Below are 54707 nucleotides of genomic sequence, written 5' to 3' on the forward strand. Positions count from 1 at the left end.
CGGTGCGGACGGCCTGCAGCAGGCGGCCGCGCTGCTGGAGTCGGCGCTGCGCAGCCGTCGGCCGGTGGATGAACTGGCGGTGCTGCTGGATCGGGTGCGCGACCAGATGACGCCGCTGATCGAAGGACTGAAGCAGGCCCTGACGCCACTCGATGACGCGTCGCCGGCGCTGCCCGACGCGGACGCCGAGCCGCAGGAGTCGGCGCAGGCGCGCGCCGAACTGCTCGACCAGCTGGCCCGCCTGCTCGAACATGGCGACTACAGCGCGACCCGGCTGGTGAGCGAACAGCGCGACCGGCTGCTGCGCGCGCTCGGTGGCCAGCTGCCGGCCATCGAAAGCGCGATTGCCCAGTTCGATTTCGAGAGCGCGCTGCGCCGCCTGGAGGCGGCACGCGATACCGCGGACTAGCCGGTGGCCAGGCCGGCGGCGTGCGCCTGCCGGTCGGCATGGTAGCTGGAGCGCACCAGCGGGCCGCAGGCGGCGTGACTGAAGCCCATCGCGGTCGCCTCGCGCTCGAACATCGCAAAGGTGTCCGGATGCACGTAGCGCAGCACCGGCAGGTGGCCGCCGGAGGGCTGCAGGTACTGACCCAGCGTGAGCATCTGCACGTTGTGTGCGCGCATGTCGCGCATCACCTCGAGGATTTCCTCGTCGGTCTCGCCCAGCCCCAGCATCAGGCCGCTCTTGGTCGGCACCTCCGGGTGGCGGGCGCCGAACTGGCGCAGCAGTTCCAGCGAATGCGCGTAATCGGAGCCCGGCCGCGCCATCCTGTACAGCCGCGGCACGGTTTCCAGATTGTGGTTCATCACGTCGGGCGGCGCCGCGTCGAGGATGGACAGCGCGATGTCCAGCCGGCCGCGGAAGTCCGGCACCAGCACCTCGATCTGCGTGCGCGGCGAATGTTCGCGCACCGCACGGATGCAGTCGACGAAGTGCTGCGCGCCGCCGTCGCGCAGGTCGTCGCGGTCCACGCTGGTGATCACCACGTAGTTCAGCTTCAGCGCGGCGATGGTTTTCGCCAGCTTCAGCGGCTCTTCGGTGTCCAGCGGGTCCGGGCGTCCGTGGCCGACGTCGCAGAACGGGCAGCGGCGGGTGCACTTGTCACCCATGATCATGAAGGTGGCGGTGCCGCCGCCGAAGCACTCGCCGATGTTCGGACAGCTCGCTTCCTCGCACACCGTGTGCAGGCCGTGCTCGCGCAGGATCTGCTTGATCTCGCCGAAACGGCTGTCGTGGCGCGCGGCGCGCACCCGTATCCACTCCGGCTTGCGCAGGGTTTCGGCCGGTACCACCTTGATCGGGATGCGGGCGGTCTTCTGCGAGCCTTTCTGTTTTTCGGTCGGGTCGTAGGCGGTGTCGCTCATGGCGGAGGGTACCTATGCGTAAAGGGCGCGCTGTAGCGCGTCGGTCAGTTGCCGGCAGATCGCCTCCGGTGGGAGGTCGATGCCGAGATCGCGCGTCTGTGTGACGCGCAGCCCACTGTAACCGCAGGGGTTGATCGCGGTAAACGGGGTGAGGTCCATATCGACGTTCAGCGAAACGCCGTGGTAGGTCCGGCCGTTGCGGATGCGCAGGCCGAGCGCGGAAATCTTGGCTTCGTCGTCGCCGTGGCCGACATAGACGCCGGGGGCGCCGGCCCGCCGCTGCGACGCGACGCCGTGTGTGGCGAGCAGGTCGATCACCGCCTGTTCGATGCTGTTTACCATTTCGCGCACGCCGAGGCCGGCGCGCTTGAGATCGACCAGGGTGTAGATGACCACCTGGCCCGGGCCGTGATAGGTCACCTGGCCGCCGCGGTCGCTGTCGACCACCGGCACGCCGACCTCGCGCAGCAGGTGTTCGCGCTTGCCGGCCAGGCCCAGCGTGAATACCGGCGGGTGCTCGACCTGCCAGAACTCGTCCTGGGTGTTGGGACCACGCGCCGCGGTGAAGGCCTGCATGTCCTGCCAGACCGGCGTGTAGTCCACCCGGCCCAGCGCGCGGACGACGGCGGTCACAGGACGACCTTCACCATCGGGTGGGCGCTCAGTTCCATGTAGAGCGCATCCAGCTGCGCCTTCGACGTCGCGCGTATGGTGGCGGTGAGGCCGATGTAGCGGCCACCGGACGAGGGGCGCATGCCCAGCGTGGCCGGGTCGAAGTCGGGCGCGTGGCGCAGCACCACCTCGACCACCACCTGGGCGAAATCGTCATGCCGCTCGCCCATGATCTTGAGCGGGAAGTCGGTCGGGAACTCGAGCAGCGTGTCCGCGCGTGACGCGGGCGGCGTTCCGGACGGTGCATCGGTCATGTCTGTCGTCCTCAAATGCCGAACCAGAGCCGGATCGTGTCCCAGATGCGGCGGAAGAAGCCGCCTTCCTCGACCGCCACCTTGGCCACCAGCGGGTATTCGCCCGCCGGCTTGCCGTCGATGGCGACCTTGAGCGTACCCAGTTTCTGGCCGGCGGCGACCGGGGCGATGACCGGCTTGTCGACGATGATTTCCCGGGTGACCTTGCCGGCCTGGCCGCGCGGCACGGTCACCACCGCGTCGTGCGCCGGACCGACCTGCACGCTGGCCGCGGCGCCCTTATAGACCGCAGGCGTTTCCAGTACTTCCTCGGCCAGCGCCAGGCGTGCGTTTTCCCAGGCGTTGTAGCCGTAGTTCAGCAGCGTGGCCGACGACTCGATGCGACCCTTCTCGTTCGGCGCGCCCAGCAGCACCGACACGATGCGGCGGCCGTCGCGCCTGGCCGAGGACACCAGGCACCAGCCGGCGGCGTCGGTGTGGCCGGTCTTCATGCCGTCCACGCTGCGGTCCATGGTCAGCAGCCGGTTGCGGTTGCCCTGCTTGATCCCGTTGTAGGTGTAGTCCAGCGTCGAGTACAGCGGGTAGTACTCGGGGAAATCGGTGATCAGCGCGCGCGCCAGGATGGCGAGGTCGCGGGCGGTCGTGTAGTGGCCGTCCTCGGTCAGGCCGGTCGAGTTGCGGTACTGCGTGCCGGCCATGCCCAGGCGCTTGGCCTCGGCATTCATCATCTGCGCGAAGGCCGCTTCCGACCCGGCGATGGCTTCGGCCAGCGCGACGCAGGCGTCGTTGCCGGACTGGATGATCATGCCGCGGATCAGTTCATCGACCGTGACCGGCTTGTCGGGGGCGATGAACATCTTCGAGCCGCCGGTCTTCCAGGCCGCGACGCTGACCGGCACGGTCTGGTTGGCCTTGAGCTGACCGTTCTTCAGCGACTTGAAGGTCAGGTAGGCGGTCATCAGCTTGGTCAGCGAGGCCGGTTCGACCTTCTCGTCGGGGCGCGACTGCGCCAGCACGGCGCCGGATTCGTGATCGATCAGCAGCCAGGCCCGGGCGTCGGGCTGTGGCGGCGGAATCAGGTCGGCGGAAGCGGTGAGCGGGAGGAGGGCGGACACGAGAAGCGCGGTGCAGCGCAACAGCTTGAGCATGGATTCGGGGCTTCGGTCGGACAAACGGGAAAGGCCCTGCCACGAGGGGCAGACGGTGAAGCGCGACAGTCTACCAAAGCGCGGCCAGCTGCCGGCATGGAAGCTGCTTCCGGATGTATCGGGCAGCTCCGTCGTCCTGTTTCATCTTGCAGCGCAGCGGGGTTCGGTGTTCTCATTAACGGAACTTAATTCCTGTGCGCCCTCTCCGACGGCCCGATGAGTATTGCGCGTATCGCCCTGTTGATCGGCACGCTGGTGCTGGCCCTGACCACTTTCGGGGTCGGGCAGGACGCGTTCGCGCATGCACCGGAACAGTGCGTACGCTGTACCGTGGCCGAGTCGCCGGACGACGTGCCGACCGATGTCTATGGTGCGCTCATGTACCGGCTGGATCTGGCGGGCGACCCGCCGGATTCTTTCGTCGCGGACGTGATGCGTCCCGACGGACGCGAAGCGCGGCCGGTGCACGTGTCCCTCATTCCCTTGCTGCTCGAGCCGGAACCGGCGCGGGTACCGCTCAGGCCGCCCAGACTGGCCTGAAGCCGCCGCCGGCCGTCCGCGCCGGCGGTCAGCAGTCCGCACGTCCCGTCGTGACACCGGCTTCACAGCCGGTGCGCGCGCGTGCATGTTTCGTTCATCCCGTCAGGGCACACACCCATGAAAAAAACAGCCATTGCCCTCATGGCCGCAATCGGCCTGTGTACGCACGCAGCAGGGGCTGCCGAGCGCTACACGCTGGACCAGCTGAAGTCGCTGGCTCTGCAGTCCAACGCCTCGCTCGGCGCCGCGCGTGCCGACATCGATGTCAGCCGCGCCGACACGCTTACGGCGCGCGCCTACCCCAACCCGGAGCTCGAGGTGAGCGGCGGTGACCGCAGCGCGCGCGGCCCCGGTCTCGCGCCGGGTTCGCTCGGCTCGATCACCGTCACCCAGCGTTTCGACTATCCGTCGCAGCGTGACGCCCGCCTGCGGGTGGCCGAAGCCGGCGTGCTGTCCGCACAGTCTGGCGCCCTGTCCTACGAGGTCGATCTGCTTGCGCGGCTCAAGCAGGCCTTTTACGCGGTCATCCGCCACCAGAGCGAACTGCGCGCGGCGCGCGAGGACCTCGAACTGGCGCGCGCCATCCGCAACCGGGTGGAAGTGCGGGTCAATACCGGCGAGGCGCCGCGCTACGAACTGATCAAGGCCGACACCGAACTGCTCAACGCGCAGAAGAACGCCGATTCGGCGGAACTGCGCATCGCCCAGGCCAAGGCCCGTCTGCGTGCGCTGACCGGCGGTGCGCTGCCGATGGACTACGAGCTCGACGGCGCGCTGGCCAGCGAGGTGGCGCTGCCGCCGCTGGCGCAGATGCGCGAGGACATGCTGTCGCGCAATCCGGACATCGCCCGCCTGCGCGCCGAAATCGACCGCGCGAACCAGCAGCTCGAACTGGAAAGGCTGCGCCGCATGCCCGACCTGTCGTTCAAGCTGGGCCACGACCGCGACCCGGAATACGACGCCAACCGCATCGGTGTGGCGGTCACCGTGCCGCTGTTCGACCGTCGCCAGGGGCCGATCGCCCAGGCCAGCGCCCAGGCCGAACGCAACCGGATGGCGCTCGAAGGCCGCGTGTTCGAGCTGGAACGCCAGCTGGACGCCGCCTACCGCCAGTACGAACTGTCGCGCACCCAGGTGGTGGCGCTGGAAAGCGGCATCCTGCGTGAAGCCGAGGCGGCGCTGAAGGTGGCCGAGGCGGCCTACAAGTTCGGCGAACGCGGCATTCTCGATTTCCTCGATGCGCAGCGCGTGTTCCGCGCCGCGCGCAACGAACTCATCAGCGCACGTTACGAGCTGATCAACGCAGTCGCCGAGATCGAGCGACTGGGCGCCGTGCGCTGACGCCGGCGGCACGCACATTCACCCCATTCAGACAGTCCACACCATGAAACTGACCCAACGTCCCCTGCTGTGTGCCGGCCTGCTCGGCGCCGCCCTCGTGCTCACCGCGTGCTCCGGCGAGGCCGACAAGGCCGCGCCGGCCAAGGTTGAAGCGCCGGCCGACCCCAATCTGGTCAAGGCCGGCGACAACCTCGGCAACATCATCAAGCTCGGCACCGTCGCCAAGGTCGAACTGTCGGACACGCTGCGCGTGGCCGGCCAGGTCGATTTCGACGAACAGCGCGTCACCCGCATCGGCGCCACCGTGACCGGTCGCGTGACCGAACTGCAGGCCACGCTCGGCCAGCAGGTGAAAACCGGCGATACGCTGGCGGTGCTCAACAGTACCGAACTGGGCGCGGCCCAGCTCGCCTACATGAAGGCGCGCGCCCAGGCCCAGCTGAACGAACGCAATGTCGAGCGGGCGCAGCAGCTGTTTGCGGCGGACGTGATCGGCAGTGCCGAACTGCAGCGCCGCGAGAGCGAACTGTCAATTTCCCGCGCCGAACAGCGCGCCGCGGCCGATCAGCTGCGGGTGCTTGGCGTGTCGGCGAAGTCGCTGGAGAAGCTGTCGTCCAACGGCACCATCAATTCGGTGTCGCCGGTGGTGGCCACCATGGCCGGCACCGTGGTCGAGCGCCGGGTGACCCAGGGCCAGGTGGTGCAGCCCAGCGAAATCATGTTCTCGGTGGCCGACCTGTCGCGCGTCTGGGTGGTGGCGGAAGTGCCGGAACAGCAGGCAGCCGCGGTGCGTCCGGGCCAGAGCATCCAGGTCGAGATTCCGGCGCTGGGCCAGCAGCTCACCGCCAAGCTCATCTTCATCGCCGACACCGTCAATCCGGCCACCCGCACGGTCATGGTGCGCAGCGAGATCGACAACAGCGACCGCGCGCTCAAGCCGGCCATGCTGGCGACCGTGCTGATCGAGGGCCGGCCTACCGCGCGGCTTGCGGTGCCGGCGCCTGCGGTGGTGCGCGAGAACAACAAGGACTACGTGTTCGTCGAGGTCGGTCCGCAGCAGTTCAAGCTGACCGAGGTCGCGCTGGCTTCGGCCATCGGCGACATGCGGCCGGTGCTGGGCGGTGTGGCCGAAGGCACGAAGGTGGTGGTCGACGGCGCCTTTCATCTGAACAACGAGCGCAAGCGCAAGGAACTCGAATGAGTGCCCTCGCCCCTGCCCAACGGATGAACTGGAGACGCCATGATTGAATCCCTCGTGCGCGGGGCGCTCAAGCAGCGCCTCGTCCTCGTCGTCGTCGCGCTGTGTCTGCTGGCCTTCGGCCTGGATGCGGCGCGCAAGCTGTCGGTGGATGCCTTCCCCGACGTGACCAACGTTCAGGTGCAGATCGCCACCGACGCCACCGGCCGTTCGCCGGAAGAGGTGGAGCGCTTCATCACGGTGCCGATCGAGATCGGCATGACCGGCCTGCCCGGGCTGGTCGAGATGCGCTCGCTGAACAAGCCCGGCCTGTCGCTGATCACGCTGGTATTCACCGACAAGACCGACGTCTATTTCGCGCGCCAACTGGTGATGGAGCGCCTGCTCGAAGTGCGCGACCGCATGCCGCAGGGTGTGGTGCCGGTGCTGGGGCCGGTGTCTACCGGCCTTGGCGAGGTCTACCAGTACACGCTGGTGCGCCCGGATGACGGCGAACGCGAACTGACCCAGCAGGAGCTGACCGAGCGCCGCACCATCCAGGACTGGGTGGTGCGTCCGCTGCTGCGTTCGACCAAGGGCGTGGCGGAAATCAACTCGCAGGGCGGCTACCAGAAGCAGTACAAGGTGCTGGTCAATCCGGACCGCCTGCGTCACTACCATCTGACGGTGAAGGACGTGTACGAGGCGCTGGCGCGCAACAACGCCAACGCAGGCGGCGGCGTGCTGCCGCAGAACGCCGAGCAGTACCTGATCCGTGGTGTCGGCCTGGTGAAAAACCTGGATGACATCCGCCTCATCGTGGTGAAGGAGATCGACGGTACGCCGGTCTATATCCGCGACGTGGCCGAGGTGGCCTTCGGTCACGCGGTGCGGGTCGGTGCGGTGGTGAAGAACGGCACCACCGAAGCGGTCGGCGGCGTGGTGATGATGATGGCGGGCGGCAATGCCAAGGCGGTGGTGTCGGACATCAAGAGGAAGGTGGCCGAGATCAACGACAACAACATGCTGCCCGGCGGCCTGAAGATTGAGGCCTACTACGACCGCTCGGAACTGGTCGACGCCGCGCTGGCCACTGTGATCAAGGTGCTGATCGAAGGCGTCATCTTCGTCGTCATCGTGCTCTACCTCTTCCTCGGCGACCTGCGGTCGTCGGTCATCGTGATTGCCACGCTGGTCATCACGCCGCTGGTCACCTTCATGTTCATGAACCAGATCGGTCTGTCCGCCAACCTGATGTCGCTGGGCGGTCTGGCCATCGCCATCGGCCTGATGGTGGATGGTTCGGTGGTGGTGGTGGAGAACGCCTTCGAGCGTCTGGGTCACGCGCAGGAGGAGGGTGCGAGCCGCATCCGCATCATCCTGTCCGCGGTGATGGAAGTGGCGACGCCGGTCATCTTCGGTATCGGCATCATCATCCTGGTGTTCCTGCCGCTGATGACGCTGCAGGGCATGGAAGGCAAGATGTTCGCGCCGCTGGCCTACACCATCGCCATCGCGCTCGGCGTGTCGCTGGTGCTGTCGCTCACGCTGACGCCGGTGCTGTGTTCCTACATGCTCAAGGGCGGTGCCGATCATGACACCTGGCTTATCCGCATGCTGAAGAAGCCCTACGTGCCGATGCTGGAGTGGGCGGTGAAGAACACCAGGAAGACGGTGGCGCTGGCCGTCGGCGCCTTCGTCGGTGCCGTCCTGCTGCTGCCCTTCCTCGGTACCGCCTTCATTCCGGAAATGAAGGAAGGTTCGGTGGTGCCGGCGATGGACCGGGTGCCCAACATTTCGCTGCAGGAATCGCTGCGCATGGAGCGCGAGGCGATGCGGCTGGTGATGGAGGTGCCGGGCGTGAAATCGGCGGTGTCCGGCGTCGGCCGCGGCGAATCGCCGGCCGACCCGCAGTCGCAGAACGAGTCCACCCCCATCGTGTCGCTGAAGCCGCGAGACGAGTGGCCGGAGGGCTGGACCCAGGAAACCATCCAGGAACAGATCCGCGAGAAACTGAAGGCGCTGCCTGGCGTCAACATCATCATGGCGCAGCCGATTTCCGACCGCGTCGACGAAATGGTGACCGGGGTGCGGGCTGACGTCGCGGTGAAGATTTTCGGTGACGACCTCGATCTGCTGAAGGCCAAGGCGGACGAGATCGCGCGGGTGGCGCGCGCGGTGCCCGGCGCGAGCGAAATCAAGATCGAGCGGGTGACCGGCCAGCAGTACCTGACGGTGGAAATCGACCGCCCGACCATCGCCCGCTACGGCCTGAACGTCGGCGACGTGAACGACCTGATCGAAGCCGCCATCGGCGGACGTCAGGTGACCGACGTGTTCGAGGGCGAGCGCCGTTTTGCCGCGGTGGTGCGCCTGCCCGAGCGCTTCCGCGACAACATCGAGGCCATCCGCAACATGCTGGTGCCAACGCCGGATGGCGCGGGCATTCCGCTGTCCAGCCTGGCCACCATCGACGTGCGCGACGGTCCGGCGCAGATTTCGCGCGAGACCGGCAAGCGCCGCATCGTGATCGGCATCAACGTGGCCAATCGCGACCTCGGCGGTTTCGTGGCCGAACTGCAGCAGAAGGTGAAGGCGCAGGTGCAGCTGCCCGAGGCTTACTACTTCGAGTGGGGCGGCCAGTTCCAGAACATGGAGCGCGCGCTCGGCCACCTGTCCATCATCGTGCCGATCACCATCGCGGCCATCTTCTTCCTGCTGTTCCTGCTGTTCGGCTCGCTGCGTTTCGCGACCCTCATCATCACCGTGCTGCCGTTCGCGTCCATCGGTGGCGTGATCGGCCTGTTCGTCAGCGGCGAATACCTGTCGGTGCCGGCGTCGGTGGGCTTCATCGCGCTGTGGGGCATTGCCACGCTGAACGGCGTGGTGCTGGTGTCCTACATCCGCGGTCTGCGCAACGAGGGCATGGAGCTGATGCAGGCGGTGGTGCAGGGCGCGAAGATGCGTTTCCGCCCGGTCATGATGACCGCCACCGTGGCGCTGCTGGGTCTGGTGCCTTTCCTGTTCGCGACCGGACCGGGCTCCGAAGTGCAGCGGCCGCTGGCCATCGTGGTGATCGGCGGCCTGATCACCTGCACGCTGCTGACGCTGGTGGTGGTGCCGGCGCTGTACACCTGGTTCGACGACAAGCCGTTCGAGGCCTGAGCGCCCAAGAGTTACTGGAGATCATGTCATGAAGGAAATCCGCGCCATCATCCGGCCGAACAAGCTGCCCAAGCTGCGCACGGTGCTGCGCGAAATGCCGGGCTTTCCCGGCATGAGCGTCGCCAAGGTCGAGGGTTTCGGCGCACCGCGCACGCACGCGCCGCACAACATCAAGGAAGAGCTGACCGACTATTCGGCCAAGGTCCGCATCGAAATCGTGTCGCCTGATGAACTGGTGGATGAAATCGTCCGCCGCATCATCAACGTGGCCTGCACCGGCCAGACCGGTGACGGTCTGGTGTGGGTAGTGCCGGTGGACCGGGCGGTGTTCATCAACAAGACGACCGTGGGTTCGCCGCACGGCTGAAGCCGGCGACGCATCGTCCCTGCAGCCCCGCAGCGCGCCCGTCCGGGCGGCTGCGGGGCTTTTTTTCTGGTGTCAGAGGCCGGGGCGGGCTTCCGGGTGGCGTTCGAGCCAGGCGGCGTACAGGCGCTCGTATTCGAGCTTGCTTTCCTGATACACGGTCCAGACGCAGCGCTCGCAGCCGGATTCGCAGCATTCGGATTCGGAGGGCATGTCAGGCGCGACGGGCGCCGGGTCTTCCAGCAGCAGTTCGGTCATCGATCCAGTCGTGTGCGAATGAAATCGGCCGCATTCTCGTACTCGGCGCGCAACTGCGCCAGTGCAATCGATGCTGCACCGCATTCTGCGGGCCGCTCGCGCAGCCGGTGCTCGACGTCGCGCGCCAGCGACTGCAGTCGGAGCGCGCCGACGTTGCTGCAGCTGCCCTTCAGCGCGTGCGCAGTGAGGGCGGCCTCGGCCGCGTTGCCGCGATCGCACGCGGTCTGCAGCGCACCGATCAGGCCCGGCACGTCGGCCAGCCAGGCGCGCAGCACTTCGGCCAGCGCCGGGCCGAGCATGGCTTTCAGCTCCTCGAGCCGGCTGCGGTCGAAAACCGGTACCGACGTGGCGGCGTCGGCGGCGAGCGGTGTGGCGGAAGCGGTCATGACATTCCAGGCGAGCGCCCGAGAGCGCGTATGAGCCGGGTCTACGGCCGGCCGGGCCGCCGCTTGAACGCCCGCTTACTGACCCTGGCTGTCCCAGGTCACCGGTTCGCCGGCGCGCAGCGAGCGCTCCAGCTGTTCGATCAGCGGCACCGCGCGCTGGGCCAGCGAGACTGGCATCACCATCGCCGGCGGGCGCTCCTCGGCATCGTCTTCTTCCGGCTGTGCGCGCTGCGCGGTGCGGCTTTCGTCGGCAGCCCGTTTCAGGGCATCGAGTGCGGCCGGCAGCTGTTCCGGCGTGATAATTCCCTGTGGCTCGAAGGGCTTGCCCATCAGCGCAAGCAGCTGGCGGGCGTTGTCGCCGAACATCAGGGTGTCGGCGGTAGCGCGTGACTTGAAGGTGACGATCATGGCGTGCGGAAATCTAAAGGTGATGAAGGGCATTGTCTCCCGGAAGTGGCGGGGTGCGCCATGCGCATAGGCGTGGACCTCGGGGGCACCAAGACCGAACTGATCGCGCTGGCCGACGATGGCACGGTGCGGCTGCGCCGCCGCATGCCGACGCCGGCCGGCGACTATCCGGCCACGGTGGCGCTGATCGCGGCCATGGTGGCGCAGGCGGAGGCGGCGCTCGGGGCGCGCGCCTCGGTCGGCATCGGTACGCCCGGGTCGGTGTCGCCGGTCAGCGGCCTGATGCGCAACGCCAATTCGACCTGCCTGAACGGCCGGCCGCTGAAACAGGATCTTGAAGCGGCGCTGGACCGCGAAATACGCATCGCGAATGACGCCAACTGCTTCGCGCTGTCCGAGGCGGTGGACGGCGCCGGGCAGGGCGGCGCGGTGGTGTTCGGCGTCATCCTCGGCACCGGTGTCGGTGGCGGCGTGGTGGTGAACGGATTGGTGCTGAATGGCGCCAACGGCATCGCCGGCGAGTGGGGCCACAACCCTCTGCCACCGGGCGCGGACAGCGAAGGTGTGGCGCCGGCCTGCTACTGCGGCCGTCGCGGCTGCGTCGAAACCTGGCTGTCCGGCCCGGCGCTGGCGGCCGATCATCTTCGCGTCGCCGGTGAGGCGGTCGCGCCCGAAGCCATCGCCGCTCGTGCCGCGGCCGGCGACGTCGCCTGCGAGGCGACGCTGCTGCGCTACGAAACCCGGTTGGCGCGTGCGCTGGCCGGCGTGATCAATCTGCTGGATCCGGACGTGATCGTGCTTGGCGGCGGTCTGTCGTCGCTCGACCGTCTGTACCGCAACGTCCCGCTGCGCTGGACGCCGCACGTGTTCTCCGACGCCATCGCCACCCGGCTGCGGCCGCCGCTGCACGGCGATTCGTCCGGCGTCCGGGGGGCGGCCTGGCTGTGGTGAGCGGTCCGCGCACCACGCTGTAAGGAATCGCCACCGCGCCGGTCTACTGCGGTGCATGTCCCCTGGCCTCAGGGTTTTCCATTCACGACTCAAGGAGTTTCCAGATGAACAAGTCCGTCGCGCTGCACGCTGCTCTCGCTTCCGTTCTGGCCCTCGGCGTGGTCGCCAATCCGGCGCTGGCCGAAGACAAGGGCGCCAAGGAGAAGTGTTTCGGCGTCGCCAAGAAGGGCGCCAACGACTGCGCCACCGCCAATGGCAGCCACAGCTGCGCCGGTCAGGCCAAGGCCGACAATGATCCGAACGAATGGAAGTTCGTGCCGGCCGGCACCTGCGAAAAGATGGGCGGCAAGACCTCGGCGCCGGCCCGCTGAGCGCAGGGACGCCCGCGATGAACCTCGACCTGGCCACCGGCATCGGGCTGCGCCAGCCGCACTACGCGCAGCTGCTGGCCGAGCGTCCACCACTCGGCTTCGTCGAGGTGCACAGCGAGAACTTCTTTCATGAGGGCGGCGCCTCGCTCGGTGTGCTTGAGCGGACGCGCGCCCATTACCCGGTCAGCCTGCATGGCGTCGGTCTGGCGCTGGCGTCGGCCGACGGCGGCGATGCCGCGCATGTTGACCGGCTGGCGGCGCTGGTCGACCGGATTGAACCGGCCCGGGTGTCGGAACACCTGTGCTGGGGCCGCGTCGACGGCCGCCATTTCAATGACCTGCTCCCCTTTCCCTATACCGGCGAGGCGCTGTCTCTGGTGGCCGCCCGCGTGTCGGCAGTGCAGGACAGGCTGAAGCGGCCGCTGCTGATCGAGAACCTGTCGGCCTATGTGCGCTTTCGTGACAGCGAAATGAGCGAAGCCGACTTCCTGGCCGAGCTGGTGTGCCTGACCGGCTGCGGCCTGCTGCTCGATCTGAACAATCTGTACGTCAATGCCTGCAATTTCGGCGAGGACGCCTTTGACATGCTGGCCGCCCTGCCGCTGCACGCGGTCGGCGAAATCCATGTCGCCGGTCACGCGCAGACCGAATACGGCCTGATCGACACCCACGGCAGCCGGGTGTGCGACGAAGTGTGGGCGCTGTTGCGCGCGGTGCGTGCGGCCGGCGTACGCGCACCGGTGCTGGTGGAGTGGGACACCGATCTGCCCTCGCTCGACGTGCTGCTGGACGAGGCGGCACGCGCCGCCGACGCGGGCGATGCGACTGCGCGGGAGGTGGGCCATGTCCGCGCTGCGTGAGGCGCAGCGGCGCTTTGGCGCCGCGCTGGCCGGTGCCGCCGGCGAGCCGGACGCGCTGCCGCTGCTGGCTGGCGACCCGGTCCGCAACCGCGCGCTGCTGTCGGTCTATCGCGCCACCTCGGTGGCCAATGCGGTGGCCGCGTTGCGCCTGGCATTTCCGGTGTGCGCGCAGATCACCGGTGACGATTTCTTCGACGCGCTGGCGCGTCGCTATCGCGATGCCTGTCCGTCCTCCGACGGCGATCTCAACCGCTACAGCGCCGGCTTCCCGGCTTTCCTTGACGGTTTCGGTCCGGTGAGCGCGCTGCCCTATCTGCCCGACGTCGCGCGGCTGGAGTGGGCGGTTCATGAGGCCACCACGGCGGCGGACGCGGAGCCGGCCGGCGGCCGGCTGTTCGCCGGTCTCGATGCGGATGCGCTGGCGCGGGCGCGCCTGCGTTTCGTGCCCGGTTTCGCGCTGCTGGCCAGCGACTGGCCGGTGGCCGACATCTGGCTCGGTCATGCCGACGATGCGAAGGCGCTGGCACGCATCGATCTGACCTCTGCCCAGTGCGCGGTGGTGTGGCGCGAGGGCTGGCGGGTGCGGGTGGCCGCCCTTGCACCTGCTGCGTATGCGCTGTGGCAGGCTCTGTGCCGGCGCGAAGCGGTCGGCACGGCCTGGGCCGCGGCCTGTGCCGTCGAGCCGGCGTTCGATCCCGGTCCCGCCTTTGCGCAGGCGCTGTCCGCCGGCTGGCTGCACGCGATTGACTTTGAGGAGGATGTGCCATGAATGCGCTGTTCCGCCTGTACGACCTGTCGGCGCCGCTGGTGCGCGCGGCCGACCTGCTGCGCCCGCTGCTGCTGCTCGCGCTGAGGCTCTATCTCGCGTCGGTGTTCTTCCGCTCCGGGCTGACCAAGATCGCCGACTGGGACACCACGCTCTATCTGTTTACCGAGGAGTACGCGGTTCCGCTGCTGCCCCCGGCGATCGCCGCCTTCATGGGGACCGCGGGCGAACTGCTGCTGCCGCCACTGCTGGCGCTCGGTCTCGCCGGCCGTTTCGCGGCGCTCGGGCTGACGGTGGTGAATGCGATGGCGGTGCTGTCCTACCCGGCGCTGCTCGGCTTCGAATGCCCGGCCGCGCTGCAGTCCCATATCGCATGGGGTGCCGGGCTGCTGGCGCTGCTGTCTTTCGGACCGGGCGCCCTGTCGGCAGACCACCTGATCGCCGCCCGGCGTGCCAGCCGGTGAAACATCCAGCAACATTGCGTTCCGCCTTCCGGGGAACAGGACAGGCAGCATGCCTGCCCGATGGATATTGCAGCCCGGTCAGGCAAGATGAACAAACAGAAGAAAATGATTTCCGCATTCGGTGCGGCATGGCTGGCGTGCGTGTGCGCACTGCCGGCGCAGGCGGATGAAGGCCATGTGCTGAGTCTGCAGTTCGGTCCCTACGTGCATCACTGGGACCGCGACCCCGAACACAACAACACGCCGGGCATGCTGGGCCTGGAATACACGGCGCCGTCGCGCTGGCTGGCTGGCGCGTCCTTCCTGCGCAATTCGTTCGACCAGCCGACCGAGTACTACTACGCCGGCAAGCGCTGGGATCTCGACGGCCTGAGCCCCCATCTCTACGTCAAGGTGACTGCCGGCGCGCTGCTCGGCTATACCGGGCGCTACGAGGACAAGATTCCCTTCAACCACAAGGGCACCGCTTTCGCCGTCATCCCGGCGCTCGGCTATCAGGTGGACCGCTACAGCGCGCAGGTGGCGCTGCTGGGTACCGCCGGCGTGATGTTTACCTTCGGCATAGACCTCGGACGCTGGTAAGGCGGGGCTGAGGTAGTCTCCGGATGTTTCCGCAACGGGGTTGAGTGATGGCAATAGGCTGGCTGGGCGCAGTCAAGGCGGTGCCGTGGGGTGATGTGATCGCCGCCGCACCCACCGTGGTGCAGGGCGCGAATGCGCTGTGGGACCGGGTGGCGGGCAAGCGTCGCAGGGAGGACGCGCCGCCGCCGGTGCCGCCCGAGGGCGGTGTGGACGCGCGGACAGCGGCGCTGGAACACGCGGTCGTCGAACTGCAGAAGGAGGCGCAGGCCGCCTCCCAGCTCATCCGCTCGCTGGCCGAGCAGAATGCGCAGCTGGTGCGCGAGATCGGCGCGCTGCGCCTGCGCATCCGGGTGCTGGCGGTGGCCGGCGCAGGGGGGCTGGTCGTGGCGGGTGTGGCGCTGGCCACCGTACTGTCGCGCTGAGTACGCGCCGGCCGGCGCATGAAAAAGGGCCGCCCCCAGGGCGGCCCTTTTTCATCGGCGATGCGGATCAGCCGCGGCGGCGTGAAGCCAGGCCGACCAGACCGAGGCCGCCCAGCAGCAGTGCCCAGCTGCCGGGTTCCGGCACCGGCGTGATGCTGACCTGCAGGTTGTCGAGTCCGAAGGACTCATCGGACGAACCCTGGCTGTTCGGATACTGGAATTCGAAGCGCACGGTGTCGGCGGTGTGGGCGAAGGTAAGCTCGACCCGGCGGGCACTGTCTACCCAGAAGCCATAGCCGCGATTGGCGTCGTTCTGGACCAGCGTGCTGCCCGGACCCTCCGAGCCGTTGGTTCCGTAGTTGCCGAACAGCTGTTCGATCAGCGTCACGTTGTCGGCGCGCAGCTGGAACATGTCGCCATACGGGAAGCCGCCCGGATTGCCGTCGATGCTGTCCCACAGCACCAGGTCGAAGCTCAGCGTGATGGCGGTGTGCGCCCCCAGATTGTTCAGCGTGAGTACCGCGGCATTGCTGCCTTCGACCCGCAGGTGCTGCTGGCCGAAGCCCAGGCTGGCGAAGCTGCCGGTCGACTGCACGGTGCCGGCGCCGCTCCAGCCGGCCGGCGTGCTGCCCGATTCGAAATCCTCGCCGTGCACCGTGGCGGCCTGGGCGACGCCGGCCGCAAGCAGCAGCGACGTGGCGAGGGCGTGTATGCGTTTCATGGACTGACCTCTCTGTTGGGTGTTGTCCGTCCATGATGGCGCGCCCGGATCTGCGGTCAAGTCCCGCAAACAGGGGGGTGTGCAGTTCGTGGCACTTCTTCCCGCGCTTGCTTTCCGGCGATGGCCGTGCTCAGGCGATGGCCGTGCTCAGGCGATGGCGCGGTACTGGTCGCGCAGCAGGCGGATACGGTCGTGGCTCTGGCGTGCCGCCCGCAGCTGGTGCTCGACCATGAGCCGGATGTCCGCCGGCAGCGACTGCGACAGCGCATCCCGGTAACGCGTCAGTGCCCTGTCCTCAGCGCGTTCGGCCTCGTTCAGCATGGCCAGGTTGTCGTCGCCGGGCAGCGTGCTGCGCAGACTGACCCAGCCGCGATGAAGCGCGCCGCTCACCGAGCCGCTGGCGTCCGGCTCGACGCCGCTGCGGGACACCACGTTCTGCAGCGTTTCCGCGGCACTGCGGTAGGCATCGGCGCGTTCGCGGAACAGTGTCTTGAGCTGACTGGCCTGCGCGTGCGTCGCGCAGGCGTTGAAACCGTGTTCGCCGTCGCGACAGGTGGCGATCAGGGCGTTCAGGGTGTCGGTGTAGTGCGCTGCACTCATGGGCTTTCTCCTGGCGTGAGGAAGCGGCCATGGCCGCCTGTTCCCCATGCTAGGAGGGCCCGTGCCGGGCGCGTGTGGGCGCCCGGCGCAGGGTCGCGTAGTCCTGCGCCGACGGCCGCGGCGCCCTTACAGCCGGAAGCGGCCCACCAGATCGCCCAGGTGATCGGAGGCGCGACCGATCTGCCCCAGCGTTGCCGAAGTGTGCTGGATGGCGTCGTCGGTGCTCTGCACCACGCCCGACGCCTGTTCGGCCGACTGCGCCAGCGCGGTGGTGGCGGCCGACTGTTCCTGCGTGGCTTCGGCAATTTCGCGCACCCGTTCGGCGGCGCGCTGCATGCCTGCCTCGATGCCGGCGATTTCCTCCGCCACCCGCGCGGCCCGCTCGACACCGGCTTCCACCGCTTCGCGGGTCGTATGCATGCTGCTGACCGCTTCACCGGTGTCGCTGCGCATGGCGTCTATCATGTCGCGGATTTCGGTGGTGGCGCTGCTGGTGCGCTCGGCCAGCTTGCGCACCTCGTCCGCCACCACCGCGAAGCCGCGGCCCTGTTCGCCGGCGCGCGCCGCCTCGATCGCCGCGTTCAGCGCCAGCAGATTGGTCTGGTCGGCGATTTCGCGGATCACCTGCACGATGCCGTTGATCTGCAGCGAACGTTCCGCCAGCCCGTTCAGCGAACCGGCCAAGGTTTCCATGCTGCCGGCGATGTCGCGCATGTGGGCCTGCATGTCCTGCACCACCATGCCGCTGCGTTGCGAGGCGGCGCAGGTGTCCAGCATGACGCCATTGGCTTCGCCGGCATGGCTGGCGATGTGGCCGATGGACACCGTGATTTCCTCGATGGTGGCGGCGTTGTCGCCGGTGGTGCCGGCCAGCGTGCGGGAGCTGTCGGCAATGCGGCCGGTGGCGTCGGACACGTCGCGGATGCCGCCCACCAGGGTCTGGCTCTGGTCACGTACCTCGATGAACATGCGCTGCAGGCTGGCGAGGAAGGCGTTCACCGAACGCGCGACCAGACCCAGTTCGTCCTGGCTGCCGGTGTCCGGCAGGCGGCGCGTCAGGTCGCCCTCGCCACCGGCCAGCGCCTGCATGGCTTCGGCCAGGGTCTGCAGCGGACGGGTGAGGGCGCGCAGCAGCAGGAAAAGCACGCCGGCGGTCAGCAGCACGCTGACGATGCCCATCACGATGGCGGTGTTGCGCAGTGCGTCGGCCGAGGCGGTGATGACCGATTCCGGCACCGACACCACGCTGCCCCACCAGGCGTCGCTGTCGCTCAGCGAAACACGCTGCAGGAAGTGGCGTACGCCGGCGGCATCCTTCCACTGCAGTGCGCGGCCTTCGCGCAGCGCCGCCAGCGCCTCTTCCGGCAGGCCTTCCGCCGGTTTGCCGATGCGGGCGGCATCCGGATGGGCGACCACCAGACCGGACGGCGCGTACAGCGCAACCGTGCCGACATCGAACGGGCGGATGCGGCCCAGATCCTCGGCCAGCGCGCCCAGACCCATATCCACCCCGGCGATGCCGGCGAAACGGCCATTCACCTGCAGCGGCACCACCAGCGAGGTGATCAGCATCTTGCGGCCGCCGACCACGTACTCATAGGGCTCGGCCAGGAAGGCGCGGCCGGTCTTCTTCGGCTGCTGGTAATAGTCACCGGCGCCCGGCTTGTCGTAGTCGACCAGCGGCTCCAGATTCAGCGTATTGCCGCTGCGGTTCCAGTACGGCACGAAGCGGCCGCTGGCGTCGTGGCCGGGCGTGCCGGCGAATTCGGCATCACGGCCGTCAAAGGCATTCGGTTCCCAGCCGGTGTAGACGCCGAGCAGGCCCGGACGGCCGTCCAGCGTGCGGCGCAGCTGGCGATTGACCGCTTCGCGGTCCGGTACGCCCTTGGCGCGCAGGCCTTCCAGCGACAGCGCGAGGGTGGAGGACACCGCCAGGGCGCCGTCCAGACGGGCGCCGACGTCGTGCGCGGTGGCCGCGGCCACGCCTTCGGCGCGGGCCAGACCCTGTTCGAGTACGGCCTGCTGGCTGCGCCAGGCCAGCACACCCAGCGTGACCGAGAAGCAGAGCAGTACGGTAATGACAGTTGCAGCCAGCAGCTTGGTACGCAGGCTCAGGGAGGAGAGCGTCATGGTCGTGACCTCTATCAGTAGGGACTTATCATTGACGGCGGTCAACAAAGCTTTCTTCAATGTTTCTTTAAAAGAATCTTTTGTGCACAGCACACAAAAATTGTCACAGGCTGGATACGTTTGCGGCGAGCGGCTATCGTGGCAGCCGGTTCTGTTTCCCTTCCGCTTCCCCTCCTTTCCGCTGTGGATATCCAGACACCCCGCCTGCTGCTGAAACCGATGAGCGCCGACTTCCTGCGCGCGTCGGCCGGCGGGGCGGGCGCTGAACTGCTGTCGCCGCTGATCGGTGCCCGCGTGGCGCCGGACTGGTGTGCGGAGCGCGATCTGGCCGCGCTGCGGCTGGCCGACCTGAGCGCCGATCCGGACTACGGGCCGTGGTCGGTGCGCGCCCTGGTGCTGCGCGACAGCGGCGAAATGGTGGGCCACGCCGGCTTCCACACCCGGCCCGGGCCCGACTACCTGGCGCCGTACGCGCGGGACGGGGTGGAAATCGGCTATGCGGTCTATCCGCCCTACCGCCGTCAGGGGTACGCCCGTGAAGCGCTGCAGGCCCTGCTGCGCTGGGCCCACGTCGAGCACGGCGTGCCGCGCTTCATCGCCTCGGTGAAACCGGACAACTTGGCTTCATGCGCGCTGCTGGCGGCGACCGGGTTCTTCCGCATCGCCTCCTTCATCGACGAGGTGGATGGTCTGGAATACGTGATGCGGCTGGACCCGCCGGCACTGCGCCGGCTGCTGAGAGGGCGCGGGCCGCTCAGTCCGGCAGCCCGAACACGATGACCGCGTCGCCCTGGCGGTAGCCCCAGATTGCGCTGCCGCCGGCCGCGACCGCGACATAGGGCCGGCCGTCCAGCACATAGCCGATCGGCGGCGCGTTGACGCCGGCGCCGGTCTGGAAGTGCCACAGGCGTTTTCCAGAGAGACTGTCGAAGGCGGACAGATGGCCGTTGCCTTCGCCGGTGAACACCACGCCGGACTTCAGTGCCAGTACGCCGCCGATCAGCGGCTGGTCGGTCTTCACGCTCCAGCGCAGCCGGCCGCGCTGCTTCAGGTCCAGTGCAGCCAGCACACCCCAGCGCGCTTCGTCCGCCGGCTCCATGCTGTCGTAGCGGCCGGCCGGGCGGTCGGCGGTGGCCGCGCTTTCCTTGATCCAGTAGCGCATCGGCAGGTGCATGGCGGCGACGAAGGCCAGGCCGCGGCCGCCATCCACCGCCGCCGGCGACCAGTTCACGCCGCCCGCCACGCCCGGCGTGATGCGGGTGCCCTCGCGGCTGGCGGCCGCGAACAGGTTGTCCTGCGGCACGAAGGCGTCCGAGCGGTACAGCAGCGCGCCGGTCGCGCGGTCATGCACGTAGAACCAGCCCAGCTTGGACGCCTGACCGACTGCCGGAACGACGCGTCCGCCCGGCTCGCGGTGGTCGAACAGCACCGGCGGACTGGCGACGTCGTAACCCCACTTGTCGTGCGGAATCTGCTGCCAGTGCCAGGCGTAGCGGCCGGTCTTCGCGTCGACCGCGATCAGCGAGGCGGTATACAGATTGTCGCCCGGGCGCGTGCTGTCATTGATCTGCGGGCTGGGGTTGCCGGTGCCGAAGTAGAGCAGGCCGGTCTTCGCGTCATAGGCCGGCGCGTTCCACACCGAGCCCCCGCCGTACTCCCAGGCGTCGCGATGGCGATCGGCGTTCGCGCGCTCTTCGGCGATGTTCCGGTTCAGCGGCAGGCCGTCGCCGGTACGTTCGACGAAATCACCTTCCCAGCCACCGTCCGCCGGCTTGCGCACGGTGTCGAACTGCCACACCCGCTGGCCGGTCTTCGCGTCGAAAGCGGCCAGAAAGCCGATGCCGCCGTATTTGCCGGCGATGCCCACCACCGCGGCCAGCTGGCCAGCCCGGCCCTGGGCGTCGATGTGCAGGCCGTAGCCCACGCCGTTGATGCCGACGATCACCTTGCCGTCGACCACCAGCGGCGCGGCTGCCGCGCCCACGCCCGAACCGCCGCCCACCTCGCCCTTGATGCCGGCGCCGCTTTCGGTGATCGCGTTGTCCGGCCGGGCCAGTTCGATGTCCCACAGCGGCTTGCCGCTTGCGGCGTCGAGGGCCACCAGGCGCGCATCGACCGTGGCCACGAACACCCGGCCGTCGTCCACCGCGACGCCGCGGTTGGCCGGGCCGCAGCACAGCTTCTCGCTGCGCTTGCTGTGGGTGTAGCGCCACAGTTCGACGCCAGTGCGCGCGTCCAGCGCCACCACGTGCGAGCCGGGCAGCGACACGTATATCTTCCCGCCGGTCACGATGGGCGTGGCCTGGAAGGTGGCGGCGATGCCGCTCTGGTAGATCCATTTCGGGACCAGTTTCTTCACGCTTCTCGGCGTGATGCCCGGCAGGTCGGCCAGCCGGGTGTTGGCGTAGTCCAGGCCAAAGGTGGGCCAGTCGCGGTCGGCGGCATGAACGGCCGGCGCGAACAGCAGTGCGGCGAGCAGCGGCGTGGCGGTCAGGAAGCGGCGCATGGCGGTCCCGGTTTCACGTAAAGCGCCGATGATAGGCCCGCGCGGCCCGGTTACGGCACGCGTCGCGTGCCCGACGTAAAATCCGACGGATGAGCTCCGACAGCATCGACACCCCCCAGGCCGCACCGGCCACGCCCCCCTTCGTTCATCTCCGCGTCCACAGCGAATATTCGGTGGTGGATGGCATCGTCACGGTCGACGCCGCGGTCAAGGCCGCCGCGAAGGACGGCATGCCGGCGCTGGCGCTGTCCGATCTCGCCAACGTGTTCGCGCTGGTCAAGCTGTACAAGACCGCGCGCGGCAAGGGCGTGAAGCCGATCTGCGCGGTCGACGTCTACATCACGAATGACGCCGAGCGCGACAAGCCGCACCGGCTGCTGCTGCTGGCGCGCAACCGCGAGGGCTACGGCACGATCTGCCGGCTGCTCACCCGTGCCTATCTGGAGAACAAGTACCGTGGCCGCGCAGAAATCCGTCGCGACTGGTTCGAGCGCGACGCCGAGGGCACGGCCGGGCTGATCGCGCTGTCCGGCGCGATGCAGGGCGATGTCGGCGTGGCGCTGCTGGCCGGCAACATGGAGTCGGCCCGCAGGGCTGCCGCCGAATGGCTGCGCCTGTTCGACGGCGAGTACTGCATCGAGCTGCAGCGCGCCGGGCACCCGAACACCGAGGCCTACATCGCCGACGCCTGCGCGCTGGCGTCCGAACTGGACATTCCGGTGGTGGCGACGCATCCGGTGCAGTTCATGGCGCAGGAAGACTTCAAGGCGCACGAAGTGCGCGTGTGCATCGCCCAGGGCTATGTGCTGACCGACAAGCGGCGTCCGCGCGAATTCACCGAACAGCAGTATTTCAAGACCACGGCCGAAATGGCCGAACTGTTCGCCGACATTCCGGAAGCGCTGGCCAACGCGGTCGAGATCGCGCGCCGCTGCAACCTCACGCTGACGCTGGGCAAGAACTATCTGCCGCAGTTCCCGACACCGCCGGGCATGACCATCGACGAATTCATGATCGCCGAGGCGAAGGACGGGCTGGAAAAGCGGCTGGTGCAGCTCTATCCGGACGAGGCGCTGCGTGAACAGAAGCGGCCGGAATACGAGGCGCGGCTCAAGTTCGAGTGCGACACCATCATCCAGATGGGCTTTCCCGGCTACTTCCTCATCGTGGCCGACTTCATCAACTGGGCCAAGAAGAACGGCGTGCCGGTCGGTCCGGGCCGGGGCTCCGGCGCCGGTTCGCTGGTTGCCTATTCCCTGGGCATCACCGACCTCGACCCGCTGGCCTACGCGCTGCTGTTCGAGCGCTTCCTGAACCCGGAGCGGGTGTCCATGCCCGACTTCGACGTGGACTTCTGCCAGGACAACCGCTGGAAGGTGATCGAGTACGTGCGCCAGAAGTACGGCGCCGACGCGGTGAGCCAGATCGCCACCTACGGCACCATGGCGTCGCGCGCGGTGATCCGCGACGTGGGCCGGGTGCTGGACATGGGCTACAACTTCTGCGACCAGCTGTCCAAGCTGATTCCGGTGGTGCAGAACAAGCCGCTGTCGCTGGCCGAGGCGCGCGAACAGGCACCGCAGCTGGCCGAACGCGAACAGGCGGAAGAGGAAGTGGCCGAACTGCTGCGCCTGTGCGAGCCGCTCGAAGGCCTGACCCGCGGCGTCGGCATGCACGCCGGTGGCGTGCTGATCGCGCCGGGCAAGCTCACCGACTTCTGTCCGCTCTACCAGCAGGACGGCGACGACGCGTCGCCGGTGAGCCAGTTCGACAAGGACGACGTCGAAGCCATCGGCCTGGTGAAGTTCGACTTTCTCGGCCTGCGCAACCTGACCATTATCGAACTGGCGGTCGACTACATCGAGCGCATGACCGGTGAGCGGCCCGACCTGCTGAGCCTGCCCTTCACCGATCCGGCGGCCTACCAGATACTGAAGGACGCCAACACCACCGCCATCTTCCAGCTTGAATCCGAGGGCATGAAGAAGCTGCTCGGCAAGCTGGCGCCCGACCGCTTCGAGGACATCATCGCGGTGCTGGCGCTCTACCGTCCGGGCCCGCTGGGTTCGGGCATGGTCGATGACTTCATCCTGCGCAAGAAGGGCCAGCAGGCGATCGACTATTTCCACCCTGACCTGGAAGCCTGCCTGTCGCCGACCTATGGCGTCATCGTGTATCAGGAACAGGTGATGCAGATTTCGCAGATCATCGGCGGCTATACGCTCGGTGGCGCGGACATGCTGCGCCGGGCCATGGGCAAGAAGAAGCCGGAGGAAATGGCCAAGCACCGGGAAACCATCGCCGCCGGTGCGAAGGAGAAGGGCTACGACCCGGCGCTGGCCGAACAGCTGTTCGACCTGATGACCAAGTTCGCGGAGTACGGCTTCAACAAGTCGCACACCGCCGCCTACGCGGTCGTCACCTATCACACCGCCTGGCTGAAGGCCCACCACTGCGCCGCCTTCATGGCCGCGTCGCTGTCGTCCGACATGGACAACACCGACACGGTGAACATCTTCTATCTGGACGCGAAGAAGAACCGGCTCACCGTGCTGCCGCCGGACGTGAACCAGTCCGAATACCGCTTCGTGCCGGTGTCGCGCAGCGAAATCCGCTACGGCCTCGGGGCGGTCAAGGGCACCGGCGAACAGGCGGTGAACTGCATCCTGGAAGCGCGCAAGTCCGGCGGACCGTTCAAGGACATTTTCGATTTCTGTTCGCGGGTGGATCGCCGCATGGTGAACCGCCGCACCATCGAGGCGCTGATCCGCGCCGGCGCCTTCGACACCACGATCTCCGGCACGCCGCACGACCGCAACACGCTGATGAGCAGCGTCGCGCTGGCGATGGAAGCGGCCGAACAGGCGGCGGCCAACGCGCACCAGGGCGGGCTGTTCGACGACGCGCCCAGTGGCACCGGCGCGCGCGCGCCGGAATATGTCGCCTGCAAGCCGTGGAGCGAACGCGAAAAGCTGGCCAACGAAAAGCAGGCGCTCGGCTTCTACCTGTCCGGGCACCCGTACAACAGCTATGCGCAGGAGTTCTCGCGCTTCGCCCGGCGCAAGCTCGCCCAGCTCGAATCGTCGCGCGATCCCACGGTGGTGGCGGGTCTGGTGGTCAGTTCGCGGGTGCAGATGACGCGCCGCGGCAAGATGGCTTTCGTCGCGCTGGACGACGGCACCGCCCAGATCGAGGTGTCGGTGTTCAACGAACTGTACGAAGCGTCGCGCAGCAAGCTGCGCGAGGACGAGGTGCTGGTGGTCGAGGGTCGGGCGCAGTTCGACGAATATTCCAACTCGATGCGTGTGGTGGCCGACAGCCTGCTCAGCGCCGGTGAGGCGCGCGCGCGGTTCGCCCGCCGGCTGGAACTGAAGCTCAATGGCGAGGTGGCCCAGCTCGGCGCCCATGCCGCCTGCGCCCGTCTGAAAAGTCTGCTTGAACCCTTCCGTGCCGACGGCGGCTGCGCAGTGCGGCTGCACTATCGCAGTCCGGACGCGGTCGGCCCGCTCGATTTCGGCGATCACTGGCGGGTGCGTCTGGACGACGCACTGTTCGACGGTCTGCGCGACTGGCTGCCGCACGACGCGGTGTCGGTCGCGTACGGATGAGGCGGCGCGCATGAGTGACACCACCCGCTGGCTGGACCATACGCTGCTCGACACGGTGGCTGCCCGGGCGGCGGCCAGCCCGCGCCTGCGCATGAACCACAACTTCCATCCGTCGGACGAGCACCCGGCGCACCGGCTGCTCAATGCCATCGAGCCCGGCAGCTATGTGCGCCCGCACCGGCATCTGGACCCGCTGAAGGACGAAACCATCCTGTGCGTGCGCGGCCGTCTGGGCTGCATCCTGTTCGCCGACGACGGTTCGGTGCAGCACACCCGGGTCCTGGCGCCGGACAGCGACTGTTTCGGCATCGACATCGGCCACGGGCAGTTTCACAGCCTGGTCGCGCTGGAACCGGGTTCGGTCATGTTCGAAGCCAAGGCCGGTCCCTACCGCCCGCTCACCGAAGCCGAACTTGCGCCCTGGGCGCCGGTCGATGGAGAAGACGCACAACGCTGGCTCGAGTGGACGACCGGGCTGTTTGCCCGCTGACCGGTGCATGGGCGTGGTCGCTGGGGCATACTGGACGACAGCGACGGACGTCACGAATTTATACAGTCCCCCTTCAGTTTGCGTTCTCACTGCCGTGAACGCAGTCTGAACCGGTTACTTCCTACGGATACAGACCCGCCGTGCAGACCGCCCGAATAGCATTGCTCGAAGACGACCCGGTACAGGTCGAAATCCTTGGCAGCTGGCTGCGCGCCGCTGGCCACGATGTGCATACCTTCACCCGTTCGCGCGATCTGATGCGCGAGGCGGTGCGTGAAAGTTACGACCTGCTGCTCATCGACTGGGAGCTGCCCGATCTGCCCGGCTCGGACGTGCTGCGCTGGCTGCGCACCGAACGCGCGCTGAACACGCCGGTCATTTTCGTGACCGCCCGCCAGGACGAGAACGACATCGTGACCGCGCTGGCTGCCGGGGCCGACGACTACATCGTCAAGCCGGCCCGCCGGATGGAACTGCTTACCCGCATCGAAGCGGTGCTGCGGCGCAGCCGTCCGCCGGCGGATCAGCCGCTGATCGATGCGTCGCCCTACCAGTTCGACCTGAATTCGCATACCGCGCGTCTGAACGGCGAGGTGATCGACCTGACCGAGCGCGAGTTCGAACTGGCGGTGTTCCTGTTCCGCAACGTCGGCCGTCTGGTGTCACGCGGACACCTGCTGGAGTCGCTGTGGGGCCGCAAGGGCGATGTGCCCACCCGTACGGTCGATACCCACATGTCGCGTGTGCGCTCCAAGCTGGCATTGCGCCCGGAGAACGGTTACCGGCTGGCCTCCACCTACAACTACGGTTACCGGCTGGAACGCGTGGCCGACGACGGCAAGCGGGCGGAAGAGCAGCCGGCGGCCTGAACCGGATACGCCCCAGAAAAAAGGAGCCCGCGGGCTCCTTTTTTGTTGTGTGCTGCCTCGGCTTACTTGTTCAGCGCGTCGCGGATCTGGCGCAGCAGCAAGATGTCTTCCGCCGGTTCGGCAGGCGCTGCCGGCTCGGCAGCCGGTTCTTCGCGCTTCAGCCGGTTGATCTGCTTCACCATGATGAAAATGATGAAGGCGAGAATGACGAAGTTCAGCGTGACGGTCAGGAAGCTGCCCCAGGCAAACACCGGAACGCCCGCCTTTTTCAGGTCGGCCAGCGTGTTGGGTACGCCGGGCGGAATGTCCTTCAGTACGAAATAGAACTGGCTGAAATCCAGTCCGCCGAACAGCGCGCCGACCACCGGCATGATGAGGTCGGCCACCACCGAATCGACGATCTTGCCGAAGGCGGCGCCGATGATGACGCCGACTGCCAGATCGACCACATTCCCCTTCATGGCGAAGGCTTTGAATTCGGACACGAAGCTCATGCGGTTCTCCTTTTGGCTGTGAGTTTCCTGCGCTGCGGCCTGAGACGAGGCGCGACGCGGCGAGCGCGAAGATAGCACAGCCGGATGTGTGCGCCGCGACCGGGTCGTGAGACGCCTTCTCTGATACGCTCGCGGACCACCCGTACTCACCGAGTGCCCCACCGGGGCAGTCTGCAGCCCGGTCACGAACCGATGCCGGCAGCCTGTCCGATTCGCATGGAGAAGGCATGAAAGTACTGAAATTCGCCGCGTTCGCGCTGGGCGGTCTGGCGGCACTGCTCGCGGCGGCGGTGCTCTATGTCGCGATCACCTTCGACGCGGCCAAGATGAAGGGCGAGCTCAAGCGTGTCGTGCAGGAACAGAAGCAGCGCACGCTGGACATCGAAGGCGATGTCGACCTGTCCTTCTATCCCAATCTCGGTCTGAAGCTGGGGCGTACCACGCTGTCCGAATACAAGTCAGCCGACCGTTTCGCCCAGGTCGAGTCGGCCCGGGTGTCAGTGGCGGTGATGCCGCTGCTGTCCGGCGCGCTTGTGGTCGACGAAATCCGCATCGAGGGCGCGCATCTGACGGTGGTGCGCCTGAAGGATGGCCGCTTCAACTTCAGCGATCTGCTGTCGGATGACAGCGATGAAAGTTCGCCGGTCAAGTTCGATGTGGCCGGACTGAAGCTGGCCACCTCGTCGCTGGCCTTCCGCGACGAAGCGACCGGCGCATCGCATGCGCTGGATGACATCGAGCTGACGCTGGGCAAGCTGGCCAACGCGGCACGCGGCAAGATGGCGCTGTCCGCACGCCTGCAGTCTTCCGCTCCCGCAATTGACAGCCGTTTCACGCTCGCGGCCGCCTACGACTACGACCTGCCGGCGCAGCGCTATGCGCTGGATGATCTCAGCCTGAAGGTCGACGGCGAGGCGCTGGACCTGAAATCGCTGAAAGTGACGCTCGGTGCGGCGCATGTCGGCGTGCTCGACGGCGGCCGGCTTGAGGTGAAGAAGGCGGTGCTCGAAGCCAGCGCCAGCCGGGCCGGCGACGCGCTGGGTCTGAAGCTGGACGCGCCTGCGCTGCAGCTGGCGGAGGGCGCGCTGAGTGGCGAACAGCTCACGGTCAATGCCAAGCTGGACGCCCGGGCACGCAGCGCCGATGTCACGCTTCGCGTGTCCGGGCTGGAGGGGTCCGCGGACGCGGTGAAAGCGGCCGGCCTCAGCCTGGACCTCAACGCCCGGATGGACGACGCTTCGCTCAAGGCCGCGCTGCAGACGCCGCTCGCGCTGCGCATGGACGGCCCGTCGGTCGAACTGCCGGCGCTTGCGGGCAATCTTGAAGCCAGCCATCCGTCGCTGCCGATGAAGACGGTGAAACTGCCGGTAAAAGGCAGTCTGAAAGCCGATCTGGGCAAGCAGAGCGCCGCCTTCGAACTCGATACGCGGCTGGATGACAGCACGATACGGCTCAAGCTCGGCGCCACCCGTTTCGATCCGCTGGCGCTGGTATTCGATGTCGATATCGACCGCCTGAACGCGGACCGCTACCTGCCGAAATCCGCCGACGCCAGCAAGCCGGCCGGCAATCCGGATGACGCGCCGGTGGACCTGTCGGCACTGAAGGGGCTGGACGCGCGGGGCAGCGTGAAGGTGGGCGAGCTGCAGCTGTCCGGCATCCGGATGAGCCATGTGAAGCTGGAGGTTAAGGCGGCGGGCGGCAAGGTCGAGGTCGCACCGTTCTCCGCCGCGCTGTACAAGGGCAGCGCCAGCGGCGCGCTGAACCTCAACGCCGACGGCAACCGCATCGCGCTGAAGCAGACGCTGTCCGACATCGACATCCATCCGCTGATCAGGGACGCCGCCGGCAAGGACCTGCTGGAAGGCCGCGGCAATGTGGCGATCGACGTGAGCACCGCCGGCGGCACCGTGGGCGCACTGAAAAAGGCGCTCGACGGCAGTGCGTCGCTGAAGCTGCGCGACGGCGCGCTGCGCGGCATCAACCTGGCGAAGAGCGTGCGCGAGGCGAAGGCGAAGCTGGGCGGCGGCGGTGAGTCGGCGGTGCAGAAAGCCAGCGCCACCGAAAAGACCGACTTTTCCGAAATGAGCGCCAGCTTCCGCATCCAGAAGGGGATTGCCCGCAACGACGACCTGGCGGCCAGTTCGCCTTTCCTCCGGCTGGCCGGGGCGGGCAGCGTGGATATTCCGCAGTCCACTCTGGACTATCTGGCCAAGGTGACGCTGGCGGCCACCAGCAAGGGTCAGGACGGCAAGGCGGCGGCCGATCTCAGGGGGCTGACCGTGCCGGTGCGCCTGTACGGACCGTTCGCCAGCCTGGATTACAGGATCGAGTTCGGCGACCTGCTGAAGGACGCCGCGCGCGGCCAGATCGAGGCGCAGACCCAGAAGCTGCAGGACAGGGCGAAGGACAAGGTCCAGCAGCAGGTCGGCGACAAGCTGAAGGGGCTGCTGGGCCGCTGAGTCCGGCAGACGGACACGCGCCTGCGTGCCCGGGCCTACCGCCAGCCCGCTGCCGCGAGGCGCTGCTTATAGCGGCATGTCCCAGCTGGCGCCGATGGCGGCGATGCCTGCGCGCGCCACGATGGCGTCTTCGCTGGACTTCACGCCGGACACGCCGACGCCGCCCACGCACTCGCCATTCACGATGATCATTTCGCCGCCTTCCAGCGGCAGCACCGGCATGCGCAGCGCGGCCAGACGCCCGCTGTTCACCACGTCCTCGACCGCCTTGCTGGGCTTGCGCGCCAGTGCGCAGGTGCGGGCCTTTTCCGGCGCGATCTGCGTGCTCATCGGCGGCGCGCCGTCCAGGCGCTGCAGCCAGATCAGGTTGCCGCCATCGTCGACGATGGCGATGGTGACCGGCCAGTTGCGTTTCAGGGCCTCGGCTTCCGCGGCAGCAGCGATCTGCTTCGCGTCGTCGAGCGTGAGGGTGAGGCGGGTTTTCATGCGTTGTCTCCGTCAGGGTTCGTGGGCTGACGAGGAATCCCGGCGCGTGCGCGCACGGTAAGGCGATTCCTCGGCGACGCGTGGCCGTGACGGGTGGTCCGGCGGTGCGCAGGAGGGCGGGGGATGTCCGCCTGCCTGTGCGTCAATGCGGCTTCGGGGGGTGGGTGATCCGCTCGCGGAACAGTCGGGCTGTCCGCGGCTGCCGGCACTACCGGCAGCACGGCTCACATCCTACACTGTCGGCTGCCCGCGCGAGACGGGTGCATCGCACAGAACAACACTGCAAACGAGGAGCCCGAGCATGGCCAGCAATCTGGGGATCGACCTGTATTCGCCGAAAGAGATCGCGGAAAAGGTCGAAAACATCGGCATCGTCAAAGCCAACCTGCCGCTGCGCACGATGGCCATGCTGGGCATACTGGCCGGCGCCTTCATCAGCTTCGGCGCACTCTATTTCACGCTGGTGGCGAGCGACGCATCGCTCGGCTTCGCGCTCACCCGGGTGCTCGGCGGACTGGCCTTCTCGCTCGGCCTGATACTGGTCGCGGTGGCCGGCGCCGAACTGTTCACCGGCAACAACTTCCTGGTCATGGCCTGGGCCGAAGGCCGGATCGGATTCGGAAAGCTCGCGCGCAACTGGGCCATCGTCTACGTCACCAACGCCATCGGCGCCCTCGGCATGGTGCTGCTGGTGTTCCTGTCCCATCACACCGACATGAACGGCGGCGCGGTCGCACAGGCCTACGTGAAGGTGGCGGCCGGCAAGACCGCCAGTTCCTTCGAGGTCGTGTTCATGAAGGGCATCCTGTGCAATGCGCTGGTCTGTCTCGCGGTGTGGCTGGCCACCGCAGGGCGCAGCGTGACCGACAAGGTGCTGGCCATCGTATTCCCGGTGTCCGCCTTCGTCGCCGCCGGCTTCGAGCACTGCATCGCGAACATGTACTTCATTCCGATGGGCATGCTGCTGCACGCCGGCGGCGTGGCGCCGGCCGGCGTGGATCTGTCGGGGCTGACCATGGGCGGGCTGTTCGCCAATCTGCTGGCCGCCACGCTGGGCAATATCGTCGGCGGCAGCATCCTGGTGGCCGGCGTGTACTACCTCACCTTCCGCCAGCGCGCCTGACGCCGCGGCCGGCCGTGCTCAGTGCGCGGCCAGCAGCGCGGCCGCGGCCTGGGCCGCCACCCGGCCCTCGTCGGTCGGGATGACCCACAGTTCGACCGCGCTGCCTTCGGCGTCGATGCGGACGATGTCGTCGCCGACCGCCTGCGCGTTGCGCGCCTCGTCCAGCTGCACGCCCATCCAGCCGAGCGCCGCGCACACGTCGGCGCGCAGCGCGGCGTCGTGCTCGCCGATGCCGCCGCTGAAGGCGATCAGGTCGACGCCGCCCAGGCAGGCCGCCATCGCGCCGGCTTCGCGCACCACGCGGTAGGTGAACAGCGCGATCGCCTCCTGAGCCGCATCGCTGCCGTCCGCGCGCAGGCGGCGCATGTCGGCCGACAGGCCGGACACGCCGAGCAGGCCGCTCTGCTTGTACAGCAGCGTCTGCAGGCGGTCGTGGTTCCAGCCGCGCTCCATCAGATAGAGCAGCACGCCGGCGTCCAGCGTGCCGCTGCGGGTACCCATCATCAGTCCGTCGAGCGCGGAAAAGCCCATGGTGGTGGCCTGGCTCCGGCCCTCATGCGCTGCGCACAGGCTGGCGCCGTTGCCCAAGTGGGCCATCAGTACGCGGCCTCGCGCGCGCGGCGACCGATCGAGCAGCGTGCCCATGATGTACTGGTAGGACAGGCCGTGAAAACCGTAGCGGCGCACGCCCTCGTCGTGCAGCGCGCGCGGCAGCGCGAAGCGGCTCGCGACCTCCGGCAGGTCGGCGTGGAAGGCGGTGTCGAAGCAGGCGATCTGCGGCAGGCCGGGGAAGGCGGCGCGGAAGGCGCGTATGCCGTCGATGTTGTGCGGCTGGTGCAGCGGCGCCAGCGAATTGAGCCGCTCCAGCTTCGCCAGTACTTCGTCATCCACCTGCACGCTGCTGCGGAAACTGCGGCCGCCATGTACCACGCGGTGCGCCACCGCCTCGATGTCCGGCACCGCGGCTTCCGCCGCCAGCAGGCTGCGCAGCCCGTCGAGCGCGGCGGCGAAGGCGTCGCTGCCGGCGCTCAGCGTGCGCTGTTGCGTGCGGCCGTCCAGCGTCCAGCGCATGTCCGGCGTACCGCCCGGCTCCAGGCCCTGGATGTTGCCGGTCATCACGGCCGGCTGCACCGCACCGTCCTGCAGCGGATGGATGGAAAACTTCAGCGTGGACGAACCGGCGTTGACCGAAAGGATGGCCATGTCATCGGCCCCGCTTCAGCGCTGCGCCCACGGCTCGCGCGGCCGGTCGCGGCGCGCGTTGTGCGCGGCCAGCAGGCCGAGCAGTGCGGACGCGACGCGGGTCATCGGGCCGTCGGCGCGGCTGGTCAGCGCGATCGGCACGCGGGCGCCCAGCACCAGGCCGGAGCCGGTGGCGCCGCCAAGGTATTCCAGCTGCTTGGCCAGCATGTTGCCGCTTTCCAGATCCGGCACCGCCAGGATGTCGGCGTCGCCGGCCACCGGCGAACTGATGTGCTTCACCTGTGCGGCGCGCGCGGAGATCGCGTTGTCGAAGGCGAGCGGGCCATCCAGCACGCCGCCGGTGATCTGACCGCGGTCCGCCATCTTGCACAGCGCGGCGGCGTCCAGCGTGGACGGGATGTTCGGATTCACCGTTTCCACTGCCGACAGCACCGCCACCTTGGGCTGCTTGACGCCGAGCACGCGCGCGAAGTCGATCGCGTTCTGCACGATGTCCACCTTGTCCTGCAGCGACGGCCGGATGTTCAGTGCGGCGTCGGTGATGAGCAGCGGCTTGCTGTACAGCGGTACGTCGAAACGGAACACATGCGACATGCGGCGGCCGGTGCGCAGCGCCGGCCGGGCCAGCACCGCGTGGATCATTTCGTCGGTGTGCAGGCTGCCCTTCATGAGCATGTCCACTTCGCCGGCCGCGGCCATGTCGGCCGCCTTCTCGGCGGCGGCGTGGCTGTGCGGCACGCCGAAGATCTCGGCGTGGCTCAGGTCGATGCCGGCTTCTTCGGCGAGATGGCGGATGCGTACCTCCGGGCCGACCAGCACCGGCACGATGAGGCCGTGGCGGGCCGAATCCATCGCGCCGCTGAGCGACTCCACGTCGCACGGGTGCACCACCGCGCAGCGCACCGGGGGAATGCCTTCGCCCAGCGCCAGCAGTTCGCGGAAGCGCGCTTCCGGATCGAACAGCCGGATTTCCGGTGCGCGAATGTGTTCGAGCCGCAGCTTCTGGGTCGGCGCCAGCACGCGGGCGGTGCCGTGCAGCACACGGTCACCCTTCTGGTTCACCACCTGGCAGTCCAGTTCGACCCGCTTCTTTTCCTCATCCTTGCTGAGGACGGTGGCGGTGACCGCCAGCGTGTCGCCAATGCGCACCGGCTTGGTGAAATGCAGCGCCTGATCGAGATAGATGGTGCCCGGCCCCGGGAACTGGGTGCCGAGCAGCGCGGAAATGAGCGCGCCGCCCCACATGCCGTGCGCGATCACGCCGTGGAACAGCGTGTCCTCGGCGTACTCCGGATTCAGGTGGGCCGGATTGGTGTCGCCGGACACGGCGGCGAAGGCCTGGATGTCGGCCAGCGTCAGCGTGCGCAGCAGACGGGCGCTCTGGCCGATCTGCAGCTCGTCGAAGGTGATGTTCTCTATCCACTCGGTGGTGGGGGTGTCGTGCTGTGCGGTATCCATGCGGGTCCTGGGCAGGCGTGAAGTTCGGTCAGGCGACGGCGTGACAGCCGCCATCGACATAGATGGTCTGGCCGGTCATGCCGGAGGAGGCGTCGGAGCACAGGAAGGTGCTCAGCTGCGCGATCTCTTCCAGCGTCACCAGACGGCCCAGCGGCGCCTTGCGGATGGCGCTCTCCATCAGTTCGTCGAAGGCGGCGATGCCGGAGGCGGCGCGGGTCAGTATCGGGCCGGGCGACACCGCGTGCACCCGGATGCCGCGCGGGCCCAGTTCCATCGCCATGTAGCGCACCAGCGATTCGAGCGCGGCCTTGACCGGGCCCATCAGGCCGTAATGCGGCACCGCCTCGTCCGCGCCCAGATAGGACATGGTCACCATGCTGCCGCCTGCGCTCATGTGCGGCGCGCACAGCTTGGCCAGCGTGGCGAAGCTGTGGCAGGACACTTCCATCGCGCGGGCGAAGCCGGTGCTGGAACTGTCGATCACCTGGCCATGCAGGTCTTCCAGCGGTGCCCAGGCGATCGAATGGACGACGAAGTCGATGCGGCCGAGGTGTTCGGCGGCGCGGGCGACCAGGGCTTCAAGATCGCCGGCCTTCTCGACATCGCAGGTGTGCAGCGGCGCATCGACCTGTTCGGCCAGCGGCGCGACATAGCGCACCGCTTTTTCGTTGAGGCAGGACAGCACCAGATCGGCGCCCTGATCACGGGCGGCGCGGGCGCAGCCCCAGGCGATGCTGCGGTCATTGGCGACGCCGACGATGAGGCCTTTCTTGCCGGCAAGGGGGAGAGTGGAATCTGACATGGCAGCGGGGTTCGGGCAGTTGTCGTCGAAAGGAAAGAATGATTCTAAGCGGCCGAGATTAACAAACCGCTGCTGCAATGCACACCACGCCGGACATGAGCTGCATCAAGTTTCATCGATATCCGGGACGGTGCGGAGGTCGCCGGCCGATGCAAAGAAAAAGCCCCGCAGGTGCGGGGCTTTTTCCTGTCCGGTGCGGCCTTGTGGGCCGGCCGGACTCATCGCGTGGCGAGTGATCGCTGCGGAAGCAGCGGCCGGCTCACCATCGGCTTACTGCTTGGCGTCCGCCGGCTTGTCGGCCGGTGCCGCGGGGGCAGCCGGTTCAGACGGTGCAGCCGGAGCGGCCGGTGCAGCCTGTTCGGAGTGCGATTCGACGCCGTGCTTTTCACCCGACATGTCGATGTCGCCCCCCTGGGACAGGATGAACAGGGCCAGTGCAGCAAACGCGATGAAGCCAACCACTATCTTCCACATGATTCTCAGTCCTCAGCAAAAATATCCACGTCCTTGGTTTCCTTCACGAACAGCAGACCGATCACGAAGGTGATGGCCGCGATCGTGATCGGGTACCAGAGGCCGTAGTAGATGTTGCCGTTCTGCGCCACCATCGCGAACGCGATCGTGGGCATCAGGCCACCAAACCAGCCATTGCCGATGTGATACGGCAAGCTCATCGAAGTGTAGCGGATGCGGGTCGGGAACATTTCCACCAGCGTCGCGGCGATCGGGCCGTACACCATGGTCACGTAGATCACCAGCACCGACAGGATGGCAACGATCTTCCACCAGTTGGCCGACAGCGGCTTGATCGGGTCAGCCTTGGCCGGGTAGCCGGCTGCCTTCATCGCCTCGCTCACGCCCTTCTTGAAGTCGTCGATCGCCTTCTTCGAAGCGTCGTCGAACTTGTGGCCGCCAGCGGTCAGCGTGGCGGTCGGTACGTCGATCACGGTTTCACCGATCTGCACCTTGGCGTTCTGGCCGGCGGCTTCCACCGTCTCGTAGGAGGCGGAGGCCTGCGCCAGTGCGCGCTTGGCGATGTCGCAGCTGGTGGTGAAGTCGACGTCGCGCGCGATCGGGCTGCCCTGGAAGGAGCACTGCTTCGGATCGACCGTCACCGTGATCTTGGCGGACTTCTGCGCGGCAGCCAGCTTCGGGTTGGCCGCTTCGGTCAGCGCGCCGAACAGCGGGAAGTAGGTGATCACGGCGAGCAGCAGGCCGGCCAGGATGATGGGCTTGCGGCCGATCTTGTCCGACAGCGAACCGAACACGACGAAGAAGGGCGTGCCGATGATGAGCGACACCGCGACCAGGATGTTGGCGGTCGGGCCGTCGACCTTGAGCACGTTGCTCAGGAAGAACAGCGCGTAGAACTGACCCGAGTACCACACCACGGCCTGACCGGCGACCAGGCCGACCAGCGCCAGGATGACGATCTTCAGGTTCTTCCACTGGCCGAAGGATTCGGTCAGCGGCGCCTTCGAGGTCTTGCCCTCTTCCTTCATCTTCTTGAAGGCTGGCGATTCGTTCATCGTCATCCGGATCCAGACCGAAATGGCCAGCAGCAGGATGGACACGATGAACGGCACGCGCCAGCCCCAGTCGGCGAACGCTTCTTCGCCGATGGCGGTACGGGTGCCCAGGATGACCATCAGCGACAGGAACAGGCCCAGCGTCGCGGTGGTCTGGATCCACGCGGTGTAGGCGCCGCGCTTGCCGTGCGGTGCGTGCTCGGCCACATAGGTGGCGGCACCGCCGTACTCGCCGCCGAGCGCCAGGCCCTGCAGCATGCGCAGCGCGATCAGGATGACCGGAGCGGCCACGCCGATCGACGCGTAATTGGGCAGCACGCCGACGATGAAGGTCGACAGGCCCATGATCAGGATGGTGACCAGGAAGGTGTACTTGCGGCCGATCATGTCGCCGAGGCGACCGAACACCAGCGCACCGAACGGACGGACGATGAAGCCTGCGGCAAACGCGAGCAGCGCGAAAATGAACGCCGCCGAAGGATCGAGGCCGGAGAAGAACTGCTTCGCGATGATCGCGGCCAGCGAACCGTACAGGTAAAAGTCATACCACTCGAAGACCGTACCGAGCGAAGAAGCGAAGATGACCTTCTTCTCCTCCGCGGTCATGGGGCGCGCTTTTGCCGAGCCCGCTGCAATGTTTGCTGTGGTCACTTGACACCACCTCCTCTGTTTATGATCGGTATGTGTATAGCGTCTGCAGACACTATGCGGGGCGGAGGATGAGGCGGAAAACTTACTTCTCGCTTACTTGATCCGTCAGCCTGACCGGTCCGTCGCACAAGGGTTTGCGGGCTGTGGCTTGATATTGCGATGCAATATGCACGGGCTTTGCCTCCGGCAAGGGATTGCGCACCGCTTCACGCTTTCCCGGTTCGTGCATGGTGCGGCGCGCAAGAGTACGGCGACCGTAAAAATTTTCTTTCCGGGCCTCGCCCAGCCCTGCCGCAGTGCGGCACTATTCGGCCTCGTGGCGCAGCCCTCGTCAGAAAGCGGCGCGCCTGCAGGCAATACCCCGGAGGAGCCATTCCGTGTGCCATCCCGTTCCGTCCTCGGCGCCCGCGCGCGCGACGGCGGACGCACTGTCCGCGCCGCCCGTGGCCGGCACGTCCTTCCCGCGATGATCCGCAGACCGCAGGACCGGCGCGTCGCCGCGGCGCTCGCCTTCGTCGGCCTGGTGGCCGCGACCGCGATGGCGGCCGCCGCGGCGCTGATCTTCGCCACGCTGGACCCGCCGGAGCGCGCCACGCTGGCCGAACTGGTCGGCGACCGGCTGCCGCTCGCCTTCATCGTGTGGGCGGCGGTGCTGGCGCTCGCGCTGCCGCCGCTGCGCGCCGCGCACCGCTGGCTGTTTGCCGCGCCGGCCGAACTGGCTTCCGCCGCCCGTGCGCTGGCCGAAGGCGGGCAGGTGGCGGTGCCGGTCGATCGCGGCAGCGCCGAAACCCGTGCGCTGGCGGCGGTCATCACCGAACTGTCGGCCCAGCGCAGCCGGCTGCGTGACAGCGTGGAACAGCAGGTGCAGGCCGGCGGCCGCCAGCTCGAACGCGAGCGCGCGCGGCTGGCGGCGCTGATGTCGGAGCTGGCGCAGAGCGTCGTCGTGTGCGCGCTGGATGGCCGCGTGGTGCTGTACAACCGGCGGGCGCGGGCGCTCGCCCGGTCGCTGTCCGCTGCGCCGGCCTCCTTCGGCGGCACCGAACTGCTGGGCCTCGGCCGCACCATCCACACGCTGCTGGACCGCGCGCCGGTCGAGCACGCGCTCGATTCGGTACGCGCCCGCCGCGCCGCCGGCGACGATGCCGCGTCGGCGCAGTTCGTCGTGCCCGTCCGCGGCGGTCCGCTGCTGCGGGTGCGTCTGGCCCCGCTGCCGGCCGGCGGTGGCGCGCCTGCGCAGGCGCTGGCCGGTTTCGTGCTGGTGCTGGACGACATCACCCGCGAGTACGCCGACGACTGCGCGCGCGACCAGCTGCTGCTGGATCTCGACGCCGACTGCCGTGCCACGCTGGCGCAGATGCAGGCCGCGGCCGACGCGCTGGCACGCCAGGCCGATCCGGCCGCGCAGGCGCGCGCGCTCGGCCAGATGCGCGAAGCCGGCGCCGACATGGCAGCGCGGCTGCGCGCCGTGGCCGAAAGTGCGCAGCGGGCCGCGGCCACCCGCTGGCCGCTGGAAGACATCCGTGGCGCCGATCTGATCGACGCTGCGGTCCGGCGCATCGCCGCACCGCAGTTGCGGACCGGCGAGGTCGATGGCCGGCTGTGGCTGCGTGTCGACAGTTTCGCGCTGCTGCAGGCGCTGGACTGGCTGGCCCGCCGTCTGGCCGACGAATACGACGTGCGGGTCGCCACGCTGGCGCTGTCCGCCGCGCCCGAAGGCGCGTACGCCCGGCTCGACCTGATCTGGCAGGGCCGCAGCATGAGCACCGACACCGTGATGGCCTGGCAGATGGAGGCGATGGACAGCGGCGAGCGCCGCACCCCGCTTTCGGTGCGCGACGTGATCGAGCGCCATGGCGGTGCCTTCGCGGTCGAGCGCGAGCGCGCCAGCCACCGCACGCTGTTCCGGCTGGTGCTGCCGTGCGCGCCGGCGCCGGCCGCGGAGCGCGCGCCGGACAGCGCCGGCAGCTATGACTTCGGGCTGCTCGACGTGGCCGGGGTCGATGCCGGCGCCACCGCGCTGACCGCGCTCACCTGCACCGTGTTCGACACCGAAACCACCGGGCTGGACCCGTCGGGCGGCGACGAGATCGTGCAGATCGGCGCCACCCGCATCGTACGGGGCCGGCTGCTGCGCGGCGAGAGCTTCGAGCAGCGCATCGACCCCGGGCGCCCGGTGCCGGCCGCCAGCAGCGCGGTGCACGGCCTGCGGGCCGACGACCTGCGCGGGCAGCCCGCCCTCGATGCGGTGCTGCCCGCCTTTCACGCCTATGCGCAGGACAGCGTGCTGGTCGCCCACAACGCTGCCTTCGACCTGCGCTTCATCGAACTGAAGCAGGCGCGCTGCGGTCTGCATTTCGGACAGCCAGTGCTCGACACCCTGCTGCTGTCGGCGCTGGCCCAGCCGGAACAGCCTTCGCACCGGCTGGAGGACATTGCCGCGCGTTTCGGCCTCGACACCACCGGCCGTCACAGCGCGCTCGGCGACGCGCTGCTCACCGCCGAAGTGTTCGTGCGCCTGCTGCCGCTGCTGCAGGCGCGCGGCCTGCACACGCTGGACCAGGTGCTGGCTGCCAGCCGTGCCACAGACCTCGCGAAACTGCGTTACTGACATGCCGGCGACCCTGCATCCGCACCGCCGCGCACATCGCTTCTTGACCCGGCGCAATACGCGCCGGCAGCGGCCGGCCCATGCTGTGACGCCGGTCGCTGCCTTCATTCCCCACGCATGCGGCCGCGACCCCTTGCCCGGCTGCACCGACGACGGAGCACCCTGCAGATGAAACTGGCCCTGATTACCGACATTCACGCCAACCGCGAAGCCTTCGAGGCCGTCCTCGACGAAGTGGAGCGCCACGGTGCCGACGCCCATGCGCTGCTCGGCGATTTCGTCGGCTACGGCGCCGACCCCGCCTGGGTGGTGGACCGTGTGCGCGCGCTGGTCGCTGCCGGCGCGATCGCGGTGAAGGGCAATCATGACAAGGCGGTGGTCGACGGCCCGCGTGACACCATGAACAGCGACGCGCAGCGCGCGATCGAATGGACCCGCGGCCAGCTGGACGCCGCCCAGATCGACTTTCTGGCCAAACTGCCCTACACGGTCGAGCGTCACGGCTGCCTGTTCGTGCATGCCAATGCCTACGCGCCGGAACAGTGGGAATACGTGACCGGCCGCGCCGAGGCGGTGCGCAGCCTGAACGCCACCCATGTGCGCTACACCTTCGCCGGTCACGTGCATGATCCGCAGCTGTACAACCTGTCCGGCCTGGGCAAGATCGCCGACTTCACGCCCACGCCCGGCGTGGCGATTCCGGTGGCGCCGCACCGCCAGTGGTTCGTGCTGCCCGGCTCGGCCGGCCAGCCGCGCGACGGCAATCCGGCCGCGTGCTGGGCGCTGTTCGACACGGTGCGCAGCGAACTCACCTTTCACCGCGTGCCCTACGATCACGACGAGGCGGCACGCAAGATTTCCGCCGCCGGCCTGCCGGCCCGGCTGGGCGAACGCCTGAAGGAGGGCAGCTAGTGCAGTCAGCCGACACGCCGCAGCAGCACGACGGTCCGGCACCGCGGGTGCCGCTCGCGGTCGGTCAGGTGATCGACGGTTTCCGCCTGGAAGAGCACCTGCACCAGGGCGGCATGGCCAATCTGTGGCGGGTCAGCCATCCGGATCACGCGATCCCGATGATCATGAAGATTCCGCGCATCAAGGGCGGTGAGGATCCGGCCACCATCGTCGGCTTCGAGGTCGAGCAGATGATCCTGCCGATGCTGCGCGGCGTGCACGTGCCGCAGTTCATCGCCAAGGGCGATTTCACGATGCAGCCCTACATCGTGATGGAGCACATCCCCGGCCCGTCGCTGCGGCCGCGCCTGGACGAGGCGCCGCTGCCGGTGGAGGAGGTGGCCAGCGTCGGCGTGCGGGTGGCAGCGGCGCTGCACGACCTGCACCTGCAGCACGTGATCCATCTCGACGTGAAGCCGAGCAACATCATGTTCCGGCCGGATGGCGCCGCGGTCATGGTGGATTTCGGCCTGTCTCGCCACGACCACCTGCCCGACCTGCTGGACGAGGAATTCACGCTGCCCATGGGCACCGGGCCCTACATGTCGCCGGAACAGGTGCAGTTCGTGCGCGACGAACCGCGCAGCGACCTGTTCGCGCTGGGCGTCATGCTCTACCACCTGCTGACCGGGCAGCGCCCCTTCGGCAAGCCGAACACGGTGCGCGGCCTGCGCGAGCGGCTGTACCGCGAACCGGTGCCGCCGCGCACGCTGCGGCCGGACTGCCCGCCGTGGCTGCAGGAAATCATCCTGCGCTGTCTGGAAGTCGATCCGGCCAGCCGGCACGACACCGCGGCCCAGCTCGCTTTCGACCTCGGCCATCCGGATCAGGTGAAGCTCACCGCGCGCGCAGAGCGCAGCTCGACCGGCGGCCGCTTCGACACCTTCAGGCGCTGGTTCGCCGCGGTCGGCAACGAGCCGAAGGAGCGCGGCACCGCCAGCACCCACGTCACCCGCCACAGCATCATCATGGTGGCGGTCGATGTCGCCGGCGCCTCGCCCGGCCTGATGCAGACCATGCGTGACACGCTCGAGCGCATGCTGCGCACCGAGCGTTCGGTGCGCGTTGCCTGTGTCACCGTCATGCGGACCCGCCGGGTGGGCATGGACGAACTGACCGACAAGGACGGCGAAAGCATCCACGTGAAACGGCTGGTGCAGCTCAAGCACTGGGCGCGACCGCTGGTGCAGTCGCTCGGTCTGGACGACCCGGCGCGCGGTGCCGGCGTCACCTACCAGGTGCTGGAAGCGCCGGACCCGGCGTCGGCCATCGTCGAGTTCGCGCGCCGCAACGCGATCGACCACATCGTCATGGGGGCGCGCAGCAGTTCGGCAGTGCGCCGCTTCCTCGGCAGCGTGTCGGCGCGGGTGGTGGCGGAATCCGACTGCACGGTCACGGTGGTGCGCGAAGTGGCCGGACGCGAAGCCGGCTGACGCGCACCGCAGCGGCTCAGCCGGCCAGATCCAGCGTATCGCCCACCCGCAGCACGCCGTCGCCCACCACCTCCAGATAGATGCCGAGGTCGCGGTGGCCGTAGCGTTCCATCATCGTGGCGGGAATGGTCATGTCGCGCTGCGCGGAGAGCGGATTGACGCCGGTGGCCGCGCAGCGCGGCGTGCGCATGACCGCGCGCAGCTTCACCTCGCCGATGCTCAGTTCGCGGTCCAGCCAGCCGGCTTCGCTCCACGGTTCGGCACCGTCGATGTAGAGGTTGGCGCGGAAGCGCATCGGATCGATGTCCACCCCCCATTCCTCGCTCATGCGGCGCACGGTCGCCAGATTGATCAGCGATACCGCATTCATCATGCTGTGCGACAGCACGCTCACGTCGGTGAAGCGGAAGCCCTCGCCGGCGACGAAGGCCGGTGGCGCCTCGAAGCGGGCGCCGAGGTGGCGGGCGACGAAACCGGCGAAGCGGTCGCAGGCGGCAGCATCGTCGAGGTCGATGTCCAGCGCGCCGCCGTCCGGCGTGCGCACGGTCAGGCGCCGGCCGTCCTCGTCCACGTGCGTGGTGAGCGCGGCCAGCGCCGGGTGGTCCATCAGCGCGATGAAATCGGTTTTCGGCCGCGGCTGGTAGCGCCCGGCGTCGAAGTCCCAGCTGCCGTTGGTGAGTGCGTACATGCGGTCCAGCGGCAGGCCTTCGCCGGCGCGCAGGGTGACCCGGTCCAGCGGCTCGGCGGACAGGCCCTTGAGCGGATATCGATAGAGCTGACGAAGCGTGATCATGGCGGTGCGGATGAGAAGGTCGGGTCCGCGCATGCTGTGTGTGGCCTGCGGCGGCGGCAATAAGTCGTTCACCGGAGGCCGGACCATACTTGCTTGAAAAACAATATATCTAGAGATATATTGTTGCCATGGACGACCCGACCCTCGACGACCTGCGCACTTCCGCCTCGCGTGCCTGCGCGCTGCTACGCGTGCTGGCGCACGAGGACAGGCTGGTGCTGCTGTGCCGGCTGGCGCAGGGCGAACACACGGTGGGGGAACTGGAAGCCGCGCTGGGCATCGTGCAGCCCACGCTGTCGCAGCAGCTCGGCGTGCTGCGCCGCGAAGGTCTGGTCGATACCCGGCGCGACGGCAAGTACATCCATTACCGCATCGCCAGTGACGACGCGCTGGCCCTGATGCAGACCCTGCACGCGCGCTTCTGCGCGTAACCCCCTTCTGACGGAGACAGACGATGAATATCGCATGGGACGCCTTCACGCCCTGGGCCTCGCTGGCCGGTGGCGCGCTGATCGGGCTGTCGGCCGCGCTGCTGATCCTGGGCAGCGGGCGGGTGGCGGGCATCAGCGGCATCGTCGGCGGGCTGCTGAAACCGGGCGGACCGGAACTGCCGTGGCGGCTGGCTTTTCTGGTGGGCCTGATCGGCGCACCGCTGGTGTGGGGTCTGTTCGCGGCGCCACCCGAGGCGCAGCCGGTGGCCGGGACCGGCACCCTGGTGCTGGCCGGCCTGCTGGTCGGCGTCGGCACCCGCTATGGCGCCGGCTGCACCAGCGGTCACGGCGTGTGCGGCCTGTCGCGGCTGTCGCCGCGCTCGCTGGTGGCCACGCTGTCCTTCATGGCGGCCGGCTTCGTCACCGTCTATGTCGTCCGTCACCTGATCGGAGGCTGAACATGCAGGCATTGATCGCACTCGTGGCCGGGCTGGTGTTCGGCGTCGGCCTGCTGCTGTCGGGCATGGCCAATCCGGCCAAGGTGGCCGGTTTTCTTGATCTCGCAGGCAGCTGGGATCCGTCGCTCGCGCTGGTGATGGGCGGCGCGATCGCGGTGGCGCTGCCGGCCTTCACGCTGGCGAAGAAGCGCAGCCGCGCCTGGGCCGGCTGCGCGCTCACGCTGCCGACCGCGAACCGGATCGACGCGCCGCTGGTGCTGGGCAGTCTGGCCTTCGGCGCCGGCTGGGGACTGGCCGGCTACTGCCCGGGCCCGGCGCTGGTGTCGCTGGGCATGGGTTCGGCGCCGGCCGGGGTGTTCGTGCTTGCCATGCTCGCGGGCATGGGGGCGCACGCGTGGCTTACGCGGTCGCGGGCGTGAGCAGGTAGTCGAACAGCGCGCGCACGCTGCGGATCTGGTCGCCGAAAGGCAGGGCGCCGCGGCCGCGGAAGAACAGGCCGGTCTTCAGGTCGCCCTTCAGCGCGGCGGCCAGCTGGTGGTCGATGCAGAACTGGCCCCAGCCGATCAGGCCGTCGCGCAGCCCGCACTGGGCCAGGCAGTCGAAGCTCTTGGCGCAGCGCGCCTTCACATGGGCCACCGCCTGCGTGCGGTCGATCAGCGACAGGTATTTCTGCAGCCAGGGTGTGCGCACCGCGCGTGCCGGCAGACCGGCCACGCTGGTGAACTCGACCAGATCCTCGTCGCGTGCGGTGGCCAGCACCTGCTTGAAGGCGGTGTCGGCGTCGCATTCCTCGGTCACCGCGAAAGCGGTGCCGAACTGCACCGCCGCGGCGCCCAGTGCCTGCATGCGGCGGATGTCCTGGTGGCTGCGCAGGCCGCCGGCGACGATGACCGGTACCTGGCCTTCGAGACCGGCCTTCCGGAGCACCTCCAGCGTCTCCGGCACCACGCGCTCGAAATCGAAGCGCGGGTCCTGGGTGTCGGCCACCTTGGCCGCGCCCAGATGGCCAGCCGCCCAGCCCGGATGTTCCAGCACCACCGCGTCCGGCATGCGCTGCTTGCGCTCCCACTTGCGCAAAATGAGCTGCACGCCGCGCGCGTCCGACAGGATGGGGATGAGCGCCGCCTTCGGGTGTTCGCGCGCGAGGTCAGGCAGGTCCAGCGGCAGGCCGGCGCCGACCACCACCGCATCGATGCCCGCCTGCAGCGCGGTCTTCACGTGTTCCGCGTAGGCACTGACTGCACGCATCACGTTCACCGCCAGCAGGCCGCGGCCGCCGGCGAGGGTTTTCGCGGCGGCGATTTCCCGACGCAGCGCCTCTTCGTTGGCAGCGTCGATTTCGCGCTTGGCTTCTTCGCCGCGCAGACCGCGGGTGCGCTCCATCAGGTCGGGGTGATGCCGGCGCAGGTCGACCGACGAAATCGTGCCGACGCCGCCCTGCAGCGCCACGTTGCCGGCCAGCCGGTGAGCCGACACGCCGACGCCCATGCCGCCCTGGACGATGGGCAGCAGCGTGCGTCCGGCCAGCCGCAGCGGCTGCAGGCCGCTGCGGGCAAACAGATCGGAATCGGGGTGCAGCGGGGCGGCCGCCGACAGGGCGCCGGATTCAGGCTGGGAATGCATCATGACGGAGCGGACCGGGTGCGCGGAGGGCGTCACGATAGCCGTCGGTTCCGGCGCCCGGCTTGAGCGAGGTCAAGCTGACGGAACAACGCGGCGGACCGCCGTAAACGACAGGTGCCCACCCGTACGAAGCCGGGTGGGCACCTGTGTCAGCGGGGTGTCAGACGATCAGCCGAGGCGACGCCGTGCGGCCAGACCGATCAGACCGAGACCGGCCAGCAGCATGGCGTATGTTTCCGGCTCCGGCACCGGCGCCAGGCGGAACACCGACGTGGTGCTCGACACTTCGTTCGAGAAGGCGATGTAGGCGTAGCCATCCAGCACATAGCCTTCCAGGCCTTCCGGCGCCATGTCGCCATCCGACTTCAGCATGCGCACGAAGGTGGTGTGTGCGGGGTCGGTGATGTCGAACACCGCGAGCGCGGCGACGCGGCTGCCGACGGCGGCGTCGTCATTGTTGTAGGCGGTGCGCTCAAGGCCGACGAAGGCAAAGCTGCGGTCGCCGATGGTCATCACTTCGACGCTTTCCGGCTCCACACCCTTGTCGCGGCTGCGAGCGTCGTTGTAGATGCCCAGCGTCATCGCTTCGCGGTCGAGGATTTCGCCGCTGTCGTAAATGATCGTGCCGTCGGTCGCGCGGATCGAGAACGAACGGCCGCCGGCGGCGTACAGATTGCCGGTCGACGAATCGGTGTTGGACACGCGCAGATTGGTCAGCGTACCGGTGGCGCCCAGCGAACTGGCGGCCGAACGGTCACCGTCGTCCTCGCGAAAGTCGCCTTCGTTGGCGAGCAGCACATAGGTCTGGCCGTTGCGCTCATACACCGCCATGCCGTCCGGCATGTACAGGCCCTTCACGTTCGGCGAAATCAGGTCGTAGCCGCTGGTACCGGTCTTGTTGCCGTTGTTCAGCGGGTCGATGCGGTTGCCCGGCAGGCTGAAATCCTTGGCGCCGAGGCCGATCACGCTCTCGAACCGGCCGGTCTGCAGGTTCAGCACGCCCATCGCGTTGGCTTCCTGCAGCGACACGTAGGCCTGGGTGCCGGCCGCATTCACCGCGATGTATTCCGGCTCGAAGTCCATGCCGGTATTGCTGCGGATGTGGCTGCCGGTCTGCGCCACGCCGGCCAGCGTGGCGGTGGCGCTGACGCTGCGGGTGTTCATGTCGATGATGCTCACGCTGCCGACCGGGTCGTTCGGCGCGGCACCATAGACGCGCGGCACGGTGGTGCCGATGCGGCTGCCGTAGGTGTTCGGCGTGGCTTCGTTGGCGACCAGCAGCTTGCTGCCGTCCTTGGTGAAGGTGAGCATGTCGGGCAGGGCGCCGACGGTGATGCTGTTCACGCCGCTGGCCAGTGCGCGGGTGTGGGTGTCGAACAGCTTGACCACGCCCGGCTGGGTGCGGTCAGCCGTGTTCTCGATGGCAAAGGCGGCGATGCCGTTATGGACCGACACGCTGTTGATGGCGCCCCAGGGCGACACGTCGATGCGCTGCAGGAAGCTGCCGGTGGCCGCGTCGAGCACGTCCACACCGCTGACGCCGGCCACCCACAGGGTTTTCGTGGCGCTGTCGAAGCTGACGATTTCCGACAGGAAGCCGTTGCTGGCGCTGTGCTGGAAGGTCCAGGCCTTGCTGGCGTCGTCGATCAGGCTGGCGGCGGAGGCCGGCACGGCGGCCGACAGGGCGGCGGCCATGGCGGCCGCGAGCAGGTTCTTTTTCATCGTTGTGCAGTCCGGTGGGTTCAATGACGCGCACCGTCCCCGCCGCTGCGGGGCGATGCATGACGTCATGAAAACCGGGCTGCGTTACGAACACGTTACCGCCGGATGACACGTCATCAAGGTGCCATCCGGCTGCAATGCCGCGCCGGCCTGCCGGGTGACCGCCTACCCTGCGCGGGCGTAGTCCGAAAGCGGCGGGCAGGTGCAGATCAGGTTGCGGTCGCCCGCCACGTTGTCCACCCGCGCCACCGGCGGCCAGTACTTGTCGCGGTCCACCGATTCGCTCGGGAAGAAGGCGGCGCGACGGCTGTAGGGCCGCGTCCATTCATCCGCGATCAGCAGCTCGTGCGTGTGCGGCGCGTGCTTGAGCAGATTGTTCTCGCGGTCGGCACGGCCGGCCTCGATGTCGGCGATCTCGGCGCGGATGGCGATCATCGCGTCGCAGAAGCGGTCGATCTCGGCGCGGTTCTCGCTCTCGGTCGGCTCGATCATCAGCGTGCCGGCCACCGGGAAGGACACGGTCGGCGCGTGGAAGCCGTAGTCCATCAGCCGCTTGGCCACGTCTTCCACGGTGACGCCGCTGGCGTCCTTCAGCGGCCGCAGATCGACGATGCACTCGTGCGCGACCCGGCCGTGCTTGCCGGTGTAGAGCACCGGGTAGTACGGCGAAAGCTTCTGCGCAATGTAGTTGGCGTTCAGTATCGCCACCTGGGTCGCGCGCTTCAGGCCGGCCGCGCCCATCAGCGCGATGTAGGCCCACACGATGGGCAGGATGCTGGCCGAACCCCAGGGCGCCGCGGACACGGTACCGATGGTGCCGGCCGGGCCGGCCACCGGATTCACGCCCTGCACCACCGGGTGGTCCGGCAGGAAGGGCGCGAGGTGCGGCGCCACGCCGATCGGGCCCATGCCCGGGCCGCCGCCGCCGTGCGGAATGCAGAAGGTCTTGTGCAGGTTCAGGTGGCACACGTCGAAGCCGATGTCGCCCGGACGCACCAGACCCACCATGGCGTTCATGTTGGCGCCGTCCATGTAGACCTGGCCGCCGTGCGCGTGGATCAGCGCGCAGATGTCGCGCACGCCTTCCTCGAACACGCCGTGGGTGGACGGATAGGTCATCATCAGCGCGGCCAGACGGTCGGCGTGCTGTGCCGCCTTGGCCTTCAGGTCGGCGAAGTCGACATTGCCCAGCGTGTCGCAGGCGACGACGACGACTTCCATGCCGGCCAGCACCGCGCTCGCCGGATTGGTGCCGTGCGCCGACGCCGGGATCAGGCACACGTTGCGGTGACCTTCGCCGCGGGTCTGGTGGTACTTGCGTATCACCAGCAGGCCGGCGTACTCACCCTGCGAGCCGGCATTCGGCTGGAAGGACATCGCCGCGAAGCCGGTGATTTCGCACAGCCGCTCTTCCAGTTCCTCGAACAGCTGCTGGTAGCCCTGCGCCTGTTCCAGCGGCACGAAGGGGTGGAGTGCCGCGAACAGCCGGTAGGTGACCGGCGTCATTTCGGTGGTGGAGTTCAGCTTCATCGTGCACGAGCCGAGCGGAATCATCGAGCGGTCGAGTGCGATGTCACGCGCGGCCAGCCGGCGCATGTAGCGCATCATTTCGGTTTCCGAGTGATAGCGCTGGAACACCGGATGGGTGAGGATGGCCGACTCGCGGCGCAGTCCGTCCGGAATGCAGTCGGCCACCAGGGTGTCCATCTCGGCCAGGTCGAGCACGCTGTCGGCGCGGGTGGCGAAACAGCCGAGCAGCCGCTTCAGTTCGCTGCGGCGCGACGTTTCGTCGAAGGCCGCCGACAGCCGGTCGGCGTCGATCACGTGCATGTTGAAGCCGGCTTCGCGCGCCCGTGCCGCAATGCGGCGGGCGATGCCCGGGACGCGCACCTGCACGGTATCGAAGAAGGCGTCGTGTACCACCTCGAAGCCCAGGTCGCGCAGGCCGCGGGCGAACAGCACCGCCATCCGGTGCACCCGCTCGGCGATCGTGCGCAGGCCCTTGGGGCCGTGATACACCGCGTAGAAGGAGGCGATCACCGCCAGCAGCACCTGCGCGGTGCAGATGTTGCTGTTCGCCTTCTCGCGGCGGATGTGCTGTTCGCGGGTCTGCAGCGCCATGCGCAGCGCCGGCTTGCCCTGTGCGTCGGTCGATACGCCGATGATGCGGCCCGGCATCTGCCGCTTGTGTTCGTCGCGGCAGGCGAAGAAGGCGGCGTGCGGGCCGCCGTAGCCCATCGGCACGCCGAAGCGCTGGGCGCTGCCGAACACGATGTCGGCGCCACCGCCCGCGTCGCCCATCGCGCCCGGTTCCTTCAGCAGCACCAGCGCCAGCGGGTCGGCCGCCACCGCGGACAGCGCACCGGTGGCGCGCGCCGCGGCAATCACCGGCGACGGATCGCGCAGCCGGCCGCTCGAGCCCGGATAGCTCACCAGTACGCCGAAGTATTCATCTTCGATGCCGGCCCACGGATCGCCCACCACCACCTCGATGCCCAGCGGTTCGGCGCGGGTGCGCACCACGGCCAGCGTCTGCGGATGGGTGTCTGCATCGACCACGAAACGCGGCGTCTTCACCTTGGAAATGCGGTGCGCCATGGTCATCGCCTCGGCCGCGGCGGTGGCCTCGTCCAGCAGCGAGGCATTGGCCACCGGCAGGCCGGTCAGGTCGATCACCATCTGCTGGAAGTTCAGCAGCGCTTCCAGCCGTCCCTGGGAAATCTCGGCCTGGTAAGGCGTGTAGGCGGTGTACCAGCTCGGGTTTTCAAGCACGTTGCGCTTGATGACATTGGGCGTAATGGTGTCGTAGTAGCCCATGCCGATCAGGCTGGTGTGCAGTTCGTTGCGCGCGAACATGCGGCGCAGCGCGTCATCGACCACGCGTTCGGAACGCGGCGCCGGCAGGTTCAGCGGTGCGTCGAGCTGGATGTCGGCGGGAATGGTCTGGGCGATCAGCTCGTCCAGGCTGGCGACGTCGAGTGCGGCCAGCATGACCGCGAGGTCGCGTTCGTCCGGGCCGATGTGCCGGCGGATGAAATCGCCGCGGTCTTCCAGTGCTTCGAGGGAGGGACGCTTGTCCATGGTTCAACAGTCCTTTCCGGGTCGCTTTTGGCGCACCCTGTTTGAAGGTACCGGTCCGATGTCATGTCGACGTCGTGACCGGAGTCGAGGTTCAGCGTTTGAAGCTGGGTGTCTGCGATGCGTTCTGCGTATCTATCTGCGATAGCGGTTGGGTACGAATGGAAAGGCGGTGAGGGCGGCCGCCACTTTCTGGCCGCGCGAGTCGATGAACAGCGGCGTGCCGGCGTCCTTTGCCGCACGGGCGATCGAGGCCATCGCGATCGGCCGGCCCAGCGTCGGGCTGTGGTTGCCGCTGGTGATGACGCCCAGTTCGCGGCCTTCCGCATCGACGATGCGGGCGCCGGCCCGCTGCGGCGCGCGGCCGTCCGGCAGCAGCGCGACACGCACCTTTGCCGGCGGCGCGGCGAATTCGGCCAGGATGATGTCCGCGCCGGGAAAGCCGCCCGCGCGCGGGCCGCCGTGACGGCGCGCCGGCGCGACCGCCCAGCCTATCGAGGCGGACACCGGCGTCGTGCCGTCATCAATGTCGTTGCCGTACAGGCACATGCCGGCTTCCAGCCGCAGCGTGTCGCGCGCGCCGAGGCCGATCCAGCGCACCTGCGGGTGTTCGAGCAGGCGCGCGGCGAAGGCCGGGGCCGCGGCGGCCGGCAGCGAAATTTCGAAGCCGTCCTCGCCGGTGTAGCCAGAACGGCTGAGCCGCAGCCCGCCGGCAACCGCGTCCGGGTACTCACGCACGTCGAGAAAGCGCAGACCGGCCACATCGGCCAGCGGCTGCAGCACCGCTTCGGCCTGCGGGCCCTGCAGCGCCAGCAGCGCACGGTCTTCATGCAGCGTCACGCTGCAGTCGGCGCCCGGCGGGTGGGCGGCGAACTGCGCCTGCACCTGGGCCAGACGGGCGGCGTTGCACACCACATGGAACACCGGCCCGACCTTCTGGATCATCAGGTCGTCGATGATGCCGCCGGCGTCATTGGTCAGCAGCGCATAGGTCTGGCGGCCGTCAGGCAGCGCGACCAGGTCGGCGGTGGTGAGCGATTCCAGCCAGGCGCAGGCGCCCGGACCGGACACTTCGATCTGCCCCATATGGGACACGTCGAACAGGCCGGCGTGGGTGCGGGTGTGGAGATGTTCCTGCAGGATGCCCGGTACGTACTGGATGGGCATGTCCCAGCCGGCGAAGGTGACCATCTTGGCGCCGGCGGCGAGGTGCAGCGGGTGGAGCGGGGTGCGGCGCAGCGCCGCGGTGTTCGGGGTGTCCATTTCGGAATCCTTTCCAGCGCCGCAGCCGGAGGGTGACCGGTGAAGCGCATTGTGCCGGCACGCCGGGTGGGCGGGCCGAGGGCGCGCATGATGCCATGCAATAGACCACGGAATGGCGAGACGGTTGTGTCCCTGTTGCATCCGGACGACGCCGGCCCTGTGCCGGCCGCCGGTACAGACCGGGCGGACACCGGAGCGGGCAGGCGATCCAGGTCAAGCCGCTGATGCACTGCGTCACGGTACAATCGCGGCTTCTTTGAGGGGATGGACACATGGATATCGAACAGGCGCGCTTCAATATGGTTGAACAGCAGATCCGGCCGTGGGATGTGCTGGAGCAGGAGGTGCTCGACCTGCTGTTCGTCGTGAAGCGCGAAACCTTCGTGCCGGCGCCGCTGCGCCAGCTCGCCTTCGTCGATACCGCGATTCCGCTGGGCCACGGCGCCGCCATGCTCGAACCCAAGATCGAGGCACGCGTGCTTCAGGAGCTGAAGCTGAAAAGCACCGACACCGTGCTCGAGATCGGTACCGGTTCCGGCTACATGGCGGCGCTGCTCGGTGCCCGTGCGAGCCAGGTGACGACGGTGGAGATCGAACCGGCGCTGGCCGACATGGCCCGCCAGAATCTGGCGGCCGCCGGCGCGCTGAACGTGCGGGTCGAGGTCGGTGACGCGGCGCAGGGCTGGCCGACGCACGCGCCGTACGACGTCATCGTGGTGTCCGGCGCGCTGCCGGTGCTGCCGCAGGAGCTGGTTGCCCAGCTGCGTCCGGGCGGCCGCATGGTCGCCTTCATCGGCGAAGCGCCGGTCATGAACTGCGTGCTGGTGAAGCTGAACGCAGACGGCACCCAGTCGCAGGAAACGCTGTTCGAAACCGTGGTGCCGACGCTGCGCAACGCGCGTGGCGGCCAGCGCTTCGTCTTCTGAGGACGCCGCCATGCAGCAGTTGTCGGTGACCGACCTGGCCGCCTGGCTTGCCGATGGCAGCCGTGAACAGCCCCAGGTCCTGGATGTGCGTGAAGAGCAGGAATGGGCCATCTGCCGCATCGAGGGCAGCCAGCTCATGCCGATGAACACCGTGCCGTCGCGGCTGCAGGATCTCGATCCGGAGCGGCCGCTGGTGTGCGTCTGCCACCACGGCGGCCGTTCGATGCAGGTCGCCATCTTTCTCGAGCGCAATGGTTTTCCCGACATCTACAACCTGAGCGGCGGGGTGGATGCCTGGGCGCTCGAGGTCGATCCCAAGATGGCGCGCTACTGACCGGGCACACGATCCGCCATGCGTTTTCCGAACAAGGCCCTGCTGCTGGCGCTGGGGCTGGCGGGCGCGCTGTCGCCGGCCGTACATGCCGCTGACAGCCTCATCGACGTGGCGCGCGCCGCGCTGGCCAACGACGCCCAGTTCCAGGCGGCCCGCGCACAGCGCGAAGCCAGCGCCGAAAAGCTGCCACAGGCACGCGCCGGTCTGCTGCCCAGCGTCACGCTAAACGGCACCACCCAGTGGAATGATGTCGAGGTGCGGGCGCCGGTCGATCGCACCACCCAGTACAACTCGCACAACTTCGGCGTGCAGCTCACCCAGCCGCTGTTCCGCTGGGGCAACTGGGTGCAGTTCGAACAGGGCAGGCTGCAGGTGGCGGCCGCCGACGCCCAGCTCGCGCTGGCACGGCAGGACGTGCTGCTGCGTGCCGCCCAGGCCTATTTCGACCTGCTCTACGCGCAGGATGTGCTCACCTCCATCCTGGCGCAGAAGATCGCCGCCGCCGAACAGCTGGAACTGGCGCGGCGCAGCTTCGAAGTGGGTACGGTCACGATTACTGACGTGCACGAGGCGCAGTCGCGCTTCGATCTTGCCGGTGCGCAGGAAATCGCGGCGCGCAGCGACATCGAGGTGAAGCGGCACGCGCTGGCGGTGATCACCGGCCGGGTGCCGGACGCGCTGCGCGGCCTGCGGCCGGACGTGATCGTGTCGCTGCCGCAGCCGGCCCGGATGGAAGACTGGGTCGAGCGCGCGCAGACCGAAAGCCTGTCGGTGCTGGCGCAGCAGGCCAATCAGGAGATCGCCCGGCGCGAGATAGAGCGCCAGCGCGCAGGTCATTACCCCTCGGTCGATCTGGTGGCCACCTATGGCCAGAACAAGACGGTGATCACCTTCGCCGGGGCGCCGCTGAACAATGAAACCACCACCGGCACGGTCGGCGTGCAGGTGTCGGTGCCGCTGTTCCAGGGCCTGGGGCAGGAGTCGCGCGTGCGGGAATCCGCGCATCTGCTCGACCGCGCCAGCGCCGATCTGGATTTCGCGCGTCGCAGCTCGGCGCAGCAGGCGCGTCAGGCCTGGCTGGGCGTGGCCAACGGCATCGCCCAGACCGCCGCACTGCGTGCCGCCCAGGTATCGTCGCAGTCCTCGCTGGACGCCAACAGGCTGGGGTACGAGGTCGGTGTGCGCATCAACATCGATGTGCTGAATGCCCAGCAGCAGCTCTATCTGACCCGTCGGGATCTGGCGAAAGCGCGCTACGACACGCTGCTGGCGCAGCTGCGGCTCAAGGCCGCCGCCGGCCAGCTGGCCGAACCCGAAATCGAGGCGGTGAACGGCCTGCTCGAATAGCGCCGTTCGCCGGCTGCCGCCCCGGCGGGCGTGGTGGCTCAGCCCAGCGCCGCGATCACCTCGGGCGGTGCCTGCACCAGTTCGATCAGCACGCCTTCTCCGCTGAGCGGAAAGTCGCCATTGCCCTTGGGGTGGATGAACACGATGTCGTGACCGGCCGCGCCGCGGCGGATGCCGCCCGGCGTGAAGCGCATGCCCTGCGCGGTCAGCCATTCGACCGCCTTCGGCAGATCGTCCACCCACAGCCCGATGTGGTTCAGCGGCGGTTCGTCCACACGCGGCTTCTTCGCCGGATCCAGCGGCTGCATCAGGTCCACCTCGACCCGATGTGCGCCGCTGCCCAGCACCGCGATGTCCTCGACCACGTTTTCGCGCTCCGACGTGAAATCGCCTTCCAGACCGAGGCCGAACAGATCCACCCACAGGCGGCGCAGCTTCATCCGGTCCGGACCGCCGATGGCGATCTGCTGCAGGCCGAGGATGCGGAAAGGACGGCTCATGGGTTCACTCCTGTTGTGCGACGGTAAGACCGGATCATCATGACGATGCCGACGAGAATCATGGGCAGGCTCAGCCACTGGCCCATCGACAGCCCGCCGGCCAGCAGACCGAGGAAGTCGTCCGGCTCGCGGCCGAATTCGGCGAGGAAACGGAAGCCGCCGTAGCCGATCAGGAACATCGCGCTGACTGCGGCCAGCGGCCGCGGCCGGCGGGAGAACCACCACAGCAGCACGAACAGCCCCAGCCCCTCGCCAGCGAACTGGTAGAGCTGGGACGGGTGGCGCGGCAGCATGTCCACGGTCGGAAAAATCATGGCCCAGGGCACGTCGGTCACCCGGCCCACCAGTTCGGCATTCAGGAAATTGCCGATGCGGCCGGCGGCCAGTCCCAGCGGCACCAGCGGGGCGATGAAGTCGGTCAGCTGGAAGAAGCGCCAGTTGGCGCGGCGCGCGAACAGCGCGGCCGCGATCAGTACGCCGAGGAAGCCGCCGTGGAAGCTCATGCCGCCGGACCAGATGGCCGGAATCTCGGTCCAGTGTTCGAGGTAGTAGGCCGGCTTGTAGAACAGCACATAGCCCAGCCGGCCGCCGAGCACCACGCCCAGCACGCCGTA

Annotated in this window: 53 protein-coding genes (2 of these 53 cut by a window edge); 28 read left to right on the forward strand and 25 right to left on the reverse strand. The window is 68.2% G+C overall.

The features are described from left to right. A protein-coding gene (locus METUNV1_RS16670; RefSeq protein WP_008063822.1) for a PAS domain S-box protein crosses the window boundary here: on the forward strand, positions 1–409 show its final stretch. Its footprint begins 3764 nt before the window's first position; only the last 409 of its 4173 coding nucleotides appear in the window; the start codon falls outside the window, past its left edge; its stop codon occupies positions 407–409. Here the strand turns inward: METUNV1_RS16670 and lipA are convergent. From lipA to METUNV1_RS16690, 4 genes are read right to left on the reverse strand one after another with little or no spacing between them, the layout of a single operon-like run. Beyond that, the gene (gene lipA / locus METUNV1_RS16675; protein ID WP_008063823.1) at positions 406–1365 is read right to left on the reverse strand and encodes a lipoyl synthase; all 960 of its coding nucleotides are present in this window, start codon (positions 1363–1365) and stop codon (positions 406–408) included. The genes METUNV1_RS16670 and lipA overlap by 4 nt on opposite strands. 12 nt (positions 1366–1377) lie before the next feature. Further along, on the reverse strand, positions 1378–1998 hold the full coding sequence (lipB, locus tag METUNV1_RS16680) for a lipoyl(octanoyl) transferase LipB (protein WP_008063825.1): 621 nt from the start codon (positions 1996–1998) through the stop codon (positions 1378–1380). After that, on the reverse strand, positions 1995–2291 hold the full coding sequence (locus METUNV1_RS16685) for a YbeD family protein (RefSeq protein WP_008063827.1): 297 nt from the start codon (positions 2289–2291) through the stop codon (positions 1995–1997). The genes lipB and METUNV1_RS16685 overlap by 4 nt, the downstream gene beginning before the upstream one ends. 11 nt (positions 2292–2302) lie before the next feature. Continuing rightward, entirely contained in the window at positions 2303–3439 is a 1137-nt protein-coding gene (locus METUNV1_RS16690; RefSeq protein WP_008063829.1) for a D-alanyl-D-alanine carboxypeptidase family protein, read from the reverse strand. 216 nt (positions 3440–3655) lie between these two features. Here METUNV1_RS16690 and METUNV1_RS16695 point away from each other — a divergent pair, with 216 nt between their 5' ends. The 5 genes from METUNV1_RS16695 (at position 3656) to METUNV1_RS16715 (ending at position 10029) form a co-directional block, all read left to right on the forward strand. Beyond that, on the forward strand, positions 3656–3979 hold the full coding sequence (locus METUNV1_RS16695) for a hypothetical protein (RefSeq protein WP_008063833.1): 324 nt from the start codon (positions 3656–3658) through the stop codon (positions 3977–3979). A gap of 117 nt (positions 3980–4096) precedes the next feature. Beyond that, positions 4097–5320, forward strand: a complete 1224-nt coding sequence (locus METUNV1_RS16700; RefSeq protein ID WP_232416305.1) for a TolC family protein — start codon at positions 4097–4099, stop codon at positions 5318–5320. Between the two features lie 43 nt (positions 5321–5363). Continuing rightward, the gene (locus METUNV1_RS16705) at positions 5364–6521 is read left to right on the forward strand and encodes an efflux RND transporter periplasmic adaptor subunit (protein ID WP_008063836.1); all 1158 of its coding nucleotides are present in this window, start codon (positions 5364–5366) and stop codon (positions 6519–6521) included. Between the two features lie 39 nt (positions 6522–6560). After that, the gene (locus tag METUNV1_RS16710; RefSeq protein WP_008063837.1) at positions 6561–9662 is read left to right on the forward strand and encodes an efflux RND transporter permease subunit; all 3102 of its coding nucleotides are present in this window, start codon (positions 6561–6563) and stop codon (positions 9660–9662) included. 28 nt (positions 9663–9690) lie between these two features. Further along, positions 9691–10029 carry a P-II family nitrogen regulator gene (locus tag METUNV1_RS16715; RefSeq protein ID WP_008063838.1) on the forward strand — a complete coding sequence of 113 codons (339 nt, stop codon included), beginning with the start codon at positions 9691–9693 and terminating at the stop codon, positions 10027–10029. A gap of 72 nt (positions 10030–10101) precedes the next feature. Here the strand turns inward: METUNV1_RS16715 and METUNV1_RS16720 are convergent, their stop codons facing one another. The 3 genes from METUNV1_RS16720 to METUNV1_RS16730 form a co-directional block, all read right to left on the reverse strand. Next, positions 10102–10284, reverse strand: coding sequence for an oxidoreductase-like domain-containing protein (locus METUNV1_RS16720; RefSeq protein ID WP_008063839.1), 183 nt, complete (start codon positions 10282–10284; stop codon positions 10102–10104). Continuing rightward, positions 10281–10670: an Hpt domain-containing protein gene (locus METUNV1_RS16725; protein WP_008063841.1), complete on the reverse strand. Its 390-nt coding sequence runs from the start codon at positions 10668–10670 to the stop codon at positions 10281–10283. Before METUNV1_RS16725 ends, METUNV1_RS16720 begins: the two co-directional genes overlap by 4 nt. 75 nt (positions 10671–10745) lie before the next feature. Beyond that, a complete protein-coding gene (locus METUNV1_RS16730) occupies positions 10746–11111 on the reverse strand; it encodes a DUF1840 domain-containing protein (protein ID WP_232416304.1) in 366 nt (121 codons plus the stop codon). A 27-nt stretch (positions 11112–11138) separates the two neighbouring features. Between METUNV1_RS16730 and METUNV1_RS16735 the strand changes: the two genes are divergently transcribed. From METUNV1_RS16735 to METUNV1_RS16765, 7 genes are all read left to right on the forward strand, one after another. Beyond that, positions 11139–12029, forward strand: coding sequence for an ROK family protein (locus METUNV1_RS16735; protein ID WP_008063846.1), 891 nt, complete (start codon positions 11139–11141; stop codon positions 12027–12029). Positions 12030–12133: 104 nt separating this feature from the next. Further along, a complete protein-coding gene (locus tag METUNV1_RS16740) occupies positions 12134–12400 on the forward strand; it encodes a BufA1 family periplasmic bufferin-type metallophore (RefSeq protein WP_008063848.1) in 267 nt (88 codons plus the stop codon). A gap of 17 nt (positions 12401–12417) precedes the next feature. Then, positions 12418–13260, forward strand: a complete 843-nt coding sequence (bufB, locus tag METUNV1_RS16745) for an MNIO family bufferin maturase (protein ID WP_008063850.1) — start codon at positions 12418–12420, stop codon at positions 13258–13260. Continuing rightward, positions 13244–14029 (forward strand): HvfC/BufC N-terminal domain-containing protein, encoded by a 786-nt coding sequence (locus METUNV1_RS16750; protein ID WP_008063852.1) that lies wholly within the window; start codon positions 13244–13246, stop codon positions 14027–14029. The genes bufB and METUNV1_RS16750 overlap by 17 nt, the downstream gene beginning before the upstream one ends. Then, positions 14026–14490 carry a DoxX family protein gene (locus METUNV1_RS16755; RefSeq protein ID WP_008063854.1) on the forward strand — a complete coding sequence of 155 codons (465 nt, stop codon included), beginning with the start codon at positions 14026–14028 and terminating at the stop codon, positions 14488–14490. Before METUNV1_RS16750 ends, METUNV1_RS16755 begins: the two co-directional genes overlap by 4 nt. Positions 14491–14577: 87 nt before the next feature. Next, entirely contained in the window at positions 14578–15072 is a 495-nt protein-coding gene (locus tag METUNV1_RS16760; RefSeq protein WP_051165328.1) for a hypothetical protein, read from the forward strand. A 47-nt stretch (positions 15073–15119) separates the two neighbouring features. Further along, the gene (locus METUNV1_RS16765; RefSeq protein ID WP_008063858.1) at positions 15120–15494 is read left to right on the forward strand and encodes a hypothetical protein; all 375 of its coding nucleotides are present in this window, start codon (positions 15120–15122) and stop codon (positions 15492–15494) included. A 67-nt stretch (positions 15495–15561) separates the two neighbouring features. On the opposite strand, the gene METUNV1_RS16770 is transcribed toward METUNV1_RS16765, so the two are convergent. From METUNV1_RS16770 to METUNV1_RS16780, 3 genes are all read right to left on the reverse strand, one after another. After that, entirely contained in the window at positions 15562–16215 is a 654-nt protein-coding gene (locus tag METUNV1_RS16770; RefSeq protein ID WP_008063859.1) for a PEPxxWA-CTERM sorting domain-containing protein, read from the reverse strand. 147 nt (positions 16216–16362) lie between these two features. Next, the gene (locus tag METUNV1_RS16775) at positions 16363–16815 is read right to left on the reverse strand and encodes a ferritin-like domain-containing protein (protein ID WP_008063860.1); all 453 of its coding nucleotides are present in this window, start codon (positions 16813–16815) and stop codon (positions 16363–16365) included. Between the two features lie 126 nt (positions 16816–16941). Next, a complete protein-coding gene (locus METUNV1_RS16780; RefSeq protein WP_008063861.1) occupies positions 16942–18945 on the reverse strand; it encodes a methyl-accepting chemotaxis protein in 2004 nt (667 codons plus the stop codon). Between the two features lie 219 nt (positions 18946–19164). Between METUNV1_RS16780 and METUNV1_RS16785 the strand changes: the two genes are divergently transcribed. Further along, positions 19165–19725 (forward strand): GNAT family N-acetyltransferase, encoded by a 561-nt coding sequence (locus METUNV1_RS16785; RefSeq protein WP_008063863.1) that lies wholly within the window; start codon positions 19165–19167, stop codon positions 19723–19725. On the opposite strand, the gene METUNV1_RS16790 is transcribed toward METUNV1_RS16785, so the two are convergent. After that, on the reverse strand, positions 19700–21451 hold the full coding sequence (locus METUNV1_RS16790) for a pyrroloquinoline quinone-dependent dehydrogenase (RefSeq protein WP_008063865.1): 1752 nt from the start codon (positions 21449–21451) through the stop codon (positions 19700–19702). The genes METUNV1_RS16785 and METUNV1_RS16790 overlap by 26 nt on opposite strands. A gap of 89 nt (positions 21452–21540) precedes the next feature. Between METUNV1_RS16790 and dnaE the strand changes: the two genes are divergently transcribed. The 3 genes from dnaE (at position 21541) to METUNV1_RS16805 (ending at position 26418) form a co-directional block, all read left to right on the forward strand. Next, a complete protein-coding gene (dnaE, locus tag METUNV1_RS16795; RefSeq protein ID WP_008063866.1) occupies positions 21541–25059 on the forward strand; it encodes a DNA polymerase III subunit alpha in 3519 nt (1172 codons plus the stop codon). A 10-nt stretch (positions 25060–25069) separates the two neighbouring features. Continuing rightward, positions 25070–25549 (forward strand): WbuC family cupin fold metalloprotein, encoded by a 480-nt coding sequence (locus METUNV1_RS16800; RefSeq protein ID WP_008063867.1) that lies wholly within the window; start codon positions 25070–25072, stop codon positions 25547–25549. Between the two features lie 161 nt (positions 25550–25710). Further along, complete coding sequence (locus tag METUNV1_RS16805; RefSeq protein ID WP_008063868.1) at positions 25711–26418, forward strand: response regulator transcription factor; 708 nt, start codon at positions 25711–25713, stop codon at positions 26416–26418. Positions 26419–26480: 62 nt separating this feature from the next. Here METUNV1_RS16805 and mscL read toward each other — a convergent pair whose 3' ends face one another. Beyond that, positions 26481–26912, reverse strand: a complete 432-nt coding sequence (gene mscL / locus METUNV1_RS16810; RefSeq protein ID WP_008063869.1) for a large conductance mechanosensitive channel protein MscL — start codon at positions 26910–26912, stop codon at positions 26481–26483. A gap of 227 nt (positions 26913–27139) precedes the next feature. On the opposite strand from mscL, the gene METUNV1_RS16815 reads away from it, so the two are divergent. Next, complete coding sequence (locus METUNV1_RS16815) at positions 27140–29374, forward strand: AsmA family protein (RefSeq protein WP_008063870.1); 2235 nt, start codon at positions 27140–27142, stop codon at positions 29372–29374. Between the two features lie 66 nt (positions 29375–29440). Here METUNV1_RS16815 and METUNV1_RS16820 read toward each other — a convergent pair whose 3' ends face one another. Next, positions 29441–29860: a GlcG/HbpS family heme-binding protein gene (locus tag METUNV1_RS16820; protein WP_008063871.1), complete on the reverse strand. Its 420-nt coding sequence runs from the start codon at positions 29858–29860 to the stop codon at positions 29441–29443. Between the two features lie 301 nt (positions 29861–30161). Between METUNV1_RS16820 and METUNV1_RS16825 the strand changes: the two genes are divergently transcribed. Then, positions 30162–30983 carry a formate/nitrite transporter family protein gene (locus tag METUNV1_RS16825; RefSeq protein WP_008063872.1) on the forward strand — a complete coding sequence of 274 codons (822 nt, stop codon included), beginning with the start codon at positions 30162–30164 and terminating at the stop codon, positions 30981–30983. Between the two features lie 18 nt (positions 30984–31001). Here METUNV1_RS16825 and METUNV1_RS16830 read toward each other — a convergent pair whose 3' ends face one another. From METUNV1_RS16830 to METUNV1_RS16850, 5 genes are all read right to left on the reverse strand, one after another. Next, positions 31002–32186: an acetate/propionate family kinase gene (locus METUNV1_RS16830; protein WP_008063873.1), complete on the reverse strand. Its 1185-nt coding sequence runs from the start codon at positions 32184–32186 to the stop codon at positions 31002–31004. A gap of 15 nt (positions 32187–32201) precedes the next feature. Continuing rightward, positions 32202–33644 (reverse strand): bifunctional enoyl-CoA hydratase/phosphate acetyltransferase, encoded by a 1443-nt coding sequence (locus tag METUNV1_RS16835; RefSeq protein ID WP_008063874.1) that lies wholly within the window; start codon positions 33642–33644, stop codon positions 32202–32204. A gap of 28 nt (positions 33645–33672) precedes the next feature. Beyond that, positions 33673–34446, reverse strand: a complete 774-nt coding sequence (gene fabI, locus METUNV1_RS16840) for an enoyl-ACP reductase FabI (RefSeq protein WP_008063876.1) — start codon at positions 34444–34446, stop codon at positions 33673–33675. 270 nt (positions 34447–34716) lie between these two features. Continuing rightward, positions 34717–34920 (reverse strand): hypothetical protein, encoded by a 204-nt coding sequence (locus METUNV1_RS16845; protein WP_008063878.1) that lies wholly within the window; start codon positions 34918–34920, stop codon positions 34717–34719. 5 nt (positions 34921–34925) lie between these two features. After that, complete coding sequence (locus METUNV1_RS16850; RefSeq protein ID WP_008063880.1) at positions 34926–36581, reverse strand: MFS transporter; 1656 nt, start codon at positions 36579–36581, stop codon at positions 34926–34928. 511 nt (positions 36582–37092) lie between these two features. Between METUNV1_RS16850 and METUNV1_RS16855 the strand changes: the two genes are divergently transcribed. The 3 genes from METUNV1_RS16855 to METUNV1_RS16865 all read left to right on the forward strand — a co-directional run bounded on the left by METUNV1_RS16855 (position 37093) and on the right by METUNV1_RS16865 (position 41618). Then, positions 37093–39234: a 3'-5' exonuclease gene (locus METUNV1_RS16855; RefSeq protein WP_008063882.1), complete on the forward strand. Its 2142-nt coding sequence runs from the start codon at positions 37093–37095 to the stop codon at positions 39232–39234. A 168-nt stretch (positions 39235–39402) separates the two neighbouring features. Next, complete coding sequence (locus METUNV1_RS16860; protein ID WP_008063884.1) at positions 39403–40146, forward strand: metallophosphoesterase family protein; 744 nt, start codon at positions 39403–39405, stop codon at positions 40144–40146. Beyond that, complete coding sequence (locus METUNV1_RS16865) at positions 40146–41618, forward strand: serine/threonine protein kinase (RefSeq protein WP_008063885.1); 1473 nt, start codon at positions 40146–40148, stop codon at positions 41616–41618. Before METUNV1_RS16860 ends, METUNV1_RS16865 begins: the two co-directional genes overlap by 1 nt. 16 nt (positions 41619–41634) lie before the next feature. On the opposite strand, the gene METUNV1_RS16870 is transcribed toward METUNV1_RS16865, so the two are convergent. After that, positions 41635–42411, reverse strand: coding sequence for an MOSC domain-containing protein (locus METUNV1_RS16870; RefSeq protein WP_043360212.1), 777 nt, complete (start codon positions 42409–42411; stop codon positions 41635–41637). A gap of 128 nt (positions 42412–42539) precedes the next feature. Here METUNV1_RS16870 and METUNV1_RS16875 point away from each other — a divergent pair, with 128 nt between their 5' ends. The 3 genes from METUNV1_RS16875 to METUNV1_RS16885 are packed head-to-tail and all read left to right on the forward strand — an operon-like array spanning position 42540 to position 43719. Continuing rightward, the gene (locus METUNV1_RS16875) at positions 42540–42842 is read left to right on the forward strand and encodes an ArsR/SmtB family transcription factor (protein ID WP_008063888.1); all 303 of its coding nucleotides are present in this window, start codon (positions 42540–42542) and stop codon (positions 42840–42842) included. 23 nt (positions 42843–42865) lie between these two features. Further along, a complete protein-coding gene (locus METUNV1_RS16880) occupies positions 42866–43300 on the forward strand; it encodes a YeeE/YedE family protein (protein WP_008063889.1) in 435 nt (144 codons plus the stop codon). A gap of 2 nt (positions 43301–43302) precedes the next feature. Then, positions 43303–43719, forward strand: a complete 417-nt coding sequence (locus METUNV1_RS16885) for a DUF6691 family protein (protein ID WP_008063890.1) — start codon at positions 43303–43305, stop codon at positions 43717–43719. On the opposite strand, the gene METUNV1_RS16890 is transcribed toward METUNV1_RS16885, so the two are convergent. The 4 genes from METUNV1_RS16890 to gcvT all read right to left on the reverse strand — a co-directional run bounded on the left by METUNV1_RS16890 (position 43700) and on the right by gcvT (position 50986). Beyond that, on the reverse strand, positions 43700–44923 hold the full coding sequence (locus tag METUNV1_RS16890) for an NAD(P)H-dependent flavin oxidoreductase (RefSeq protein ID WP_408630413.1): 1224 nt from the start codon (positions 44921–44923) through the stop codon (positions 43700–43702). The genes METUNV1_RS16885 and METUNV1_RS16890 overlap by 20 nt on opposite strands. 168 nt (positions 44924–45091) lie before the next feature. Further along, positions 45092–46645, reverse strand: a complete 1554-nt coding sequence (locus METUNV1_RS16895) for a choice-of-anchor I family protein (RefSeq protein WP_008063892.1) — start codon at positions 46643–46645, stop codon at positions 45092–45094. A gap of 165 nt (positions 46646–46810) precedes the next feature. Beyond that, entirely contained in the window at positions 46811–49726 is a 2916-nt protein-coding gene (gene gcvP / locus METUNV1_RS16900; RefSeq protein WP_008063894.1) for an aminomethyl-transferring glycine dehydrogenase, read from the reverse strand. 132 nt (positions 49727–49858) lie between these two features. After that, positions 49859–50986, reverse strand: coding sequence for a glycine cleavage system aminomethyltransferase GcvT (gcvT, locus tag METUNV1_RS16905; protein WP_008063897.1), 1128 nt, complete (start codon positions 50984–50986; stop codon positions 49859–49861). A 272-nt stretch (positions 50987–51258) separates the two neighbouring features. Between gcvT and METUNV1_RS16910 the strand changes: the two genes are divergently transcribed. From METUNV1_RS16910 to METUNV1_RS16920, 3 genes are read left to right on the forward strand one after another with little or no spacing between them, the layout of a single operon-like run. Next, entirely contained in the window at positions 51259–51912 is a 654-nt protein-coding gene (locus tag METUNV1_RS16910) for a protein-L-isoaspartate O-methyltransferase family protein (protein WP_008063899.1), read from the forward strand. Between the two features lie 10 nt (positions 51913–51922). Beyond that, positions 51923–52246 (forward strand): rhodanese-like domain-containing protein, encoded by a 324-nt coding sequence (locus METUNV1_RS16915; protein WP_008063901.1) that lies wholly within the window; start codon positions 51923–51925, stop codon positions 52244–52246. 18 nt (positions 52247–52264) lie between these two features. After that, entirely contained in the window at positions 52265–53593 is a 1329-nt protein-coding gene (locus tag METUNV1_RS16920) for a TolC family outer membrane protein (protein ID WP_008063903.1), read from the forward strand. 38 nt (positions 53594–53631) lie between these two features. Here METUNV1_RS16920 and METUNV1_RS16925 read toward each other — a convergent pair whose 3' ends face one another. Then, a complete protein-coding gene (locus METUNV1_RS16925) occupies positions 53632–54093 on the reverse strand; it encodes a VOC family protein (RefSeq protein ID WP_008063905.1) in 462 nt (153 codons plus the stop codon). Further along, positions 54090–54707, reverse strand: partial view of a prolipoprotein diacylglyceryl transferase gene (gene lgt, locus METUNV1_RS16930; protein ID WP_008063907.1) — the 3' portion only. 201 nt of this gene lie beyond the right edge of the window; only the last 618 of its 819 coding nucleotides appear in the window; its start codon lies beyond the right edge, outside the window; its stop codon occupies positions 54090–54092. The genes METUNV1_RS16925 and lgt overlap by 4 nt, the downstream gene beginning before the upstream one ends.

Source organism: Methyloversatilis universalis FAM5 (assembly GCF_000214035.2).
In the GTDB taxonomy this organism is placed as follows: domain Bacteria; phylum Pseudomonadota; class Gammaproteobacteria; order Burkholderiales; family Rhodocyclaceae; genus Methyloversatilis; species Methyloversatilis universalis.

Excerpts from the sequence above, each read along its gene's own strand:
- lipA (WP_008063823.1), bottom strand. The coding sequence starts at position 1,365 with ATGAGCGACACCGCCTACGACCCGACCGAAAAACAGAAAGGCTCGCAG.
- METUNV1_RS16685 (WP_008063827.1), bottom strand. The coding sequence starts at position 2,291 with ATGACCGATGCACCGTCCGGAACGCCGCCCGCGTCACGCGCGGACACG.
- METUNV1_RS16690 (WP_008063829.1), bottom strand. The coding sequence starts at position 3,439 with ATGCTCAAGCTGTTGCGCTGCACCGCGCTTCTCGTGTCCGCCCTCCTC.
- METUNV1_RS16695 (WP_008063833.1), top strand. The coding sequence starts at position 3,656 with ATGAGTATTGCGCGTATCGCCCTGTTGATCGGCACGCTGGTGCTGGCC.
- METUNV1_RS16700 (WP_232416305.1), top strand. The coding sequence starts at position 4,097 with ATGAAAAAAACAGCCATTGCCCTCATGGCCGCAATCGGCCTGTGTACG.
- METUNV1_RS16705 (WP_008063836.1), top strand. The coding sequence starts at position 5,364 with ATGAAACTGACCCAACGTCCCCTGCTGTGTGCCGGCCTGCTCGGCGCC.
- METUNV1_RS16710 (WP_008063837.1), top strand. The coding sequence starts at position 6,561 with ATGATTGAATCCCTCGTGCGCGGGGCGCTCAAGCAGCGCCTCGTCCTC.
- METUNV1_RS16715 (WP_008063838.1), top strand. The coding sequence starts at position 9,691 with ATGAAGGAAATCCGCGCCATCATCCGGCCGAACAAGCTGCCCAAGCTG.
- METUNV1_RS16720 (WP_008063839.1), bottom strand. The coding sequence starts at position 10,284 with ATGACCGAACTGCTGCTGGAAGACCCGGCGCCCGTCGCGCCTGACATG.
- METUNV1_RS16725 (WP_008063841.1), bottom strand. The coding sequence starts at position 10,670 with ATGACCGCTTCCGCCACACCGCTCGCCGCCGACGCCGCCACGTCGGTA.
- METUNV1_RS16730 (WP_232416304.1), bottom strand. The coding sequence starts at position 11,111 with ATGCCCTTCATCACCTTTAGATTTCCGCACGCCATGATCGTCACCTTC.
- METUNV1_RS16735 (WP_008063846.1), top strand. The coding sequence starts at position 11,139 with ATGCGCATAGGCGTGGACCTCGGGGGCACCAAGACCGAACTGATCGCG.
- METUNV1_RS16740 (WP_008063848.1), top strand. The coding sequence starts at position 12,134 with ATGAACAAGTCCGTCGCGCTGCACGCTGCTCTCGCTTCCGTTCTGGCC.
- bufB (WP_008063850.1), top strand. The coding sequence starts at position 12,418 with ATGAACCTCGACCTGGCCACCGGCATCGGGCTGCGCCAGCCGCACTAC.
- METUNV1_RS16750 (WP_008063852.1), top strand. The coding sequence starts at position 13,244 with ATGTCCGCGCTGCGTGAGGCGCAGCGGCGCTTTGGCGCCGCGCTGGCC.
- METUNV1_RS16755 (WP_008063854.1), top strand. The coding sequence starts at position 14,026 with ATGAATGCGCTGTTCCGCCTGTACGACCTGTCGGCGCCGCTGGTGCGC.
- METUNV1_RS16760 (WP_051165328.1), top strand. The coding sequence starts at position 14,578 with ATGAACAAACAGAAGAAAATGATTTCCGCATTCGGTGCGGCATGGCTG.
- METUNV1_RS16765 (WP_008063858.1), top strand. The coding sequence starts at position 15,120 with ATGGCAATAGGCTGGCTGGGCGCAGTCAAGGCGGTGCCGTGGGGTGAT.
- METUNV1_RS16770 (WP_008063859.1), bottom strand. The coding sequence starts at position 16,215 with ATGAAACGCATACACGCCCTCGCCACGTCGCTGCTGCTTGCGGCCGGC.
- METUNV1_RS16775 (WP_008063860.1), bottom strand. The coding sequence starts at position 16,815 with ATGAGTGCAGCGCACTACACCGACACCCTGAACGCCCTGATCGCCACC.
- METUNV1_RS16780 (WP_008063861.1), bottom strand. The coding sequence starts at position 18,945 with ATGACGCTCTCCTCCCTGAGCCTGCGTACCAAGCTGCTGGCTGCAACT.
- METUNV1_RS16785 (WP_008063863.1), top strand. The coding sequence starts at position 19,165 with ATGAGCGCCGACTTCCTGCGCGCGTCGGCCGGCGGGGCGGGCGCTGAA.
- METUNV1_RS16790 (WP_008063865.1), bottom strand. The coding sequence starts at position 21,451 with ATGCGCCGCTTCCTGACCGCCACGCCGCTGCTCGCCGCACTGCTGTTC.
- dnaE (WP_008063866.1), top strand. The coding sequence starts at position 21,541 with ATGAGCTCCGACAGCATCGACACCCCCCAGGCCGCACCGGCCACGCCC.
- METUNV1_RS16800 (WP_008063867.1), top strand. The coding sequence starts at position 25,070 with ATGAGTGACACCACCCGCTGGCTGGACCATACGCTGCTCGACACGGTG.
- mscL (WP_008063869.1), bottom strand. The coding sequence starts at position 26,912 with ATGAGCTTCGTGTCCGAATTCAAAGCCTTCGCCATGAAGGGGAATGTG.
- METUNV1_RS16815 (WP_008063870.1), top strand. The coding sequence starts at position 27,140 with ATGAAAGTACTGAAATTCGCCGCGTTCGCGCTGGGCGGTCTGGCGGCA.
- METUNV1_RS16820 (WP_008063871.1), bottom strand. The coding sequence starts at position 29,860 with ATGAAAACCCGCCTCACCCTCACGCTCGACGACGCGAAGCAGATCGCT.
- METUNV1_RS16825 (WP_008063872.1), top strand. The coding sequence starts at position 30,162 with ATGGCCAGCAATCTGGGGATCGACCTGTATTCGCCGAAAGAGATCGCG.
- METUNV1_RS16830 (WP_008063873.1), bottom strand. The coding sequence starts at position 32,186 with ATGGCCATCCTTTCGGTCAACGCCGGTTCGTCCACGCTGAAGTTTTCC.
- METUNV1_RS16835 (WP_008063874.1), bottom strand. The coding sequence starts at position 33,644 with ATGGATACCGCACAGCACGACACCCCCACCACCGAGTGGATAGAGAAC.
- fabI (WP_008063876.1), bottom strand. The coding sequence starts at position 34,446 with ATGTCAGATTCCACTCTCCCCCTTGCCGGCAAGAAAGGCCTCATCGTC.
- METUNV1_RS16845 (WP_008063878.1), bottom strand. The coding sequence starts at position 34,920 with ATGTGGAAGATAGTGGTTGGCTTCATCGCGTTTGCTGCACTGGCCCTG.
- METUNV1_RS16850 (WP_008063880.1), bottom strand. The coding sequence starts at position 36,581 with ATGACCGCGGAGGAGAAGAAGGTCATCTTCGCTTCTTCGCTCGGTACG.
- METUNV1_RS16855 (WP_008063882.1), top strand. The coding sequence starts at position 37,093 with ATGATCCGCAGACCGCAGGACCGGCGCGTCGCCGCGGCGCTCGCCTTC.
- METUNV1_RS16860 (WP_008063884.1), top strand. The coding sequence starts at position 39,403 with ATGAAACTGGCCCTGATTACCGACATTCACGCCAACCGCGAAGCCTTC.
- METUNV1_RS16870 (WP_043360212.1), bottom strand. The coding sequence starts at position 42,411 with ATGATCACGCTTCGTCAGCTCTATCGATATCCGCTCAAGGGCCTGTCC.
- METUNV1_RS16875 (WP_008063888.1), top strand. The coding sequence starts at position 42,540 with ATGGACGACCCGACCCTCGACGACCTGCGCACTTCCGCCTCGCGTGCC.
- METUNV1_RS16880 (WP_008063889.1), top strand. The coding sequence starts at position 42,866 with ATGAATATCGCATGGGACGCCTTCACGCCCTGGGCCTCGCTGGCCGGT.
- METUNV1_RS16885 (WP_008063890.1), top strand. The coding sequence starts at position 43,303 with ATGCAGGCATTGATCGCACTCGTGGCCGGGCTGGTGTTCGGCGTCGGC.
- METUNV1_RS16890 (WP_408630413.1), bottom strand. The coding sequence starts at position 44,923 with ATGCATTCCCAGCCTGAATCCGGCGCCCTGTCGGCGGCCGCCCCGCTG.
- METUNV1_RS16895 (WP_008063892.1), bottom strand. The coding sequence starts at position 46,645 with ATGAAAAAGAACCTGCTCGCGGCCGCCATGGCCGCCGCCCTGTCGGCC.
- gcvP (WP_008063894.1), bottom strand. The coding sequence starts at position 49,726 with ATGGACAAGCGTCCCTCCCTCGAAGCACTGGAAGACCGCGGCGATTTC.
- gcvT (WP_008063897.1), bottom strand. The coding sequence starts at position 50,986 with ATGGACACCCCGAACACCGCGGCGCTGCGCCGCACCCCGCTCCACCCG.
- METUNV1_RS16910 (WP_008063899.1), top strand. The coding sequence starts at position 51,259 with ATGGATATCGAACAGGCGCGCTTCAATATGGTTGAACAGCAGATCCGG.
- METUNV1_RS16915 (WP_008063901.1), top strand. The coding sequence starts at position 51,923 with ATGCAGCAGTTGTCGGTGACCGACCTGGCCGCCTGGCTTGCCGATGGC.
- METUNV1_RS16920 (WP_008063903.1), top strand. The coding sequence starts at position 52,265 with ATGCGTTTTCCGAACAAGGCCCTGCTGCTGGCGCTGGGGCTGGCGGGC.
- METUNV1_RS16925 (WP_008063905.1), bottom strand. The coding sequence starts at position 54,093 with ATGAGCCGTCCTTTCCGCATCCTCGGCCTGCAGCAGATCGCCATCGGC.